44 protein-coding genes, 2 tRNA genes and 2 pseudogenes are annotated in these 52,341 nt (G+C 63.6%); 18 read left to right on the top strand and 30 right to left on the bottom strand.

What is annotated here, in order from left to right:
* The 10 genes and pseudogenes from GCN74_RS22520 to GCN74_RS22475 all read right to left on the bottom strand — a co-directional run.
* Nucleotides 1-400 (bottom strand): annotated as a pseudogene (locus GCN74_RS22520) (flagellar hook-length control protein FliK); the annotation flags it as partial.
* A 44-nt stretch (nt 401-444) separates the two neighbouring features.
* Nucleotides 445-771 (bottom strand): flagellar protein FliT, encoded by a 327-nt coding sequence (locus GCN74_RS22515; protein ID WP_152258738.1) that lies wholly within the window; start codon nt 769-771, stop codon nt 445-447.
* Nucleotides 772-774: 3 nt separating this feature from the next.
* Entirely contained in the window at nt 775-1,221 is a 447-nt protein-coding gene (fliS, locus tag GCN74_RS22510) for a flagellar export chaperone FliS (RefSeq protein ID WP_152258737.1), read from the bottom strand.
* A 22-nt stretch (nt 1,222-1,243) separates the two neighbouring features.
* Nucleotides 1,244-3,925 (bottom strand): flagellar filament capping protein FliD, encoded by a 2,682-nt coding sequence (gene fliD, locus GCN74_RS22505; protein ID WP_226939172.1) that lies wholly within the window; start codon nt 3,923-3,925, stop codon nt 1,244-1,246.
* Between the two features lie 229 nt (nt 3,926-4,154).
* Nucleotides 4,155-4,526: a flagellar protein FlaG gene (locus tag GCN74_RS22500; RefSeq protein WP_152258736.1), complete on the bottom strand. Its 372-nt coding sequence runs from the start codon at nt 4,524-4,526 to the stop codon at nt 4,155-4,157.
* Nucleotides 4,527-4,610: 84 nt separating this feature from the next.
* Nucleotides 4,611-6,122, bottom strand: a complete 1,512-nt coding sequence (locus GCN74_RS22495) for a flagellin (protein ID WP_152258735.1) — start codon at nt 6,120-6,122, stop codon at nt 4,611-4,613.
* A gap of 341 nt (nt 6,123-6,463) precedes the next feature.
* Nucleotides 6,464-8,035, bottom strand: coding sequence for a GGDEF domain-containing protein (locus GCN74_RS22490; RefSeq protein ID WP_152258741.1), 1,572 nt, complete (start codon nt 8,033-8,035; stop codon nt 6,464-6,466).
* A 201-nt stretch (nt 8,036-8,236) separates the two neighbouring features.
* Nucleotides 8,237-8,884: a response regulator transcription factor gene (locus GCN74_RS22485; RefSeq protein ID WP_034753998.1), complete on the bottom strand. Its 648-nt coding sequence runs from the start codon at nt 8,882-8,884 to the stop codon at nt 8,237-8,239.
* A 52-nt stretch (nt 8,885-8,936) separates the two neighbouring features.
* Nucleotides 8,937-10,427: a sensor histidine kinase gene (locus GCN74_RS22480; protein WP_226939171.1), complete on the bottom strand. Its 1,491-nt coding sequence runs from the start codon at nt 10,425-10,427 to the stop codon at nt 8,937-8,939.
* 14 nt (nt 10,428-10,441) lie between these two features.
* Nucleotides 10,442-11,032 carry a hypothetical protein gene (locus GCN74_RS22475; protein ID WP_152258734.1) on the bottom strand — a complete coding sequence of 197 codons (591 nt, stop codon included), beginning with the start codon at nt 11,030-11,032 and terminating at the stop codon, nt 10,442-10,444.
* 115 nt (nt 11,033-11,147) lie between these two features.
* On the opposite strand from GCN74_RS22475, the gene greB reads away from it, so the two are divergent.
* Together greB and GCN74_RS22465 are read left to right on the top strand one after the other, a co-directional pair.
* Nucleotides 11,148-11,714 (top strand): transcription elongation factor GreB, encoded by a 567-nt coding sequence (gene greB / locus GCN74_RS22470; protein ID WP_092710976.1) that lies wholly within the window; start codon nt 11,148-11,150, stop codon nt 11,712-11,714.
* Between the two features lie 146 nt (nt 11,715-11,860).
* Nucleotides 11,861-12,430: a transposase gene (locus GCN74_RS22465; RefSeq protein ID WP_226939170.1), complete on the top strand. Its 570-nt coding sequence runs from the start codon at nt 11,861-11,863 to the stop codon at nt 12,428-12,430.
* A 61-nt stretch (nt 12,431-12,491) separates the two neighbouring features.
* On the opposite strand, the gene GCN74_RS22460 is transcribed toward GCN74_RS22465, so the two are convergent.
* From GCN74_RS22460 to gmk, 3 genes are all read right to left on the bottom strand, one after another.
* Nucleotides 12,492-14,774 (bottom strand): RelA/SpoT family protein, encoded by a 2,283-nt coding sequence (locus GCN74_RS22460; protein WP_152258733.1) that lies wholly within the window; start codon nt 14,772-14,774, stop codon nt 12,492-12,494.
* A gap of 82 nt (nt 14,775-14,856) precedes the next feature.
* Nucleotides 14,857-15,060: a DNA-directed RNA polymerase subunit omega gene (rpoZ, locus tag GCN74_RS22455; RefSeq protein WP_010400723.1), complete on the bottom strand. Its 204-nt coding sequence runs from the start codon at nt 15,058-15,060 to the stop codon at nt 14,857-14,859.
* 53 nt (nt 15,061-15,113) lie between these two features.
* Nucleotides 15,114-15,752: a guanylate kinase gene (gmk, locus tag GCN74_RS22450; protein ID WP_077407781.1), complete on the bottom strand. Its 639-nt coding sequence runs from the start codon at nt 15,750-15,752 to the stop codon at nt 15,114-15,116.
* Nucleotides 15,753-15,963: 211 nt separating this feature from the next.
* Between gmk and GCN74_RS22445 the strand changes: the two genes are divergently transcribed.
* Entirely contained in the window at nt 15,964-16,374 is a 411-nt protein-coding gene (locus GCN74_RS22445; protein ID WP_152258732.1) for a DoxX family protein, read from the top strand.
* Nucleotides 16,375-16,402: 28 nt separating this feature from the next.
* Here the strand turns inward: GCN74_RS22445 and GCN74_RS22440 are convergent, their stop codons facing one another.
* Both GCN74_RS22440 and GCN74_RS22435 read right to left on the bottom strand, forming a co-directional pair.
* Complete coding sequence (locus GCN74_RS22440) at nt 16,403-16,738, bottom strand: hypothetical protein (protein WP_152258731.1); 336 nt, start codon at nt 16,736-16,738, stop codon at nt 16,403-16,405.
* 2 nt (nt 16,739-16,740) lie between these two features.
* Entirely contained in the window at nt 16,741-17,631 is an 891-nt protein-coding gene (locus GCN74_RS22435) for a YicC/YloC family endoribonuclease (protein ID WP_152258730.1), read from the bottom strand.
* A gap of 302 nt (nt 17,632-17,933) precedes the next feature.
* On the opposite strand from GCN74_RS22435, the gene rph reads away from it, so the two are divergent.
* The 3 genes from rph (at nt 17,934) to hemW (ending at nt 20,684) form a co-directional block, all read left to right on the top strand.
* Nucleotides 17,934-18,662, top strand: a complete 729-nt coding sequence (gene rph, locus GCN74_RS22430) for a ribonuclease PH (RefSeq protein ID WP_152258729.1) — start codon at nt 17,934-17,936, stop codon at nt 18,660-18,662.
* 166 nt (nt 18,663-18,828) lie between these two features.
* Nucleotides 18,829-19,413 (top strand): RdgB/HAM1 family non-canonical purine NTP pyrophosphatase, encoded by a 585-nt coding sequence (rdgB, locus tag GCN74_RS22425; protein ID WP_152258728.1) that lies wholly within the window; start codon nt 18,829-18,831, stop codon nt 19,411-19,413.
* The gene (hemW, locus tag GCN74_RS22420; protein WP_152258727.1) at nt 19,410-20,684 is read left to right on the top strand and encodes a radical SAM family heme chaperone HemW; all 1,275 of its coding nucleotides are present in this window, start codon (nt 19,410-19,412) and stop codon (nt 20,682-20,684) included. The genes rdgB and hemW overlap by 4 nt, the downstream gene beginning before the upstream one ends.
* On the opposite strand, the gene GCN74_RS22415 is transcribed toward hemW, so the two are convergent.
* From GCN74_RS22415 to GCN74_RS22405, 3 genes are all read right to left on the bottom strand, one after another.
* Nucleotides 20,681-21,859 carry a tetratricopeptide repeat protein gene (locus GCN74_RS22415; protein WP_152258726.1) on the bottom strand — a complete coding sequence of 393 codons (1,179 nt, stop codon included), beginning with the start codon at nt 21,857-21,859 and terminating at the stop codon, nt 20,681-20,683. The genes hemW and GCN74_RS22415 overlap by 4 nt on opposite strands.
* Before the next feature lie 130 nt (nt 21,860-21,989).
* Complete coding sequence (locus tag GCN74_RS22410; protein WP_152258725.1) at nt 21,990-23,708, bottom strand: methyl-accepting chemotaxis protein; 1,719 nt, start codon at nt 23,706-23,708, stop codon at nt 21,990-21,992.
* Between the two features lie 120 nt (nt 23,709-23,828).
* Nucleotides 23,829-24,902, bottom strand: a complete 1,074-nt coding sequence (locus tag GCN74_RS22405) for a patatin-like phospholipase family protein (RefSeq protein ID WP_152258724.1) — start codon at nt 24,900-24,902, stop codon at nt 23,829-23,831.
* Nucleotides 24,903-25,128: 226 nt separating this feature from the next.
* Between GCN74_RS22405 and GCN74_RS22400 the strand changes: the two genes are divergently transcribed.
* The gene (locus tag GCN74_RS22400; protein WP_152258723.1) at nt 25,129-25,998 is read left to right on the top strand and encodes a hypothetical protein; all 870 of its coding nucleotides are present in this window, start codon (nt 25,129-25,131) and stop codon (nt 25,996-25,998) included.
* Nucleotides 25,999-26,072: 74 nt separating this feature from the next.
* Here GCN74_RS22400 and tal read toward each other — a convergent pair whose 3' ends face one another.
* Nucleotides 26,073-27,008: a transaldolase gene (gene tal, locus GCN74_RS22395; protein WP_099666887.1), complete on the bottom strand. Its 936-nt coding sequence runs from the start codon at nt 27,006-27,008 to the stop codon at nt 26,073-26,075.
* A gap of 214 nt (nt 27,009-27,222) precedes the next feature.
* On the opposite strand from tal, the gene GCN74_RS22390 reads away from it, so the two are divergent.
* Genes GCN74_RS22390 through GCN74_RS22370 form a run of 5 tightly spaced genes read left to right on the top strand, consistent with a single transcriptional unit; the run spans nt 27,223 to nt 34,204 of the window.
* Complete coding sequence (locus tag GCN74_RS22390) at nt 27,223-30,108, top strand: type VI secretion system Vgr family protein (protein WP_226939169.1); 2,886 nt, start codon at nt 27,223-27,225, stop codon at nt 30,106-30,108.
* A gap of 12 nt (nt 30,109-30,120) precedes the next feature.
* Nucleotides 30,121-31,050 (top strand): DUF4123 domain-containing protein, encoded by a 930-nt coding sequence (locus tag GCN74_RS22385; RefSeq protein ID WP_152258721.1) that lies wholly within the window; start codon nt 30,121-30,123, stop codon nt 31,048-31,050.
* Between the two features lie 40 nt (nt 31,051-31,090).
* Nucleotides 31,091-31,543: a DUF3304 domain-containing protein gene (locus GCN74_RS22380; RefSeq protein WP_152258720.1), complete on the top strand. Its 453-nt coding sequence runs from the start codon at nt 31,091-31,093 to the stop codon at nt 31,541-31,543.
* A complete protein-coding gene (locus tag GCN74_RS22375; RefSeq protein WP_226939168.1) occupies nt 31,479-33,713 on the top strand; it encodes a T6SS phospholipase effector Tle1-like catalytic domain-containing protein in 2,235 nt (744 codons plus the stop codon). Before GCN74_RS22380 ends, GCN74_RS22375 begins: the two co-directional genes overlap by 65 nt.
* Nucleotides 33,714-33,751: 38 nt before the next feature.
* Complete coding sequence (locus GCN74_RS22370) at nt 33,752-34,204, top strand: DUF3304 domain-containing protein (RefSeq protein ID WP_152258719.1); 453 nt, start codon at nt 33,752-33,754, stop codon at nt 34,202-34,204.
* A gap of 49 nt (nt 34,205-34,253) precedes the next feature.
* On the opposite strand, the gene GCN74_RS22365 is transcribed toward GCN74_RS22370, so the two are convergent.
* Nucleotides 34,254-35,108 carry an SIS domain-containing protein gene (locus tag GCN74_RS22365; protein WP_034750862.1) on the bottom strand — a complete coding sequence of 285 codons (855 nt, stop codon included), beginning with the start codon at nt 35,106-35,108 and terminating at the stop codon, nt 34,254-34,256.
* 87 nt (nt 35,109-35,195) lie between these two features.
* Nucleotides 35,196-36,668: a glucose-6-phosphate dehydrogenase gene (gene zwf / locus GCN74_RS22360; RefSeq protein WP_152258718.1), complete on the bottom strand. Its 1,473-nt coding sequence runs from the start codon at nt 36,666-36,668 to the stop codon at nt 35,196-35,198.
* Between the two features lie 562 nt (nt 36,669-37,230).
* Between zwf and GCN74_RS22355 the strand changes: the two genes are divergently transcribed.
* Nucleotides 37,231-38,184 carry a chemotaxis protein gene (locus tag GCN74_RS22355; protein ID WP_152258717.1) on the top strand — a complete coding sequence of 318 codons (954 nt, stop codon included), beginning with the start codon at nt 37,231-37,233 and terminating at the stop codon, nt 38,182-38,184.
* Nucleotides 38,185-38,264: 80 nt separating this feature from the next.
* Here the strand turns inward: GCN74_RS22355 and GCN74_RS22350 are convergent, their stop codons facing one another.
* Nucleotides 38,265-39,161 carry an SMP-30/gluconolactonase/LRE family protein gene (locus GCN74_RS22350; RefSeq protein ID WP_152258716.1) on the bottom strand — a complete coding sequence of 299 codons (897 nt, stop codon included), beginning with the start codon at nt 39,159-39,161 and terminating at the stop codon, nt 38,265-38,267.
* Nucleotides 39,162-39,169: 8 nt separating this feature from the next.
* Entirely contained in the window at nt 39,170-40,834 is a 1,665-nt protein-coding gene (gene pgi, locus GCN74_RS22345; protein ID WP_152258715.1) for a glucose-6-phosphate isomerase, read from the bottom strand.
* A 334-nt stretch (nt 40,835-41,168) separates the two neighbouring features.
* On the opposite strand from pgi, the gene edd reads away from it, so the two are divergent.
* Genes edd through GCN74_RS22330 form a run of 3 tightly spaced genes read left to right on the top strand, consistent with a single transcriptional unit; the run spans nt 41,169 to nt 44,291 of the window.
* A complete protein-coding gene (edd, locus tag GCN74_RS22340; RefSeq protein ID WP_152258714.1) occupies nt 41,169-43,082 on the top strand; it encodes a phosphogluconate dehydratase in 1,914 nt (637 codons plus the stop codon).
* A gap of 3 nt (nt 43,083-43,085) precedes the next feature.
* Complete coding sequence (locus GCN74_RS22335) at nt 43,086-43,715, top strand: bifunctional 4-hydroxy-2-oxoglutarate aldolase/2-dehydro-3-deoxy-phosphogluconate aldolase (RefSeq protein ID WP_152258713.1); 630 nt, start codon at nt 43,086-43,088, stop codon at nt 43,713-43,715.
* Nucleotides 43,716-43,739: 24 nt separating this feature from the next.
* Nucleotides 43,740-44,291 carry a hypothetical protein gene (locus GCN74_RS22330; protein ID WP_152258712.1) on the top strand — a complete coding sequence of 184 codons (552 nt, stop codon included), beginning with the start codon at nt 43,740-43,742 and terminating at the stop codon, nt 44,289-44,291.
* A 7-nt stretch (nt 44,292-44,298) separates the two neighbouring features.
* Here the strand turns inward: GCN74_RS22330 and GCN74_RS22325 are convergent, their stop codons facing one another.
* The 7 genes from GCN74_RS22325 to GCN74_RS22275 form a co-directional block, all read right to left on the bottom strand.
* Nucleotides 44,299-45,357, bottom strand: a complete 1,059-nt coding sequence (locus GCN74_RS22325) for a LytR C-terminal domain-containing protein (RefSeq protein ID WP_152258711.1) — start codon at nt 45,355-45,357, stop codon at nt 44,299-44,301.
* Entirely contained in the window at nt 45,354-45,881 is a 528-nt protein-coding gene (locus tag GCN74_RS22320; RefSeq protein ID WP_152258710.1) for a sigma-70 family RNA polymerase sigma factor, read from the bottom strand. Before GCN74_RS22320 ends, GCN74_RS22325 begins: the two co-directional genes overlap by 4 nt.
* Before the next feature lie 181 nt (nt 45,882-46,062).
* A tRNA-Met gene (locus tag GCN74_RS22315) sits at nt 46,063-46,139 on the bottom strand.
* A 59-nt stretch (nt 46,140-46,198) separates the two neighbouring features.
* Nucleotides 46,199-46,275, bottom strand: a tRNA-Met gene (locus GCN74_RS22310).
* A 651-nt stretch (nt 46,276-46,926) separates the two neighbouring features.
* Complete coding sequence (gene miaA, locus GCN74_RS22285; protein ID WP_152258708.1) at nt 46,927-47,874, bottom strand: tRNA (adenosine(37)-N6)-dimethylallyltransferase MiaA; 948 nt, start codon at nt 47,872-47,874, stop codon at nt 46,927-46,929.
* 78 nt (nt 47,875-47,952) lie between these two features.
* The gene (mutL, locus tag GCN74_RS22280) at nt 47,953-49,860 is read right to left on the bottom strand and encodes a DNA mismatch repair endonuclease MutL (RefSeq protein WP_152258707.1); all 1,908 of its coding nucleotides are present in this window, start codon (nt 49,858-49,860) and stop codon (nt 47,953-47,955) included.
* 139 nt (nt 49,861-49,999) lie between these two features.
* Nucleotides 50,000-50,941 carry a peptidylprolyl isomerase gene (locus tag GCN74_RS22275; protein ID WP_152258706.1) on the bottom strand — a complete coding sequence of 314 codons (942 nt, stop codon included), beginning with the start codon at nt 50,939-50,941 and terminating at the stop codon, nt 50,000-50,002.
* Between the two features lie 279 nt (nt 50,942-51,220).
* Between GCN74_RS22275 and GCN74_RS22270 the strand changes: the two genes are divergently transcribed.
* Both GCN74_RS22270 and GCN74_RS22265 read left to right on the top strand, forming a co-directional pair.
* Nucleotides 51,221-51,871, top strand: a complete 651-nt coding sequence (locus GCN74_RS22270) for a VTT domain-containing protein (protein ID WP_070223029.1) — start codon at nt 51,221-51,223, stop codon at nt 51,869-51,871.
* A gap of 208 nt (nt 51,872-52,079) precedes the next feature.
* Nucleotides 52,080-52,341 (top strand): annotated as a pseudogene (locus GCN74_RS22265) (carbonic anhydrase family protein); the annotation flags it as partial.

Below are 52,341 nucleotides of genomic sequence, written 5' to 3'. Positions count from 1 at the left end.
GGGTGGCGGCCGTGCTGCCGGCGCGCATGCCCGCCTGGGCGGCACCGGCCTGGGGGCCGCGGGTCTCGGCGGCGCCGGGTTCGGCTTCCGCGTCCGCATACGTCAGCAGGGGATGGGCGGCCTGGTCGCGGGCGCTGCCGATTTGAAAAGAGGGGCGGGGATTGATGCCGATCAAGGTCAGCGGGATTTCCGTGCCCAGCTGGGCGCCGGCGGGCAGTTGCATGCGGGCCGGCGTGCCGGCCACGCGCACCAGGTAGCTGCCGTCGCCCATGCGGGCCAGCACCTGTCCCTGCATGGATTTGCCGATCAGTCCCTGCAGCGAGCGCTGGAACTCGGCCTGGCGCGGGTCGGCGACGGTGTCGGCCGGGCGCGTGCCCTTGATCGGGGTCAAGGGCGTCATGCCGATTGCATCCATCTTCGGCAACATGGCGCCCCCGTGTGCGTTTAGACGCCGTAGGCGTTGGCCAGGCGCCGCTCGGTACCGGTGCTGTTGATCAGCTTGGACAACTGCGCCATCCACGGCATGGTCAGGTCGCGGATCTTGCGGTCGTCTTCCAGGATCTGCTTGATCAGGGCAACCTTGCGCAAGCGGCCAGCGCTTTCCAGCACGACTTTTTCTTCATTCGCCTTCAGCGCGGCCACATGCGCGCTGATGCGTTGCTCCAGCTCTTCCAGCGCGTCCCAGTCGGCATTGGTGGCGGCGGTGACCATCTGGCCCGTCAGGGTCTGCATGGCTTCGTAGGTGGTCAGGACTTCTTGATTCGTCATCATGGGTCAGGCGCTCGCAAGGCTGGGCATACGTTTCAAATCGGCGCCGGGAATGGCGGCGGGGGTGGCGCCTATGGCGTTCCAGGTTTCGCGCAGGTCGGTCAGCAGGCGCTGCACTTCTTCCAGCATGGCCAGATCGTTGTGGATGTTGGCCGCCAGCAGGCGCGCGCTCATGTATTCATACAGGGCGTCGAGGCCTTCGGCGATCTGGCCGCCCGCGTTCTTGTCCAGGCTGGCGCGCAAGCCGTTGTCGATGATCTGGATGGCTTTCGAAATGGACTTGCCTTTCTCGGGAATATTGCCTGAATTCATGTGCATCTGCGCGCTGAGCACGGCCACCAGGGCGCCGTCGTACAGCATCACGATCAGCTTGTGCGGCGAGGCTGAGACGATGCCTGTTTCCAGGCCGACCTTGGCATAGGCATTGACGCCGCGTTGTTGGGTTCCAAACATATGTTTCTCCTGATGATGGCGCTTAGCGGTTGGCGGCGATGGATGCCAGCTGCTGGGTCAAATAAGTTTGCGTGGACTGTAATTTGCTTAGCGTTACGTCGAGGCGCGTGTATTGGGCGCGGTAGCGCGCTTCGATGTCGGTCAGCTTTGCGCTGAACTTGTCGCGCTGCGCTGCCACCGATTTCAGGGTTTCATTGATGCCGTTCGTGCGTCCGGTGATCATGCCGTCCGTGCCCAGGAAGGACGTGGCCAGGTTATTCAACTGGTAGGCATAGCCCTGCGAGAAGCTGACCGTGCCGCGCGGGCCGGTGGTGCCGCCGGTTACTTCGATCTTCAAGCCTTCGGCCGGCGAACCGGGGGCGCCCGTCAGGGTCTGGCCCGAGCCGACAACGGGTTGCCCGCCCAGCGTGCCGGCCACGTCGGTGCCCTTGACGGGCTTGGCCGTGCCAAACAGGGTATCTATGCCGGTTCCCGTGCCGCTGCTCACGGCCAGGTTGGAGACGGAGCCGTAGCGGCTCGAAGAGAGGACCAGTTTGCCGGTGCCATCGATGGCGGCGGAAACCGTCGAGCCATTGTCCGAGAAGGCCTTCACGCCGTTGATCGAGGATTGCACCAGCGACGCCAGCTGTGTCGGGGTATAGGTGCCGGCCGGTATCGTCACCTTGGCTGTGTTCTTCGCGGCGGACGGTTCCGTGTCGTTCAGCGTGACGTTCCAGGTGGTGTCGCTGGCAATCGTGGTGCTGGCGGGCAGGGCGGCATCCGAGGTGAGCGAACCCTGGCTGGCCATCGTGGTAATGCTCAGGTCATAGGTGCCGGGCTTGGTGGCGGCGGTCGAGCTGGTAAACGCGACATTGCTGTCGCTGGCCTTGCCGATGGCCGAGAACAGGCCGGCGATGTCGCTGAAGTTCGTGCTGATTGCCTTGTCGAGCTTGCTTGTATCCAGGGTCAGGCTGCCATCTTTCTGGAAGGAAATGCCCACCTGGCTCAAGGTATTCATGCCGCTGCTCAAGCCGGTAATCGGCACGCCCAGCTGCCGGCGCAGCTGGGTCTGGATCGATTGCACGGTGGCATCGCCCAGCAGCACCCCGCCCGTCTTGGTATCCGGGTTGTAGGCCGTCATCTTGCCGATCGCCGTGTTCAGGTCGTTGTAAGCCTTGACGAAGGCGGTGATGCTGGTCTTGACCGTCGTCGTGTCCTTGGCCACCGACAGGCTGGACGTGCCGATCTTGGTAATGCCCAGGGTGACGCCTTCGATCGCCGTATCGACGCTGTTCGAGCTGCTGGTGATGGCAATGCCGTTGACGCTGAACATGGTGTTCTGCGCCGCGCTGTTCTGTTTCAGGTTTTGTGCGCCAGCCACATCGTAAGCCAGCAAGTTGTTCAGGGCGCTGTCGGCGGGCTGGCCATCGCTGCCGCTGAGCGAAATCTTCATGGCCGAATTGGCGCCCGTCTTGGTCGAGCTGAGCACCAGGTGATACGGCTTGTCGCTGCCGTCGGACACGATGCTGGCGGTGACGCCCAGGCCCGCGTTGTTGATGGCGTCGCGGATGCCTTGCAGGGTGTTGTTGGTGGCATCGATCACCACCGATCCCGTGGCCTGCGTGCCATCCTGGGTGAAGCCCGTATTCATGTAGGCGCCGCCCGTGCCGGCCGTCAGCCCGGCAGCGGCCGGATTGCTGCCGGCGATGACGATGGGGCTGGCATTGCCCGACGCCAGCGTGATCGAACTGGCTATCGTCACGTTCGAGCCGTCGTTGGTGGCGTTGGAGGCATGGCCGATGCCGCCCATGACGCTGCCCGTGACGACTTCCTCGATATTGATATTGGAGCCGTCCGCGCGCGTAAATTGCAGGTTGCCGTCCGCCGCCTTGCCGGTGACCGTGATGTTCGCGGCCGCCAGTGCATTCGAGACGGCATTCGGGCCGGCCAGCGTCGTGTCGAGCGAGGCGGCGGTGATGCCGCTGCCTGCCGCGACGCCATTGCCCTGGGTGACGATCTCGATCCCGCCAACCGACAGTGAATAGGTGCCGTCCGCGCCGGTGGCGATGTTGCCGAAACCGCTGAACATGGTGGCGCTGCTGGCTGCCGGCTGTGCCGTGGCCGTGACGCCCGTGGTGCTGCTCTTGGCATTGATGGCGTCGGCCAGCGCGCGCGAGCTCTTGGTGCTGGCATCGGTCGGGATGGCCGTGCCATTGATGATCAGCGAGCCGTTGCTCACGCCTGTGAGCAGGGTGCTGCCGCTCAGGGCCGTGCCCGACACGCCGAACGTGCCGCCGGCGAGCGAGCCCAGCTGGAAGGAAACCGTCGTCTTGGCGCCGCTGCCGATGGTCGACAGTTTGCTGGCCATGCCGCCCGACGTCAGCGTCTGCGCCTGGGCCAGCTGGGAAACGTTGATGTTGTAGCTGCCGGCGACGGCCTTGGCGCCGGCGCTGGCCGACAGCACCAGCGGGTCCGACGGCGTGGCGCTGACGGCGCGGAAGTTATTCGAGTTGGTCAGTGCCGACAGCGAGCTCTGGAAGCTGCTGACGGAGCCGCTCAGGGTACCCAGTGCGCTGAGCTTGGCTTGGTAGGAGGCCGTTTTCTTGTCAAAAGTAGCCAGCGGAGCCGATTCGGCCGTCATCAGCTTGTCGATGATGGCATTCACATCCAGGCCGGTGGCGCCGGCGCCGATGCCTATGGATGAAAGGGTAGGTGTGATGGCCACTGAATACTCCTAGGAAAACGCTAATATAAGCTGTTATCGGCAGAATCAATCAGGACTTGAGAGGGGGATTTACCGCGCTGTTTTCAGCGGGCGTAAAAAATCGGGGGGAAGCAGGTGGTTGTTACTTGGATTGTAATGAAAAGCGGGGCCGGATAGCCAGGCTACCGGGCCCCGTGGTCATGCCGATGCGTATTGCCACGATGTTGCGCGTCCGTGGGCAAGGCCATCGCTATGCGCTTTGCCTGATCAGCGAACCTTTGGCAGAGTCAAAGGTCTTGGCCAGTTCCAGGGCTTCCTTGGTGGGAATCTGGCGCAGGACTTCCTTGGTTTCCTGGTCGATGACCTTGACCACCGTGCGCCGGCTGTCTTCGTCGATGGAAAACTCCAGGCCCTGCGTCTTCATCTGCGAAGACTGGTTGAGTTCCGATACCGCCTTGTCCAGCTGCTCGCGGCTGGGTTCCCTGCTGGCTTGCTGTGACGCAACAGTGCCATTTTCCGTGACGGTGCGGGACGCTGCCGGGCGCGCCGGCGGCGTGTCCGCGGACACGTAACTCTTGTCTATCCTGGCCGCGGAGGCGGCCGCTATCGTGTCGATAGTCATGGTGCTCTCCTAGTGAAAATTCCCCTGCCGAAAAAATCCGGCAGGGGAATCAGGGTCCTACGCTGTTGCCTGACTAATCGGAGATTAGCCGCGCAGCAGGCTCAGGACGCCGTTTGGCAGCGAGTTTGCTTGCGCCAGCATGGCCGTACCAGCTTGTTGCAGGATCTGGCCGCGGGTCATGTTGGCCGTTTCCGACGCGAAGTCCGTATCGACGATGCGGCTGCGCGATGCCGACAGGTTTTCCGTCGTCGATTGCAGGTTCGAGATCGCCGAGGCGAAGCGCGATTGCAATGCACCGTACTGAGCGCGTTGGCCGTTGACCGTCGACAAGGCTGCATCGGCGATTTTCAGGGCCAGCTGAGCACCGTCGAAGGTCGTGATGTCGATCGAGGCGACGGACTTCAGTTGCGAACCCTGGTTGGTGGTGGCTGCTGCTGCCGCACCCAGGCCCAGGCCGGAACCGGCATCGGTGACGGAGAAGCTGCTGTCCGAGTCGAACGTGACGGTGCCGTTGGCAACAGCGACACCTGCAGCGCCCTTGTTGTCGACCGCGGCGGTCTTGGTGCCATCGAGCTTGTAGCTGGCGACGTCGAACTTGGTGTTCGCAGTAGCGCCGTTGGTGAGCTTGATGTCAGCGCCGTTGGCATTGCTCAGCTTGATACCGCCGTTTTTCGTGTCGTACTGAGCCGTCACGCCGGTTTTTGCCGATTGGGCATTGATGGCGTTGATGCCTGCTGCGAAGTCGGTGGCGCTGCTTGCGCTGCCGCCCACTGCGAAGGACACGGTGACAGGAGTCTGGGCAGGATCGTTGTCCGATGCGATCTGGAACGAATACGATTCGGCGGCCAGGGCCAGGTTGGTTTCCGTTTTTGCCGTAGCGGTGACACCGGTAGCGCTGGTTTTCTGGTTGATGCCAGCAGCGATCGATTTAGCCGTGTCCGACAGGACAGCTGGAGGACCTACGGCAGCGGTAGCCGTAGTGTAGGTGGCGGAACCGAGCTTGCCGTTGATGGTGATGGTTTTTGCATCGGCAACGTTGGTTGTCGTTGCTTTGACTGCAACAGCATCATTCTCAATGCGGTTGTTGCCGTAGGTATTGGTCAGGAAGTTTGCACCGCTGGCCGAAATCAGCTGATTCGCGTCCGCGCCGACCTGGAAGTTGGCCGTGCCCATGGTGCCGTCCAGCAGCGCCTGGCCGTTGAACGAAGTGGTTTGGGCGATGCGGTTCAATTCCGAACCCAGCTGGCCTACCTCGGTTTGCAGCGCTTGACGGTCGCTCGACGAGTTGGTGGCGTTCGACGATTGAACGGCCAGTTCGCGGATACGTTGCAGGATGTCGCCCGAGCTCGAAAGTGCACCCTCGGCCGTTTGAGCCAGCGAGACGCCGTCGTTTGCATTGCGGGTCGCTTGCGTCATGCCGCGGATTTGCGACGTCATGCGGTCGGAAATCGCCAGGCCTGCGGCGTCGTCCTTGGCGCTGTTGATGCGCATGCCGGAAGACAGACGTTGCAGCGAGGTGGTCAGGGCCGATTGCGACGTCGACAGATTGCGCTGTGAGTTCAGGGAGGCAATGTTGGTATTAATTACTGCAGCCATGTTAATTCTCCAAACAGGTACTACATTGTGCTATGTGCCATTCACTTTGGCCTGCCCCGCTGTTCCGGGGCAATCAAGCCGCTGTTGTTTAGGGTAACGGTTGCTCTGCGGGAAAATTTATGGCGAAAAACGCTTTAAATTTTATTTTTCAGCCCTTCAGTTTGCGGCTGGCCGCGCGCTAAACGACATGATTTAAAGAAACTTGAGGGTAAAAATAGTTTTATTTTTATATGCTGCGCAGGCTGGCGGGGTGCCTGAGGGGGAAGGATAGTTATTGTTCTTGCCATGAAAAATGCCGTCCGGCCGGGTGGCGGGACGGCATGGCGTGAAGCGGACGGGGTTTAATCGGCCACCACCACGCGGTTCTTGCCCGTTTGCTTGGCCTGGTACATGGCGCGGTCGGCGCGCTTGACGAGTTCGGCCTGGTCTTCGTTGGGCAGGCGCAGGGCCACGCCGGCGGAAAAGGTGATCAGGACTTTTTCATTGTCGTGCAAGAAGAAATGCCGGGTCAGTTCGCGCTGTAGGCGCGTCATCGTCGACGAAGCGGCTTCGACCGTGGTTTCCGGCAGCAGGATGAGGAATTCCTCGCCGCCGAAGCGGGCGATGACGTCCATCGAGCGCAGGGTTTCCTTGACGATCTTCACCAGGTGTTTCAGGGCGGCATCGCCGGCCAGGTGGCCATAGGTATCGTTCAGGCGCTTGAAATCGTCCAGGTCCAGCATGGCGATGCACAGGGGCGTGCCGCGGCGGTCGGAACGGGCCGTCTCGCGCTCGAACACGTCGTCCAGGCCGCGGCGGTTCAGGCTGCCCGTCAGCTGGTCTTCGCGCACCAGTTCGCTCATATGCTGGAGCTTGGCTTCCAGGGTGTGGATGCGCTGTTCCGCATCCTGCACTTCCTGGCGCGCCAGCACCATTTTGTCGCGTGCGCGCAACGCTTCGTTCTGCACCATGCGCGTTTCGCGCAGGACTTCGTCGAGAACGTTGTTCAGTTCGCTGATGTTTTCCGCCTGGCTGATCTTTTCCGAATAGCCGCCGATCTTTTCGTGGAAGTCGCCCGTGCTGGCCGCCACCTGGCCCAGGCGGTCGATGAAGGTCATCATCATGTTCTTGACCGTCAGCTTGACGTCGGACAGGCTGTGCTTGAGCTGGCTCTGCTTGTAGATGACTTCCTTCAGGCTGCGCGTGGCGTCTTCCAGCGCGCGCTGGTCGAGGGGACCGGCAATCAGGTTTTGCACGGCGTCGACCTGGCCGCGCAGCCAGCTGTCGTCGTCCAGCAACTGGCTGACGTTATCCAGCAGCAGCTTGAACAGGCGCAGCAGCAATTCCTGCTGTTCGGCCGTGTCGCCGCTCTTCAGTTCGATCTGGTAGCACAGCTGTTTCAGGCGCAGGGCCGCCTCGTTCAGTGCTTCTTCCGTATGCGCCTGCTTGATGGCCGCACCCAGCGATTCGGCCTCTTCCACCAGCGCCGGCGTGCCCGTCAGCAGGGTGGCGACGGCAAAGCCCAGGGTGCGGCTGAGCAATTCGCGCAAGGTGCGCGTCTGCTCGCCATCCGGCAGCGGAGGCAATTCGATGCCGCCGCCTTTCTTGACCTGTTTTTCCGCCAGTTGCGCCAGCGTGCGCGCATAGCTGTCCCAGTCGCGCGCTTTCAGGGCGCGCTGGAAGCGGCGGCCAAAGTCACCCAGTTCGCCGGCCGATTCGCTCATCTTGACGGCAAACTGCGTCAGGACGTTTTCCGCGCCGCCGTCCGGCGGGGCGCTGGCGGCCAGCACGGCTCCCGGCACGGCCGGGCTGTCCGCGGCTTCGCTGATGCCCGCGATTTCATTGTAGATGTCGCGGTAGGCGCTGGGCGTGGGGGCGATGCGGCGCGTGGCCAGGCGGCGAAACGCCTCGCGGGCGATATCGGCCGGGTTCATCGCCGCAGCGGCGGCGGTATTCGTGGCGCCAGCAGGAGCGCTTGCTGGTGAAGAGGGCAATTTACTGGACATGTAGGCACAGCCTTTTTAGATATTTCTAATTATCCTCATGATATGCGAGTTGGCAAAGAACTTATTGTGCGAGAAGCTAGGAGAAGTCCTGTCAATTCGCCCGATGCCAGCGGGCATGCCGCTTTGCCGTCAATCCACCAGCTGGTTGCGGATGGCGTAATGCGTCAGTTCGGCGCTGTTCTTGAGCTTCATCTTGACCAGCAGGCGGGCGCGGTATTCGCTGACGGTTTTCACGGACAATTTGAGCTCTTCGGCGATGGCGCCCACGGCCTTGCCCGAGGCGATCATGACCAGGGTCTGGTATTCGCGGTCCGACAAGGTGTCGTGCAAGGCCGTTTCGTGGTCTTCGCCCACCGTGTTGGCCAGTTCCTGCGCCAGCGAGGCGCTGATGTATTTCAAGCCTTGCGCCACCTGGCGGATGGCCGTGACCAGTTCGCGCGGCGCACTCTGTTTCGTCAGGTAGCCGGCCGCGCCCGCCTTGAGCGAACGGATCGCGTACTGGTCTTCGCGGTGCATGGAGAGCATCAGCACGGCCAGTTCCGGCTTTTCCTTCTTGATCTGCTTGAGTACTTCGATGCCGCTGCGGTCGGGCAGGGAGATGTCGAGCAGCAATACCTGGCATTTCGAGCCGCGGAACAGTTTGATGGCGTCGTGGCCGTTTTCGGCCTCGCCGGCCACGATGATGTCTTTCGTATCGGCGAGGATTTGTTTCAAGCCTTCGCGCACGATCGCGTGATCGTCGGCGATGAATACCCGGATGGTGGCTTTTTCTTTCATGACTGCGTTGTTTCCTATCTGAATCCCTGCGCCCGGCGGCGGCCCCGTGGCCTTACGGCGGACCGCTTTGCGCTGGTGCGCTGGCTGCAGCCGCTATTATCGCCTCTCGCGGCGTGGTCAGCCGGATTTTTATGCTCAGGATGGTGCCGCCGCCGGGCCCGTCGGACAGGCTCAGGGTGCCGCCCAGTGCGCTGGCGCGTTCGGCCATGCCGCGGATGCCGAACGATTGCGGCTTGGCGCGGTCCGACAGGCGCATGCCGACGCCATTGTCGGCGATCGACAGGCTGATGTGCTGGCGCTGGCGGGCCAGGCGCACGCTGACCTTGCTGGCCTGCGCATGCTTGGCGATATTCGTCAGCGCCTCCTGGGCAATGCGGAACAGGCTGGTCGCCTGGTCCAGCTCCAGTTCGATATGCTGGCGGTTCGAAATGAACTGGCACTCGATGCCGGCCTGGCGCGCGAACTCCTTCAGCTGCCAGTCCAGCGCGGCGACCAGGCCCAGGTCCAGCATGGAGGGGCGCAAATCCAGCGAAATGCGGTGCACGGCATCGATGCTGCGGTCGACCAGGGCGTCGACATAGTCGGCCTTTTCCTGCAGCAGCGGGTCGTCCGGCGGCAGGCGGCGCGCCAGCATGGCCAAGGCCATCTTGATCGCCGTCAAATTGCCGCCCAGGTCATCGTGCAGTTCGCGCGCCAGGCGCGTGCGTTCGTGTTCCTTGACCTTGTCGATATGCGCCGTCAGTTCGGCCAGGCGGGCGCGCGACTGGCGCACTTCGATCTGTTCCAGCCGGCTTTCCGTGATATTCGTCATGATGCCTTCCCACTGCACCGTGCCGTCGGCCAGCGCGCGCGGCGTGGAGCGCAGGTTGATCCATTTGACGTCTTTCCAGGCATCGATCCAGATGCGGCCTTCCCAGTTCCAGCTCCACAAGGCGTTCTTTGAGGCCAGCATCGACTCCAGGTACGAGGCGCGGTCGTCGGCCAGGATCAGCTGGTAGAACAGTTCCGGACGCGCGTGCAGCTGTGCCGGCCCCAGACCCAGCAGGGCCTGGCAGCCATCGCTCAGGTAGGGGAAGGCGGCGCGGCCATCCGCATGCAGGCAGAACTGGTACACGAGGCCCGGCGTATTCGAGACGATGGCGTTGAAGCGCGACTGCACCTGCGCCAGGGCGGCGGCCGTTGCCTGCGGCGTGCGCAAGTCCTCGCCCTCGGCCAGGAGCAGGGCGCGTCCCTGGCGGCTGGCGCGCGACAGGTGCAGGCTGAGCGAATACAGGCTGCCATCGCGGCGCCGCTGCTGCACATGCAGCAGGGTTTGCGCGCCGATGCTGTCGTCCAGGCCCGCCAGCACGGCGGCCAGCTGTTGCGCGTCGAGCTGCGGCGCCAGGGTGAACGGCGTCATCGCGCGCAATTCCTTGCGTGCATACTGCAAGTTGTCGCAGGCGGCATCGTTGGCGTCCAGCAATTGCAAGCTGGCCGCATCGTACAGGTAGATTTCCGGCGCCGCCGCGCGCATGGCGGGCGCCAGCCGGGGAGTGTCGTGCATGGCGTTGCCTTTCTTCATCTGCGGCGTGCGCGCCAGAAGGCGGCGAAGCGGCGCAGCACCCGTGCCGGGCGGGAATTATGGCGCCCTGGCGTGCCCTTGCGCAGGCGTTGCCACCAGGCGCGACGGGCGCGGCCCAGCGCGGCCGACAGGCGGCTGACGCGCCGCCATGGGCGCGTGGCGCGCAGGCGGGCGATCCAGCGGTCCTTGGTTTCCATGAACAGGCCATGCCAGCGCGCAAACCACGGCAAACCGAGCAGGGCGGGACGCGTCAGGCTGTACAGGCGGGCCACGGCGGCAGCGCCGCCCAGCTTGGCGATGACGATCACGCCGATGCCGGAAAACGCATGGCCGCGCGCGATCGCCAGCAGGGCCAGCAGCTTGACGGGAAACAGCAGCACGGCCGGCAGCACGAAGATGGCCAGCGCCCAGTACGGCGGCAGGCGCTTGATCCACGCTTCCAGTGCATGCAGGGGCGGAAATTGCGCCACCACCTGCATGATGCGCGCGCCCGTCGCCCATAGCCATTCCTCGATCAGCAGGAAGATGGCGGCCAGGTAGACCAGCGGCGCGAACAGCCAGCGCCTGACTCTGTAGAATTTTTTCATCCGTCTCCGTGTGCGGCGCAGGTTTGCCGCGATTGCCACGATGATACGTCAAAAAAGCCCGTTTGCCCCCGCATTGGGTGTGCCCGAGCCTCCCTGGTGGGGCTACAATAGACGGATGAATAAAGCCTTTGTAAAAGAATCGGACAACGACGACGATGAGGAAGCGGCCGCGCTGGCGCTGGCCATTCCCGCGGGCGCGAAGAACTACATCACGCCGGCCGGCTACCAGCGCATCAAGGACGAGCTGCTGCAGCTGATCGACGTCGACCGTCCGGAAGTGGTGCGCATCGTGCATTGGGCGGCGTCGAATGGCGACCGTTCGGAAAATGGCGACTATATCTACGGCAAGCGGCGCCTGCGCGAGATCGACCGCCGTATCCGTTTTCTCACCAAGCGCATGGACCTGGCCGCCATCGTCGACCCCAGCGTACACCATGGCAACGACCAGGTGTTTTTCGGCGCCACCGTGACCTACCGTACCAGCGACGGCGAAACGCACACCATCACCATCGTCGGCATCGATGAATTCGACCCCCTGAACGGCAAGATCAGCTGGGTCTCGCCCATGGCCCGCACCATCACCAAGGCGCGCGAAGGCGACGTGATCACCCTCAACACGCCGCTGGGGGAACAGGAACTGGAGTTGCTGGAAGTGACGTATCCGGCGCCGGGGGAGGGGTAGCTTGCGGTGGCGCAGTGTGCCGGAGGCGCGCGCAGGCACACTAGACATTCAGAGCCGGTATCAGGAGTCGCCATGCCACGCCGCCTTCGCCTCGTCATGCCCGGTGTGCCCTTGCATGTGGTGCAGCGCGGAGTGAATCGCCAGGCGTGCTTTTTGATGGGCAGGATAAACAGCGTTATCTTGATTATCTGCGCGGCTGTTTGGCGCTTGTGCCATGCCATCTGCATGCCTATGTGCTGATGAGTAATCATGTGCATCTCTTGCTGTCCACGCAAAGCACAGCCTCCCTGTCGTTGCTGATGAAAATGCTGAACCAACGTTATGGACAGTATTTCAACTGGCGTCATGGCCGCACGGGCAGCTTGTGGGAGGGCCGCTACAAATCCTGCCTGGTGCAGGGCGAGCGTTATTTATTGATTTGCCAGCGCTATATCGAACTGAATCCCGTCAGGGCGGGAATTGTGGCGTTGCCTGGACAATATTGCTGGTCCAGCTATCGGAGCAATGCGCAGGGGATGCATGATGATCTGCTGTCTCCGCACTCCTTGTATTTAATGCTTGGAAGTAATGCGCTTGAACGGCAAAAAACATATCAAGTCTTATTTCAAGATGAAATAGGCGAGCGTTGCGTTGGGCAACTGCGAGAGGCAATCAATGCTGAATTTGCGGTAGGAGATCAGGTGTTTCTGCGGTGTGTTGCGGAAATGAGCCGGTAGCCAGCAGCGGAAAACTGGGGTCAGACCCGGCGGGTCTGACCCCGGCTCTTTGCCAACGATGTTAATTACGTTCGCGCAAGATGCGGTTGACGCCGGCGACGCGGCGCACATTGCGCAGCAGGGCGGCCAGGTGGACGCGGTCCTTGACCTGCACGGTGAAGCGCAGCTGGTCGAGGACGTTGTCCTTGTCTTCGTCCATGCCCACATAGATGATGTTGGCGTCCGATTCGCCGATTTCGGCGGCCACGCGGGCCAGGATGCCCCGTTCGCTGTTGATCAGCACCTTGATGCGGCAGTCGAAACGGCGGTTCAGTTCGCTTCCCCAGCGCACGGCGATCCAGCGGTCCGGTTCCTTGGCGCGCTGGCGTTTTGCCTGCGAGCAATCGCTCGTGTGCACGAGCAAGCCCTGGTCGCGGCGCAGCTGGCCGATGATCTGGTCGCCGGGTATCGGCAGGCAGCACGGCGCCAGCTGCACGGACACGCCTTCGCTGCCGCAGATGGTGACAGGGTCGAGTTCGCTGCCGCTGTTGTGTTCCACGGGCATGCTGGCTGCTTCGCCGCCGATCAGGCCGAAGATGTGGCGCGCCACCAGGGTGGCCATGCGCTTGCCGATGCCGATGTCCGCGTACAGCTCGTCCATGGAATTGGCGCTCGATTCGTTGAGCAGGCGTTCGACCAGCGGCGCCGGCAGGTCGGCGTCGATGTTCAGGGTGTGCAGCGCCTGCGACAGCAGTTGCTGGCCCAGCGCGATCGATTCGGGCAGGTTGATCGTGCGCAAATGGTGGCGGATGGCCGAACGGGCCTTGCCGGTGCGCACGAACGACAGCCACGTGGGGCTGGGGCGCGACGAGGAATCCGTGATGATTTCCACGATGTCGCCATTGTGCAGCTCGGTGCGCAGGGGCGAGGTTTCGTTGTTGATCTTGACGGCCACGGTCTGGTCGCCGATGCCCGTATGGATCGAATAGGCGAAGTCGATGGCCGTGGCGCCGCGCGGCAGGGCGATGATCTTCGACTTCGGCGTAAACACGTAGACGGAATCGGGGAACAGGTCGACCTTGACGTGCTCGAGGAATTCGGCCGAGTCGCCCGTCTGCTGCTGGATGTCGAGCAGGGATTGCAGCCAGGCATGCGTGCGCTGCTGCAGGTCGGACGGGTTCGATTCACCGCTCTTGTACAGCCAGTGCGCCGCCACGCCCGATTCGGCCGTGCGGTGCATTTCCTGCGTGCGGATCTGGAATTCGACGGGGGTGCCGTAGGGACCGATGACGGTCGTGTGCAGCGACTGGTAGCCGTTCAGCTTGCGGATTGCGATGTAATCCTTGAACTTGCCCGGCATGGGCTTGTACAGGCTGTGCAGGGTGCCCAGGGTCACGTAACAGTCGGCAAAGCTGCCCACCACCACGCGGAAGCCGTACACGTCCAGCACTTGCGAAAACGACAAATGCTTGCTGCGCATCTTTTTATAGATGTCGTACAGGGTCTTTTCGCGGCCCGTGACGTCGGCCTCGAGTTCGGCCATGGACAAGGTGCTTTTCACCGCTTCCATGATCTTGTTGACCACTTCGCGCCGGTTGCCGCGCGCCGCCTTGACGGCTTTCGCCAGGGTGCGGTAGCGCATCGGATACAGGTGCGAGAACGACAGGTCCTGCAGCTCGTGATAAATATTGTTCAGGCCGAGACGGTGCGCGATCGGCACGTACACTTCCATGGTCTCGCTGGCGATGCGGCGCTTTTTCGCTGCCGTCATGAAGTCCAGGGTGCGCATATTGTGCAGGCGGTCGGCCAGCTTGATCAGGATCACGCGCACGTCGGAGGCCATGGCCAGCAGCATCTTGCGGAAGTTTTCCGCCTGCGCTTCGATCTGGCTCTGGAATTCGATCTTTTCCAGCTTGGACAGGCCGTCGACCAGATGCGCCACGGGCGCGCCGAAGCGTTCGATCAACTCTTCCTTCTTGACGTCCTGGTCTTCCATGACGTCGTGCAGCAGGGCGGCCATGATGGCTTGCGCGTCGAGCTTCCAGTCGGCGCAGATTTCCGCGACGGCGATCGGATGCGAGATATACGGCTCGCCCGAGCGGCGCATCTGGCCCAGGTGCATTTCGTCGGAGAAGCGGTAGGCTTCCTTGACTTTTTTCAGGTCGGCGGGAGACAGGTATTCGGCCAGCTTGTCGGCCAGGTGGCTGACGGAGGCCACGCCGAGGGCGGGCGCTGGCGGTACCGGGAGGGTGTTGCCGCCGGACGTGCCGGCACCGGGCGCGGAAGCACCCTGTGGTTTTGCCGCCTGGCGCGGGGCCAGGGGCGGCAGTGCTGCGGAAGTCGTGTCGGCTGGGGTCAGACTCATAAAACGTCGCGTTGCTTCACAGTGTGAATAAAGGATACGGTAGAACCAGGGGTCAGCACTGTTCCGGCACGCGGCTTCCCAATTACATCGGGACCTTTTTCAGCATTTCGATGCCGACTTTACCGGCAGCGATTTCACGCAGTGCGACAACGGTAGGCTTGTCCTTGGCTTCCACCTTAGGGGTGTGGCCTTGCAACAACTGACGTGCGCGGTACGTTGCAGCCAGGGTCAGCTGAAAGCGGTTAGGGATCTGTTTCAGGCAATCTTCGATGGTGATACGGGCCATAGTAACTCCTAATAGTGGTGCGTGGCGCTGTGTGAACTGGCGTGCCGAGACGATTATTCTGCGTGCAGGCCCAGCTGGGCGAATAGCGATGCGTTGCGGGCCGCTTGTTGCGCAAACCGGCAACGGGCCGCTCTCACGATCGCGCTCAGTTCGGACAAAGCGACCGTAAACTCTTCATTGATAATAACATACTCGAACTCGGGAGCGTGTGCGATTTCGCCGCCGGCCGCCAGCAGGCGGCGCGTGATCACGTGCGGCTCGTCCTGGCCGCGCTTGTTCAAGCGTTCTTCCAGCGCATCGATCGACGGCGGCAGGATGAAAATGCCGGCCGCGCGGGGAAATTGCTTGCGCACCTGGCGCGCACCCTGCCAGTCGATTTCCAGCAGGATATCGGTGCCGGCCAGCATCTGCTGCTCCACCATGATGCGCGAGGTGCCGTAGTAATTGCCGTGTACTTCCGCCCACTCCAGGAATTCGCCCTGGTCGGCGCGCGCGACAAAGTCTTCCGCTGTCGTGAAATAGTACTCGCGGCCGTGCTGCTCGCCCGGACGGGGCGCGCGCGTGGTGGTCGAGATCGACAATTTGATGCCGGGCTCTTGCGCCAGCAATGCATTGACCAGTGTCGATTTGCCGGCGCCCGATGGCGCGGCGACCACGAACAGGCTGCCGGAGAAGGCGGTAGGGTGGCTCATGCGGATCTTTCCATATGCGTGTGATGGCGGCGCCTGCGCGTGCGTGGGCGCCGCCCAATTCGGTATTTTACCAAGAGGCAAGGCAGCGAGCCAGTCCCGCGATGCGCGTTGCCGCCCCGCTTGCGCATATTTTGCTTGTTATCCTGAAGAAATAGTTATTTAATTTGGAATGGTTTTTTCTTAATAATTATTTTAACGACAGGATCAGCGCATGAAAAATTTCCCGTTCCTCAGTCCTGCCCAGGCCATGTTGCTGCTGCGCGTGGCCATTGCCGTGATGTTCATGGCGCACGCGATCACGCGCATCGCCAATGGCACCATTCCCCGTTTTGCCGGTTTCCTGGAAGACAAGGGTTTTGTCTATGGACTGGCCGTCGTGTGGGCGATTACCGCCGTCGAGATCGTTTGTGGCAGTTTGCTGATCGCCGGCAAATACACGCGCTGGGCGGCGGCCGGACTGATGGTGATCTGCATCGGCGGCATCGCCATCGTGCATGCGGCCAAGGGCTGGTTCGTGGGCGAGCATGGCGCCGGCGGCGTGGAATACAGCATCGTGCTGTTCGTTGCCTGCGTGGTCATCGCCGCCGCCGACAAGGGGCGCGCGGGAATCCGCCTGGCCTGACGCCGGGCTTGCGCGTCCTTGCCTGCCCTTAGCGGGGCAGCCGGCCCAGCGCGATTTCGCCCGCGTTGAGGACGATGACCCGTCCGTTCACATCGGTGCAGTCGCGGTTGCTGAGGCGCACGACGGCGCTGTCGACCGACACTTCCGCGCCCAGGTTGCTGCGCGAACAGATACGGTAGGAGGCGGCGTCGGCGCCCGTGTAGATGGCGGCGCCCCGTTCCTTGAGGGCGAAGCACCCGGACGCGCAGCCTTCGATCGCATACGGCGACAATTGCTGCACCGCCTGTACCGGTTGCGCCTGCGTGCCGGCCGCCAGCAGGGCCAGCACGGCGGCGCCGAGCATCGATGGACGTGGCGCGGCCATGCTTATTCCAGGTTCTGCACTTGTTCGCGCATCTGCTCGATCAGCAGCTTCAGGTCCATCGACGCGTCGGCCAGTTCCTTGACGGAAGCCTTGGCGCCCAGCGTATTGGCTTCGCGGTTCAGTTCCTGCATCATGAAATCGAGGCGCTTGCCCACTTGCCCGCCCTTGGCGAGGATGTGGCGCGTTTCGCCCAGGTGGGCCGACAGGCGCGCCAGTTCTTCCGACACGTCGATGCGGATGCCGTACAGGATGACTTCCTGGCGGATGCGTTCCATGGCGTCCTGGCGCGACAGGGCCGAATTCGAGCCCTGGCTGGCCAGGCCCAGCGCGTCCTGCATGCGCTCGATGGCTTTTTGCTGGAAGGCCGCCACCACTTGCGGAATCAGGGGCGTGATGCGCTTGACGATGGCTTCCATCGCTTCGATGCGCGACACCAGCACGGCTTCGAGCGCCGCGCCTTCGCGCTTGCGGCTGTCGACGAAGGCGGCCACCGTGCGTTTGGTCAGCGCGCCCACATCGGCCTGCAGGGATTCCTGGCCCACTTGCGCTTCTTCGATGACGCCAGGCCAGCGCAGCAGTTCAGCCACCGTCATGACGGGGGCGGACACAAAATGCTGGCCCACTTCGTTTTGCAGGCGCGCCAGTTCGGCCAGCAGGGGCAGGTTCAGCGCCTGCGTGCCGGCCGTCGCGGCCTTGCGGCCAAAGCTCAGGCGTACTTCGACCTTGCCGCGCGTGATGGCGGACATGACGGCGGCGCGCAAGTCAGGCTCCAGGGCCCGCAGATCGTCGTTGATCCGGAATTGCAGGTCGAGAAAGCGCGAGTTGACGCTCTTGATTTCAATTGTCAGTGTGCCTGCAGCACCTTCGCTGGTGGCAACCGCGTAGCCTGTCATGCTTGAAATGCTCAAAGGATTCCCCGATTTGATCTTGTATACAGTCACTTATACACTTAATCAGCCAGCGCAGGCAATACCGCCCGCGCCGCAAAACAGGACCGAAGAGCACGATGGCCTGAAAATTGCTGAATAGTGTGCGTTTTACGGCATTGTAAAGAAAATTGTGTTTGGCGGGGCAGGATTGTAGGGATCATGTGTGCACCGCCCGCCATTGCGCCCTGCGCTGTTGCATGACTGCAAATAGACGGGCGCGCGATGGTAGAATCGCTGCCGCAACCCCAATCACACAGGACACTCCCATGACATTTGAATCCCGCCCGAGCGGCCGCGCCGTCGATGCGCTGCGCGCCATCCGCATCACCCGCCAGTACACCAAGCATGCCGAAGGTTCGGTGCTGATCGAGTGCGGCGACACCAAGGTCATCTGCACCGCCAGCATCGAAGACAAGGTGCCGGGTTTCCTGAAAGGCAAGGGCCAGGGTTGGTTGACGGCCGAGTACGGCATGCTGCCCCGTTCGACGCACACGCGCATGGACCGCGAGGCGGCGCGCGGCAAGCAGTCCGGCCGCACGCAGGAAATCCAGCGCCTGATCGGCCGCTCGCTGCGCGCCGCCTTTGATTTGCAGGCTTTCGGCGAACGCACCCTGCACCTCGATTGCGACGTGATCCAGGCCGATGGCGGCACGCGCACGGCCTCGATCACGGGCGCCATGGTGGCCGCGTATGACGCGTTTTCCCAGCTGCAGGCGCGCGGCGCGATTGCCGCCATCCCCGTGAAAAGCTTTGTCGCCGCCATCTCGGTGGGCGTCTACCAGGGCATGCCGGTGCTGGACCTGGACTATGTGGAAGACTCGGGCTGCGACACGGACATGAACGTGGTGATGACGGAAGCGGGCCACTTCATCGAAGTGCAGGGCACGGCCGAAGGCGCCGCGTTCGACCGCGCCGGCATGAACCGCTTGCTGGACCTGGCGCAGGGCGGCATCGCCGATCTGATCGCCATGCAGAAGCAGGCGCTGGGCCTGTAATCTTTACGTAGATTTACATCCTGCCGCCCGCCGCGCGGGGCAAATAGCCCACAGCTGCCGCTTCCGATGGCGGCGGCGGGGCGAGGTGAGGGGGGCGCAAAAGGTTTACAATGTCGGCACTTCATGCCGCCACCGAACGGGTGGCCGCTCAACCGGATATTGCCCCATGACCCAACGCCTCATTCTCGCCTCCAATAACGCCGGCAAGCTCAAGGAATTCAACGAGCTGCTCTCGACCATCGGTTTTTCCGTCCACGCCCAGGGCGAGTACGACGTCCCGGAAAGCGAGGAACCGTTCCACACCTTCGTTGAAAACGCGCTGCAAAAGGCGCGCCATGCGGCTCGCCTGACGGGCTTGCCGGCGCTGGCCGACGATTCCGGCGTGTGCGTCAACGCGCTCGGCGGCGCCCCCGGCGTGTACTCGGCCCGCTATGCAGGCGAGCCGAAATCGGATGCCGCCAACAGCGCCAGGCTGATCGCCGACCTCGAGGCGCATGCCGACAAGTCCGCGTATTACTACTGCGTGCTGGTCTACGTGCGCCATGCGGACGACCCGCAGCCGGTGATCGCCGACGGCCGCTGGAATGGCGAAATGATTGCCGCGCCGCGCGGCCAGGGCGGCTTCGGCTACGATCCGCATTTCTATATCCCTGCGCTGGGCAAGTGCGCGGCCGAACTGACGTCCGATGAAAAGAACGCGCTGTCGCACCGTGGCCAGGCCCTGCGCGCGCTGGTGGAAAAGCTGCGATGATCCCGATCAAACTGGTGGGCGCCGTTGCCAAGTCGGCAGCCAAGCCGGGCGCTTCGCCCGCGCCGCAGGACGGCATTTCCGGCGCGGCGGGCGCAGCGCTGAAGTATCTGCAGCCGGGCGCGCTGAACCTGGCGGCTCTGCCGCCGCTGTCGCTGTACATCCATTTCCCCTGGTGCGTGAAAAAATGCCCGTACTGCGATTTCAACTCGCATGAAGTGCGCGGCAGCTTCCCGGAAGCCGAATACCTGGCGGCCCTGCGCCTGGACCTGGAAATGGCGCTGCCGCTGATCTGGGGCCGCAAGATCCACACCATCTTCATCGGCGGCGGCACGCCCAGCCTGATGTCGGCGGCGGGTCTGGACCGGCTGATGTCGGACGTGCGCACCTTGCTGCCGCTGGAGCCCGATTGCGAAATCACCATGGAAGCCAATCCGGGCACGTTTGAAACGGAAAAATTCAAGTCCTACCGGGCCAGCGGCATCAACCGCCTGTCGATCGGCATCCAGAGCTTCAATGGCCGCCATCTGCAGGCGCTGGGACGCATCCATGACGATGCCGAGGCGCGCCGCGCGGTGGAGATCGCGCACGCCCACTTCGATAATTTCAACCTCGACCTGATGTACGCGCTGCCCACGCAAACCTTGGCCGAGGCGCAGCAGGACCTGGAGACGGCGCTGTCGTTCGCGCCGCCGCACCTGTCGCTGTACCACCTGACCCTGGAGCCGAACACCCTGTTCGCCAAGTACCCGCCCGTGCTGCCGGACGACGACGAGAGCGCCGACATCGCCGACATGGTGGCCGCGCGCGCGGCGCAGGCCGGCTACGGCCGCTATGAAGTGTCGGCCTACGCGCAGCCGGGCCGCCAGGCCAGGCACAACCGAAACTACTGGGAATTCGGCGACTATCTGGGCATCGGCGCGGGCGCCCATTCGAAGATCTCGTTCCCGCACCGCGTGCTGCGCCAGGCCCGCTACAAGCAGCCGAAGGCATACATGGATGCGGTCATCGCCGGCAACCCCGTACAGGAAGAACGCGAACTGGCGCGCGAGGAGATGGGTTTCGAGTTCATGCTCAATACCCTGCGCCTGACGCAGGGCTTTTCGCCCAACCTGTTCGCCGAGCGCACGGGGCTGGCCATCAATGCCATCGAGCAGCCGCTGAATGCGGCCGAGGCGAAAGGCTTGCTGTACCGCGACCACCAGATCATCCGCCCGACGGAACTGGGATTGCGCTTCCTGAACGACCTGCAGCAGATGTTCCTGGAAGATTAGTGCGTGGCGGCGGCGCGCAGCCGCTGCAGCTTGGCCGCGTACAGCCCGTGATCGCTGCGCGTGGTGCTGTTGTCCATCGCCAGTTCCAGCTGCCGGCCCGCCTGCGCCAGCTGGCCCATGCGCGCATACGCCTGTGCCAGCCAGAAGTGGAATTCATGATAGTAGGGGTCGCGCGCGATCTCGCGCTTGAACAGGCGTGCCGCTTCCTGGTAGTCGGCCGTTTCCATGGCGCGCTGGCCCAGGTTGAAAAAGTGGAAGGGGGGCTCTGGCTGCAGCGCCAGCAATTTGCGCCGCAGCAGCTGCGCTTCGTCCGCGCGTCCCAGGCCGTCGAGTGCCTGTGCCAGGTTGGACAGCAGCACCGTGTTCGTTGGCGAGCGTTCCAGTGCGTAGGCGAGCGTGCGCCGCGCCGGCTCGACGTCGCCGTGGCGCAGCTGGATGATGCCCAGCGTATTGAAGGCGCCCGCAAACGTGGGGTCTTGCAGGATGGCGGCGCGGGCATACCAGTAGGCTTGATCGAGCTCGCCGCTGGCCATGGTTTCGGCGGCGCGGTTGTTGAGATACATGGCCAGGATGGTCGATTCGCCGATTTGCAGCGTGCGCTGGCCGGCAAGGTCTTCGCCGGGCAGGAAGTCGATGAGCAGGATGGCATCGGCGTCGTAGCCGACCGTATTGCTGGCGGCACGGCGTTCCAGCGCGAGATTGACGTGGCCGGCGACGAAATACATGCCGCCGCTGCGGCTCCAGCTTTCTTCTCCCAGGACCACCTGGTAGTGCACATCGAGTCCCATCTCCTTGGCCAGCGCGGCCGTCATCAGCACCAGCGACAGGCAGTTGCCGCTGCGCGCGTCGAACGCCTGTGCCGCCGTGCGCGTCATGGCGGCATCATATTCCAGCTGCAGTCCCGCCCTGTTGCGCAGGGCATCGGCGAGGGCGCGGCGGGGATTCTTGCCGCGCGCCTCGCGCGCGATATCGACACGCACATATTGCCGCATGGCCTCGCTCATGGCAAACGCCTGCTGCGGCTCGATCGGCGCGGCCGGCGCGGCAAAGCTGGCATCGTTGAACAGGTCGGGCGGAGGCGGAGTGGCGGGCGCCGTGGCGCAGCCGGCAAGGGCTGCGCACAGCAGCAAGGGGGACAGGAAGCCCAGGCGCAGCTGTTCGCTGATGCGTTTCATGTTCGTGCTCCCGCAGAACGATGTCAGGCGCAACACGTATCGCTGCCGGTGGTGCGCCATGCCACCTGAAACAAGTATCCTCGCGCGCCACGGCGCTGTCAAACGCTTTTGAAGGGCCCTGCCGCCAGCCTTAAAACTCTTCCCAGTCCTGCTCGCCAGCCACGTGCGCCTGGGGCTTGCGCGCAGGGGGCGCGCTCCTGACAACAGTGCCTGGCTGCCTGGCGGGCGCGCTTCTGGCCGCCGGCCTGGCCAGCTGGGAGGGCGCCGGCCGCGCGGCGCGCACTGGCGGCGCCGTGACCATGTGCTCAAGCTGGAAGCCGGCCGCCACTTGCGCCAGGCGCGCCGCCTGGTCCTGCATGCTTTCGGCCGCCGCTGCCGCTTCTTCCACCAGGGCCGCATTTTGCTGCGTCACCTGGTCCATCTGCGCGATGGCCTGGTTGACCTGGTCGATGCCCATGCTTTGCTCGGCGCTGGCGGCAGTGATCTCGGCCATGATGTCGGTGACGCGGCGCACGCTGTCGACCACTTCGCCCATGGTGCTGCCGGCCTGCTGCACCAGCCGGGTGCCGTTGTTGACCTGTTCCACGGAGTCGCCGATCAGGGTCTTGATTTCGCGCGCCGCCGCGGCCGAACGCTGCGCCAGGCTGCGCACTTCCGTGGCGACGACGGCAAAGCCGCGCCCCTGCTCGCCGGCCCTGGCCGCTTCGACGGCCGCATTCAATGCCAGGATATTCGTCTGGAAGGCGATGCCGTCGATGACGCCGATGATGTCGACGATCTTGGTCGATGCCGTGTCGATGGCGCCCATGGTGTCGACCACCTGGCTGACGATGCTGCCGCCCCGTTCGGCCACGCCGGAAGCGGCTACCGCCATCTGGTTGGCCTGGCGCGCATTGTCGGCATTCTGCTTCACGGTGCTGGTCAGCTCTTCCATCGAGGACGCCGTTTCTTCCAGCGAACTGGCCTGCTGCTCCGTGCGCGCCGACAAATCCTGGTTGCCCGCAGCGATTTCGCCCGATGCCGTGGCAATCGCGTTGGTGCCCGTCTGCACTTCCGACACCACCTTGCGCAGCGCCTCGTTCATGCCGTGCAGCGCGCGCATCAGGTCGCCGATTTCATCGCTGGCAGGCGTGCCGAAATGCGTGCGCAGGTCGCCGTCGGCCACCGTTTCAGCCACTTTCACGGCGGCCTTCAATGGCTGCGTGATCGAGCGCGTGATCAGCCAGGCGCAGACGCTGCCCAGCGCCACCACCAGCACGCACAGGGTCAGCAGCAGGGTGAAGCTGCGTTCGTTGGCCGCTTCGATGGCTTGCGCCGTGGCGTCGATGGCCTTGCGCTGCTGCGCCAGCAGGGCCTTGACGTTGTTCTGGTAATTGGTGGCGGCCGGCGCGAAGCTGTCGCGGTAGGTGCTTTCCGCCTGCGCCGCGTTGCCGGCCTTGCGCGCATCCATGACCAGGGTCTTGGCATCCTGGTATTTGACGCGCTCGGCGATGGACGCCTTGAAGATGCTTTTTTCTTCGTCGCTGTCGAGCAGCGCCTCGATTTTCTTCAGCAGTTCGCTGCCCTGCTTCGTGCTGTCGGCGATGGTGTCGGCAAATACGTTCGACAGCGTTTCATCCTTGCTCCTGGCGATCATCGAGGTGCGCGCGATGGCCGAGTAAATCAGCACATACCAGTCCGACACCAGGCGTTCCTTGGCCAGCGGTTTTTCCATCATTTGCCGGGTCGCTTCCGCATTCACGCGGGCGCTGTACAGCGCGTACGAGGTGGAGATCACGGACAGCAGCAGCACCAGCGCGAAGCCTGCAGCCAGGCGCGTGCCGATACGAAGGTGGGAGAGGGCGTGCATGGTGGGACTCCTGTCGCAAGGGGAATTGAATTGCCTGTGCGACATAGTATGCACTGATTAGTGACCAATAGGCGAGGGAAAAGCGCGCCTGTTTTGGCGCCTGTTGCAGCCACGCCCGTGCTACAGATCGCCCGCCTGGCGCAGGTCCGGCTGCTCTGCCCAGCGGGCGAAGGCGGCGGCCATGCGCTCGCTTTCCGCGATGGCGCGGCGCCAGTCGCGCATGCGCGCCGCGTGGTCCTGGCCGTAATGGGGAAAGTCGCGCCGGTCCGGCAGTTTGCCATTGGGCAAGCTGGCCACGAAGGCGGGCGAGGGCGAGACGAGGATCATGTTGTCGAGCGCGCTATCGCCGCTGCGGGCGCGGCGCCAGGGCATGGCCTTGTCCAGCCAGCCCGGCACGATATGATCGGCAAAGTGCGGGTATAGCACCAGGTCCGGTTCGCGCTGGTAGGGCAGGTGCAAATGGTAGTCGACCAGGCCGCCATCCCAGTAGCGGCCCGGCGGCGCGCCGGCGATGTCCGTGACCGCGTCGAGCACCAGCGGGATGGAAGCGGAGGCCAGCAGCGCATCGCGCAGGTTGTCCTGCGCCAGCGGCACGAAATGGGAATGAAAGGCGTCGAAGCGCGAGCGCAGCCAGCTGGCGCCATCGGGGCCCGCATGGAACACCGCTCGTTCGAGCGACGCGGCCAGGCGCGCGCGCGCCACGGCATTGCCGGCGGCGGCCAGCAGGAAGCCGCGCCGGTCGCGCCATTTTCCCGGCTGCGCCAGGGCGCCGATGCCGCGCACGGCCAGCACCGACAGGCTATGCCGCGCGTGCTGCAGCAGCTGCGCATCCTGGCCATCGAGGACGGCGTCGAGCAGGGCGCGGCACGTGCGGCTGACGTGCGCCGCATCGGGTTTGTCGGGGTAGCGCTGGCCCACGTATTCGCGCACCAGGCGGCGCTGCGCGGCGACCGGGTCGGGGAACACGGCGGCGGCCATGCGCCAGGCGCCGATCGAGGCGCCGACAAACTGGCGCGCACGGGGCGCCTGCGGCAGAAAGTCGCCGAACAGCCAGCAATCGAGCTGGTGCAGGATCAAGCCTTTCGGCCCGCCTGCGGCGGCGGGAACGATGGCGACGTCAAGCGCGCGCAAGCCGTTTTCGGCGATGCGGGCGCGGGCGCGGCGGCCCAGGCGGATGGTGATTGGCGATTGCATGGGCGATGGAATAGGCAAGCGGAACGTAGAAAGCGGCAAGCGGACTGTAGCCTTGCATTCTACCTTCAGCATGGCGCCGCGACACAGTTGCTCGCGCGATAGTCACATTGTTAGTATTAGTTATTTTCTTTTGGGCAAGCATTCTTTTGAGAAATATTGCATAATACTCGGCGTTAAGTTTTTGGCATGTGCCAAGGATGTGTCACGCCTTTTTTACTGGAATAGTATGCAATTGAATCACGCGTTTGTTTTGACCCTCGTCGCCGGCTCCCTCGTTGCCTGCGGCGGTGGCGGCTCGTCCTCCCCAGCCGACCCGGTAGTGGCCGTGAACCCGCCCGTCGTGCCCGTCACGCCGCCCGTCGTACCGGTCACGCCGCCCGTGGTAGCCGTCACGCCGACTGCCACCGGCGAAGACACGGGCTCCGTCAGCGCCCGTTTCGTCAATGGCGACAACAGCCGTTTCGTCTTTACGTCGATCGGCTTGCAGAGCAATGGCAAGGCCAGCACGCTGGTGCAGGACAGCTCCGGCGCCTTGAGCACGATCGGCAGCATCGTCCTGACGGGCAATCCGTCCGTGACGCGTGACATCAGCGGCGACGCCGCCTTCGCGCAGGGCCGCTGGTTCAAGGGCGCGTTCAGCAATATTTCCGGCGCCACGACCTTGACCGGCAACAATGCCAGCGCGCATTACGTCGCCTATAACGTGCTCGCCGCACTGCCAGCGAGCGGCACCTTCACCTGCGATGCGGGCGCGTTCACGTCGCCCAGCTATACGGGCGGCAGCAGCGTCCCGTCGAGCGCCAACTTCGGCACGGCCAGCGGCAATGCCAGCCTGTCCTTCGATGGCTCCGGCGCCAAGGTGGCGCTGACCATCGACGCCAGCGCCGGCGGCAGCACGGGCAAAGTGACGGCGACCACCACCCTGGCTTCGGCAGCGTCGAGCAGCATCACCGGCGGCTATCTGTCGAATGGCACGGGCGCGCAGCTGATGCTGGGCGACGGCGGCACCGGCCGCTATCTGCTGCTGGCAGCCTACAAGGCGCAGCTGGCCAACGGTGCCAATTACCAGGGCGTAGCGACCTTCCGTTGCTCCTGATCGTCCCGGCATGAAAAAAGCGGCGCCGTGCACTGCACGGCGCCGCTTTTTTTACGCCTGTCGAAATGAAACGATCAGCGCAGCGCCGCGATCATCTGTTTCAGCTTGCCGGAATCGACGCAGAAGGCGCGGATGCCTTCGGCCAGTTTTTCCGTCGCCATCGCGTCTTCGTTCATCATGAAGCGGAAGGCTTCTTCGTTCAGCGACATTTGCACGATGTTGGTCGACGGCGCCGCTTCGGCGCTCAGCTTGCGCTCCACCGGCGCATCGCTGTCGGCCAGCTTTTGCAGCAGGTCGGGGCTGATGGTGAGCAGGTCGCAGCCGGCCAGTTCGAGGATTTGCGAGGTGTTGCGGAAGCTCGCGCCCATCACCTCGGTCTTGTAGCCGAACTTGCGGTAGTAATTGTAGATGCGCCGGACCGACTGCACGCCCGGGTCTTCCGCGCCCACGTAGTCGATGCCCGTCGACTTCTTGTACCAGTCGTAGATGCGGCCGACGAACGGCGAAATCAGCTGCGCGCCCGCTTCGGCGCAGGCGATGGCCTGGGCCAGCGAGAACAGCAGGGTCATGTTGCAGCGGATGCCTTCCTTTTCCAGGATGGCGGCGGCGCGGATGCCCTCCCAGGTGGAGGCGATCTTGATCAGCACGCGCTCGCGCGCAATGCCGGCGTTCGAATACAGGGCGATCAGGTCGCGGCCCTTGGCCACCGTGCCTTCCGTGTCGAACGACAGGCGCGCATCGACTTCGGTGGAGACGCGCCCGGGAATGGTCTGCAGGATTTCCACGCCAAACGCGATCAGCAGGCGGTCGATGATTTCAGCGGTGGAGGCGTTCGGATGGTCGCGCACGGCCTTTTCCAGCAGCGGCTTGTATTCATCCTTCTGCACGGCCTTCAGGATCAGCGACGGATTCGTCGTCGCGTCGCGCGGCGTGTAAGCCTGGATCGATTGGAAGTCGCCGGTGTCGGCCACCACGGTAGTAAATTGCTTCAGTTGTTCGAGTTGGTTCATGGCTGCACGGGAAAGAGTGAAAGGGCTTGCCGGGCTATTGTACCGAATCCACTGCATGAAGCATCCACTATTGTCTGCCCCGCGCACTACTTGCTCAATTGAATCTTGCTTTTTTGAGAACTCGCGCATAATTGTCTGGACTTGTTTAATTTGCACATTGTTCTGATGGCTAATGTACGGCGCCACCAGCCACTCTCCAGATGAAGAGCATCCTTTGACACAAGAGATCGTTAGCGCCCTGGCCGCCTTCAACGGCGCGACCAGGCTATATGCATTGTCCATCGGCGGCCAGGGGCAGGAAGCGGACGCCGCCGATTTGCTGGTCGAAGCGTTTGCCAGCGACGAGCGGCTGCAGGCGGTCGGCGCGCGCGACATCATCGCCCTGTCCACCAGTGCCCATGTGGCGCTGGCGTCGCTGCTGGGCCAACCGGCCAGCCTGCACATCAGCCTGGCCGACGGCACGCGCATGCCGTTTTCCGGCTATATCAGCGAAGCGGCCATGCTGGGCAGCAATGGCGGACTGGCGCGCTACCGGCTGCGCCTGACGCCGTGGCTGTGGCTGCTGACGCAGGTGCGTAACAGCCGCGTCTGGCAAGACAAGAGCGTGAGCGCCATCGTCGACGAGGTATTCTCAGCCTATGCGCCGCACGCGCGCTGGCGCTGGAGCGATGAATCGGGCCCGTTCATGCAGGGCGCGGGCGAGCGCAGCTATTGCTGCCAGTACCGCGAATCCGATTTCGACTTTGTTCGCCGCCTGCTGAGCGAAGAAGGGCTGGCCTGGCGCTTCGAGCAGCAGGAGAGCGAACAGTGGCTGGTGTTGTTCGCCGACAGCAGCCAGACGTGCGCCACGCCGGAAGACGCCAGCAGCGCGCAGGGGGGCGGCTTGCGTTTTCACGGCGCCAGGGTCGGCGAGCCGGGCGACACGGTGCAAGCCCTGTATGCGCGGCGCAGCCTGCATGCGGGAATCTCCACCGTGCTCAGTTATGACTACAAGGCCAAGAAGGCCGTGGCGGCCAGCGTGCCGGCCAGGCAGGCCGTTGGCGGCCAGAACGCGCCCGCGCTGGAAAGCTATGATGCTCCTGGGCAATATTGGTATGCGAACGGGGCCCAGGCCCGGCGCTACGCCGAATTGCAGATGCAGTCGCACGAAGCGCGCGCCCACGTGTGGCATGCGCGCTCCACCGTGCGCACCCTGCGCGCCGGCACCCGTTTTACCTTGACGCAGGGGCCGTTGCAGCAAGCTGGCGATGCGTCGCCCGCCTATGTCGTGCTGCGCGTGGCCAGCGTCGGCGTCAACAATCTGCCGTCGGCCGCGGCTGCCGGACTGGCTGAACTGTTTGGTCCCTTGCCGCCATTGCTGGAAGAAACGATGCCCGATCTGGGGCAGGGTTTGCCCGACTTCCCCGCTGTCATTGCGCAGGCGCAAGCCAGCGGTTATGCCAACGGCGTCGAGATGATAGCCGCGGCTACGCCATGGCGGCCAAGCGGTGTGGACGGCGATGCGCGCCATCACCCGAAACCCACGGCCTTCGGCAGCCAGAGCGCCATCGTGGTGGGGCCCGATGGCGGCGCGCGCGCCAGCGGCGGCAGCGAGATCCATTGCGACAGGCTGGGCCGGGTGCGCATCCGCTTTCACTGGCAGCAGGACGGCAATGCCACCTGCTGGGTGCGCGTGGCGCAGCGCTCGGCCGGCGGCGGCATGGGCAGCCAGTTTTTGCCGCGCATCGGCCAGGAAGTGCTGGTGCAATTCCTGGAAAACGATATCGACCGCCCCATCATCGTCGGCGCCCTGTACAACGGACAGGGCGAGGGCGGTGTCGCGCCGACCCCGGGCGGCGTGGCCGACCAGCCGTCCGATGCGGGCGTATTCGACCCCGCGCGCGACCATGTCCCGTCGGCGCAGGGCAATGTGGCGGGCGGCAACAGTCCCTTGTGGCATGGCGCGGCAGGCGGTGCCGCCAGCCACCGCAACGGCGCGGCGCAATGGGGCATCCGCAGCAAGGAATTCGGCGGCGCCGGCGCCGGCGCCGGCTACAACCAGCTGCTGTTCGACGACACGGACCAGCAGGGGCGCATCCAGCTCAAGAGCAGCCATGGCGCCAGCGAGCTCAATCTGGGCCACCTGGTGCATGCGGCCGACAATTACCGGGGCAGCCTGCGCGGCACGGGCGCCGAGCTGCGCACCGACGATTACGGCGCCGTGCGGGCCGGGGCCGGACTCCTGATTTCCAGTTATCTCGTCAACCATGACGCGCAGGCGCGCGACCCGGCCGGCGACAATGCGCCGGGCATGGTCTTGCTCAAGCAGGCGGCCAAGCTGGGCGCAACCTTCAGCGCCGCCGCCGTCACGCACGAGACCGTGGCGTATGCGGGCCACCTCGGCGCGGCCAGGGCCGATGCCAGCGTGCTCGACGAGAAGGCGGCGCCCTTGGCCGCGTTCCTGACGACAGCCTCGGGCATGCTGAGCCAGGACGATACGGCCGCCGCCAGGCGCGACGCGGCCGCCAAGCCCACCCGTCCCGGCGACGACAAGCTGCCGCACAGCAGCGACGCCATCATCGCCATCGCCGCCCGCGCGGGGCTGGGCGTGCTGGCCGGCAAGGACATCCAGCTGGCGAACGGCGAAACCGTGTCGCTGATGAGCGGACTCGATACGCAATTTGTCGGCGGCGGCCAGCTGCGCGTGCACGCGGGCCAGGCCATCGGCACCCTGGGCGGCGTGGTCAAGGCGGGCGAGGACAATATCGGCCTGCAGCTGATCGCCGCCAAACAAGCCATCGACCTGCAGGCGCAGGCGGACGTGCTCAAGGTGCAGGCGCGCGACGACGTCCATGTGGTCAGCGCCACGGCGCACATCGACTGGGCGGCGGCAAAAAGCATCCGCCTGTCGACGGCGGGCGGGGCGAATATCACGCTCGAGGGCGGCAATATCACCATCCAGTGCCCGGGCAAGATCACGGTGCATGCCGGCAAGAAGAGTTTTAGCGGGCCGCAGCGGATGGCTTATCCGTTGCCGGCGCTGCCGGCCAGCGTGTGCAAGGCATGCTTGCTGGCGGCGTTGCGTAGCGGTAGCCCATTTGTCGCGCCCACGGCAGCCTAGAAAGGAATCCTGATGTACTTTGCCATCGATGTTCCCGACCCGGAAGTTCCAGCGCTGGTCGCGCAGCAAGTGCAAGCCTTGCGTGCGGAGGCGGCGGTGACGAACGGCGGCCAGCCCTTGCACCTGCTGGCGCTGCTCGACGGCGCCTGCGATGAAGAGTTTTTTACCAAGCGCTACCCGAGCCGCCTGCGGCGCCAGTCGCTGTATGCGCACACCTCGCTGCAAAACTTCAAGAGTGCCGCCCCGCATTTAATGGCGGCGCCACAGGCAAGCAGCGAGCAGGCCGAGTGGCTGCAGCGCCTGTTCTCGCTGTGCGCAGGCAAGCCCATGCTCAGCATCATCGCAAGTACGCTCGATATCGACGGTCTGGAGCAGCATCTGCGCCCCTATTTGATTGCCATCACGTCAGACACCGTCGAATGGCCCGTGCGCTGGGCCGATAGCCGCACATTGCCGGCCTTGCTGGCGGCCTTGACGCAAACCCAATATGCGCATTTGCTGAGTCCCATCTACCGCTGGTGGTCGGTGCAGCGCGATGGTTCGCTGCTCAGTTGGCAGGGGGCGGCACAAGCCAGTCCTGCCCCTGCGGACTTCGATAAATTCCCCTTGAGCGATGCCGCCTTTGGCGCACTGGTCGACACGGCCGAGGCCGATGCCATCCTGGCCAATCTGCATGATGTGCAGCCGGACCTGTTTCACTCCGGTACCCCGGCCCAGTGCCACGCGCGCGTGGCGCGTCATTTACTAGTGGCAAGCGCCAGCGGCATCGAGGCGGCAGGCCAGCGTCAGCATTTCAGCGCCCTGGCCTTGATGCTGGCCGACGATTTCACCTCGCATCCAGCGATGGCCAGCCTGTTGCGGCGAACGCGCCAGGGGGCGAATTACCTGTCCGAGCTCGACACGCTGCCCGACGATTTCTGGCAGGCGCGCTCGGCTGCCTAGCCTTGTTCATTCAACTGCTTACTTTGATAAAAGGAAAATCATGAAATGGATTATGTATCTTGGCACCGCCTTGCTGCTGAGCGGTTGTGCCCTCAAGGCCAGGCAGGTTGAGCAAGCCGGCCCAAGTCCTACCGCGACGGCGCAGGTGGGTATTGTCAACCATACGGGGAAGTATATTTATTCCGCGTCGGTGGATGGGGCGGGAGGCGCCAATATGGCCAGATGGGGAGCGGGGGGGGCAGAAATCTGTTGTACCTCTATCCCGAGAGTGTGGTATCCGGGAATGATGGTTCGGGTGCGGTGGGATATGCCGGAAGAACATACGCATATTGTCAAAGAAAAAATGGTGGAAGTGGAAAAATATGATAGGCCAGGGGATATCTATATGCATTTCTTCCCCAATGATGAGGTGAGAGTCGTTGTGTCAAATGTGGACGGCGATAGTAAAAATCATCCTATTCTTCATTCCGGAAAACCTGCCAATATTCCTTGATATTATGATCAGTGAAACTCCCCATTCCGCACCGTTTCCCGTCAATATTTTTTTAAATCCGTCGACGAAAGAACAATCAAAAATTGCCAAGGAGGCATGTGATAAGAAAGATAGCGCGCCGTGCAGTATTCCAGTGAGGGTTGGACTTTTCTTTGATGGAACCAATAATAATCTGGAGCGCGATAGGAATGGGGTTAGGACAGGCGTGCTCGACCCGAAAACAAAGAAGCCTATTCCTATAAGTAATGTTGTAGTCGACGCCAATAGCGCCAGTCATAGCAATGTGGCGCGGCTATTTTCGAGTTTTCCATCTGATAAGCGGGGTGCCGGTTATTTTCGATATTATATTCCTGGCGTCGGAACGCCATTTAAGGAAATTGGTGAATTGACTGAATCGGACGAGGGGAAGGCTTTTGCCAAAGGAGGGCAGCCGCGTATTATATGGGGGTTATTGCAGGTTTTAAATGCAGTTCATCGGACTCTTGTTGGTAAGTTTCTGTATGAATCAGATGAGGCTGGCGAACTTGCCCGTACTTATGATAATGCCGTAGGCCACAAAAAGGTGCCGCATCCCTCAACCGGCAGAGAGCGTTTCATGACCCACTCTGACTGGTTCGCTGAGCATATCGAAAAGTTAAAAGCCGCGATCGCGGCACAACCGAAGCCGCATATTCCATCGCTGACCCTGTCCGTGTTCGGTTTTTCGCGGGGCGCCGCCGAGGCGGTGGCATTCTGCCAGCTGTTTGCCGATTTGCTCACGCCGGGCAAAGGTGAGGTGCAGGAATTTGCCGGCATTCAGGCCAGCATCGATTTTCTCGGCGTCTTCGATACGGTGGCAACCGTGGGCAGCTCGGCGTCTGTAGCGAAAACCACGATCGCGCCTGGCGCGATGTTCGATGGCCATTGGGCCTGGGCCAATGAATTGCTCAAGCCGCTGCCTCCCTGCGTTCAGGCAGGTTTACATTGCATTGCCACGCATGAGCAGCGCATGAATTTTCCCGTCACGCGCCTGACAGGGAAAATCGAGGAAGTGTATTTTCCTGGTGTGCACTCGGACGTGGGAGGCGGCTATGGTCCGGGCGAGCAGGGAAAGGGGCGTGGCGGACAAGCGGCCTTGTTGTCGCAAATCCCGCTGGCACATATGTTCAAGGAGGCGCGTATCAATGGCGTGCCCTTGATACCGTTCAGTGAACTGGAGGCAACGGACCGAGATGATTTCCAGGTCAGTCAAGAGCTTGCCAAGGCATGGGAAGCATATACCGCCGAGCTTAACAAGCAAGGCGCCTTGCTGAGCAAGCATATGGAGCTGTATTACCGCTGGCGCGCCGTGCGTGTCAAGACCCTGGAAGCCACGGACAGCTTCAAGGCGGCCAACGCGCAGGAGCGGGAGGATCTGGGTTCCTACAACCGCCTGCTGGCAGGCGATCTGGAAGCGCTGCGCGCACGCAAGGCCTTTCGTCATGGCGATGAGGAGAAACCGTTCAGCGCCCGGGATATTGCGCGCATCAATCACTGGCAATACTATCGCGCGCAAAATCATACACCGCTGGATGACTGGGAGGCGTGGGCGCTCGACATATTCGATCACCCCAAACCGCTGCCGCCCGAAGTGATGCGTTTTTTTGACGACTATGTACACGATTCCCTGGCCGGATTCTATATGGCGGGCGAAGTGACGGAATATGATAAACGGGCCAAGATCGCCTCGTTCGCCGATAAACCGCCTGAAAAAGGCTTTTATAAACGCGCGTATGAACTGAGCCGGAAGACCGAAGCCGCGCAACTGAAACAGAAGAATGGCGAAGCATTGACGCCGGAAGAGGAGACGCTGGTCAAGGAAGCGCAGTACGGCACTCCCTATCCGATCCGTACGGATGCCGACAGCGCCGACATGCGCAGCGCGGTGATCACCACGCAAACCTATACGCGTCGCGAGGGTGGCGGCTATATCTTGCGCCGTGGCTACTACCCGCAAAGCGGCTTTTTCCGGAAAAGCGTGCACGAGAAGGAACTGCAACGCATGCCGACGGCAGGCATCCAGGCGGAAGAAGCACCCGAAAAATTCGTGTGGAGTGAAAACTTAACACAGGATATTGCGCAGGCTAAAGCCGATGAAGAGATTTACCTGGCGCAGCAGCGCCATGCAACGCGGGCAGAGGCGCTCGCATAGGGCGTGATTTCAGCGCGGCTGGAGCCGAAAGGAAAAGTATGAAATGGATGATGTATCTTGGCACCGCCTTGCTGCTGAGCGGCTGCGCGTTCAAGGGCAGGCAGCTTGAGCAAGCCGGTCCAAGTCCTACCGCGACGGCGCAGGTGGGCATCGTCAATCATACGGGGAAGTATATTTACTCCGCATCGGTGGATGGGGCGGGAGGGGGAAATATGGCCAGATGGGGGGCGGGACTTGCCAATATTTGCTGCACATCCATTCCTCGTGTGTGGTATCCGGGAATGAACGTCCTGGTGCGGTGGGATATGCCGGACGGACTACAGCATATTATTAAAGAAAAAATGGTGGAAGTGGAAAAATACGATAGGCCAGGAGATATCTATATGCATTTTTTTGCGAATGATGAGGTGAGAGTGGTTGTGTCAAATGCCGGAGGGCCTAGCAAAATTCATCCTATTCTCCATTCGGGAAAACCGGCCGATATGCCTTGATGTCTCTGGTGAACGGGAGGGGCGCCAGCGAGGCTGGCGCCGAGGGCGATCAGCCGATGAAGGAGTCGAACTGCATGTCGAATTCCTGCAGCGCCTTCTGCGCATTCTGCATCTTCTTGCGGAATTCCGGGCCCCGTTGCAGGGCCAGGCCGACGGCCAGCACGTCGATCACCACCAGGTAGGCCAGGCGCGCTGAAATGGGCGTGTAGGGGTCGGTGTTGAAGACCAGGTCGATGGGAATCAGCACCGTGGCCAGGTCGGCCAGCGGCGTGCCGGACGGGGCCAGCACGACGACGTCGGCGCCGCCGCGGCGCGCCAGTTTCACGGAGCGGACCAAGGCGGGGCTGTTGCCGCGCTGCGAGATGGCCACCAGGCAGTCGCCGCCGCGCAGCAGGGCCGCCGCGATGCTGTGGATGTTCGGATCGCTGTAGGCCACCGTCGGCACGCCCGAGCGGAAGAACTTGTGCTGCGCGTCGGCCGCCACGATGCCCGACGTGCCCTGGCCATAGAATTCGATCTTGCTGGCGCGCGACAGGATGTCGAGCGCGCGCTGGATCGCTTCTGGGTTCAGGTTGTTGCGCAGGTCGAGCAGGGTGTTGATCGAGCGGCTGCAGATTTTATTCACGAGGTCGGCCGCCAGGTCGTCCTGCGCCGGCTGCTCGTTCGCGCCCGGCATGGCCAGGGCCAGGCCCTGCGCCAGCTTCAGCTTGAATTCGTGCCAGCCGTCGTAGCCCAGCGTACGGCAAAAGCGCACCACGGTCGGTTCCGACACCTGTGCGCTCTTCGCCAGCGCCGTGATGTTCTGGCTGACCGTCTGGTTCGGCTGGTCAAGCACGGCCAGCGCGACCTTCTTCTCCGACTTGGAGAGCGAATCGAGCTGGGTGCGGATGGAGTCAAGCAGCATCAGGGTAGTCTTCTGGGTAGGTGTTCAAGAGTGTGGAGATAGGTAAAGGGCCTGCCCTGATATACGGGCAGGCCCTTGTCTTGCCTGTTAATCCTCTGGCAATGCCTCTTCACGCCACTGCAAGCCGTCGCGGCCGATCAGGGCGCTGGCCGCGGCCGGGCCCCAGGTGCCTGCCGTGTATGGAATCGGCGCGCTGTCGTTCTGTTCCCAGTTGTCGAGAATCGGTTCGACCCATTCCCAGGCCGCTTCCAGTTCGTCGCCGCGCATGAACAGGGTCAGCTGGCCGCGCAGCACGTCGAGCAGCAGGCGCTCGTAGGCGTCCATGCGCGGCGTCTTGAACGATTCGCGGAAATCAAGTTCCAGTTCCGCCGGTTTCAGGCGCATGCCATCGCCCGGGGTTTTCGCCATCAGGTTCATGCGCAAGCCTTCGTCGGGCTGCAAGCGGATCACCAGGCAGTTCGGCTGGAAGCTGGACGTGGGCTGGTTGAAGATCGAGTGCGGGATCTGCTTGAAGCGCACGACGATCTCGGCCAGGCTGTCGGCCATGCGCTTGCCCGTGCGCAGGTAGAACGGCACGCCGGCCCAGCGCCAGGTGTCGATTTCCGCCTTCAGCGCCACGAAGGTCTCGGTGCGCGAATGTTCGGGCGCGTCCGGCTCGTCGCGGTAGCTCGGCACGGTGACGCCATCCACGTGGCCGGCGCGGTACTGGCCGCGCACGATGTTTTGCGCCAGCGTGGTGGGCGTGAATTTTTTCAGCGAACGCAGCACTTGCAGCTTTTCATCGCGCACGGCGTCCGGCGCGATCGAGGTCGGCGGTTCCATGGCGACGATGCACAGCAGTTGCAGCAAGTGGTTTTGCAGCATGTCGCGCAGCGCGCCCGACGTGTCGTAGTAACCCATGCGGTTGCCCACGCCCAGTTTTTCAGCGATGGTGATCTGCACGTCGGAAATCCATTCGCGGCGCCACAGCGGCTCGAACAGCACGTTGCCGAAGCGCAGGGCCAGCAAGTTCTGCACGGTCTCCTTGCCCAGGTAATGGTCGATACGGTAAATCTGCGATTCCTGGAAGACCTTGCCCACTTCGGCGTTGATCTGCTTGGCGCTGGCCAGGTCGCGGCCCAGCGGTTTTTCCAGGACCACGCGCGAATTCGGCGTCACCAGGCCATTGTCTTCCAGGTTGTCGCAGATCAGCGCGAACAGGTGCGGCGGCGTGGCCAGGTAGTACACGCGCGTCAGGTCGGCATCGCCGCGCAGCGCTTCGACCAGCGGCGCGTACGTTGCCGCATCGCTGGCGTTGAGCGACACATACACGATGCGCGCGCAGAATTTGCTCCAGGTGGCGGCATTCAGGGTGCTGGCCTTGATATGGGGACGCGAGTTGCTTTCCACCATTTTCAAGAAGGCTTCCTGGCCGCTGTCCTGGCGGCCCACGCAGATGATGCGCGCCGTCGGCGGCAAATCGTTCGCGACGTCGCGCGCATACATCGCAGGCAGCAACTTGCGCATTGCTAAATCGCCGCTGCCGCCAAACAGGACCAGGTCAAAATCGGTAAGTGCCATAAGTGAGTGTCGTCGCAAAAGTAAAAGAGCCGGAGCGGGGAGGAGGCCGACCGGAAGTGCCAGTCTGTCGCTACTATAATCGGTGGTGTAAATTTACTACGTAGAACAGGCAATTGCAAGAAATTTTACTACATTCCATCCGCTGCCGTCGCAGTTTTGCCCAGTCTTCTTGCCAGCGGCGCCGCGATGGTCATTATATGCCGTTCGCCGGCCCCGGCGCAGCGTCCTGCTTGCCCTGGGCTTTTCAAAGCAACCATGGTTGCCTGGGAAATTTCCGATTCTCTCCGTCATCATTTGCGCTGTAGCAACAAGCAAGTCAAGAAATGCTGCCAGGATAGCCGTTGGCAGCGTAAAGTAGCTTTGAAGAAAGTAAAAAACCGTATAATTCAAGCTGAAATCGATAGCAACTATTGGTTGTAAGAAATTGTACGATATACACTGCACCGTTAGCGCCGGCCATGCCCCGAACCCGCCATCCGACGTCCATGCGACGTGCAGTCCGCACTGTCCGCAGCATCACGGGCAGGCGACTTAACTTTACAAGACGGCTCAAGGGGACACAATGAATTCAATGCAGCAAGATGTCGATGAACGCACGAGCCTGACAGGCAATAACAAATTCGAACTGTTCCTGTTCAAACTGGGCACCAGCGATCACTCGACCAGCCGCGAACTATTCGGCATCAATGTGTTCAAAGTACGTGAAATCATGGAAATGCCGGCCATCACGGCGGTGGCTGGATCGCACCCGCACATGTTGGGCGTGGTCAATATCCGCGGCCAGATCGTGCCCGTGATCGACTTGCCGATGGCGGTCGGCTGCAAGAGCAATGGCTTGAAAATCCTGATGGTGACGGAATTTGCCCGCTCGACACAGGCGTTTGCCGTGGAAGAGGTCGATGAAATCGTGCGCCTGGAATGGAACCAGGTCTTGTCGGCCGAATCGAGCGTCGGTGGCGGCCTCGTCACCAGCATCGCGCGCCTCGATGGCGACACGGACAAGACGCGCCTGGCGCAAGTACTGGACGTGGAGCAGATCCTGCGCAACGTGCTGCCGTCGGGCGATCCCGATGTGGACGAAAACAGCATCGGCCCGCAAGTGCGCCTGCCTGCCGGCGCCGTGATCCTGGCTGCCGACGATTCCTCGCTGGCCCGCTCGCTGATCGAGAAGGGCCTCGAAGCGATGGGCGTGCCTTTCATCATGACCAAGACGGGCAAGGAAGCATGGGAGCGCCTGCAGGCGATCTCGGCCCAGGCGGCAACGGAAGGCAAGACGGCAAAAGACAAGGTGGCGCTGGTGCTGACCGACCTGGAAATGCCGGAAATGGATGGCTTTACCCTGACGCGCAACATCAAGAACGATGGGCGCTTTTCCAGCATCCCCGTGGTGATCCACTCGTCACTGACGGGCTCGACCAACGAAGACCACGTCAAGGGCGTGGGCGCCGATGGTTATGTGGCGAAATTCGTCGCGGCGGAACTGGCGGAAACCATCCGCAAGGTATTGGCGCGCTAATCCGACCTGCGCCTGCCCCAGCCTGAATGAAAAAGCGCCGGACCCTCGCGGGTTGCGGCGCTTTTTTATGCGTGCAACGATTACGCCTGGTACGGCGTTTCCGGCTGTCCTGCCACGTCCACGCGCACGGACAGCACGTGGCCCGTCAGCGGGTAGTCGGCGATTTCGGCAGCCGAGCGGTTGTGGCTGGCGCTGGTGATGTACAGGGTGCGCAGGTCGGGACCGCCAAACGTCACCATGGTGGGGCAGCGCACGGGCACGGTAATTTCGCCCAGCAGGTGGCCATCGGGGGCAAAGCGCAAAATCTTGCCGCCTTCAAACATGGCCGACCAGTAATTGCCTTCGCTGTCGACGGCCGCGCCGTCCGGGCGCCCGCCGTAATCAAGCGCTTTCTTGTCCATGGAAAAGCGCTGGAACGGCTGCGGTTCGGAAATGGCGCCCGTGGCCGTGTCGAAGTCGAAGCGGTCGATGCGGTGCGTGGTGGTATCCGAGTGGTACATGGTGCGCTTGTCCGGGGAAAAGCCCAGGCCGTTCGACACCGTCATGCCGCCCGACCACACCTTGCGTACATGGCCCTTTTCCAGCACGAACATTTCTGCAGCGTCAGCGCTGCGCGGCTCGAAGATGGTGCCGACCCAGAAGCGTCCGGCGGGGTCGACCTTGCCATCGTTGAAGCGCGTGGTGGTCATGTCGAACGGCGCCGGGGCGATTTCCGCCAAGCTGCCGGTCTTCGTGTCGAGGTGGGCAAAGCCGCTGCGCAGGGCGACGATCAGGCCGCCTCCGGCGTTGATGGCCAGGGCCGACGGTTCCGTCGGCATGCTCCATTGCTCGTGCTTGCCGCTGGCCGGGTGCAGGCGGTGCACGGCGCGGCCATCGATGTCGACCCAGTACAGGGCCGCTTCCTTGCCATGCCACAGCGGACATTCGCCCACTTGCATGGGCTGGTCGCTGACTACCTTGATTTCGTAAATATTCATTGATCTCCTTAATACGCCGCCTTGGCTGCGCGCGCCAGCGCGATCAAGCCATTGGTCGAGCTGTCATGGTGGTCGGGACGGGCTTCGCCCGTCAGTTCGGCCTGGATTTTCTTGGCCAGCACCTTGCCCAGTTCCACGCCCCACTGGTCGAAACTGTTGACGTTCCACAAGACGCCCTGCACGAAGGTCTTGTGTTCGTACAGCGCGATCAGGGCGCCCAGGGTGGTCGGGGTCAGCTGGTCCATCAGGATGGTGTTGCTGGGGCGGTTGCCGGGGAAAGTCTTGTGCGGCACGAGCGCTTCGATTTCGCTTTCCGGCAAGCCTTGCGCCTGCAAGTCTAGCCGCACTTCCTCGCCCGTCTTGCCCGTCATGAAGGCTTCCGACTGGGCAAAGCAGTTGGCCAGCAGGGCGTCGTGATGGCCAGGCAAGTCGTGCGTGGCGCGCAGGGCGGCGATGAAGTCGATGGGCGTGATGTCCGTGCCCTGGTGCAGCAGCTGGAAATACGCGTGCTGCGCATTCGTGCCGCAGTCGCCCCAGATGACGGGCCCCGTGGGCACGTCGACGGGCTGGCCATCCTTGGTGACGCGCTTGCCGTTGCTTTCCATGTCCAGCTGTTGCAGGTAGGCGGCAAAGCGGCTCAGGTCCTGGTGGTAGGGCGCGATGGAGACGGAGCCGCAATCGAGGAACTGGCGGTTCCAGAAACCCACCATGGCCAGCACCACGGGCATGTTCTGTTCCAGCGGGGCCTGGCGGAAGTGCTGGTCCATCGCATGCGCGCCGGCCAGGAAATCGCTGAAGTATGCGAAGCCCACGGACAGGGCCACGGCCAGGCCGATCGAGGACCAGACGGAATAGCGGCCGCCGACCCAGTCCCAGAACGGGAACATGTTTTCCGGCGCAATGCCGAAGTCGACGATCGCTTGCGTGTTGGTCGAAACGGCCACAAAATGCTGGGCCAGATCTTTTTCTTCGCCTTCCAGCAGGAACCAGGCGCGCGCCGTGTTGGCGTTGAGCATGGTTTCAGCGGTGACGAAGGTTTTCGAGGCAACGATGAACAAGGTGGTTTCCGGATCGACTTTGGACAGGGTCGCTTCCATGTCGTGGCCGTCGACGTTGGACACGAAGTGCATTTCCAGGCCCGGGTTGGCGTAGGAGCGCAGCGCCAGGCAAGCCATTTTCGGGCCCAGGTCCGAGCCGCCGATGCCGATATTGACGATGTCGCAGATCGGCTTGCCCGTGTAGCCGAGCCAGCTGCCATTGCGCACCTTGTCCGTGAATGCCTTCATGCGTTGCAGCACATCGTGCACGTCGGCATCGATATCCTGGCCGTCGACGACCAGCTGCGTGCCGCGCGGCGCGCGCAAGGCCGTATGCAGAACGGCCCGATGTTCGGTAAGATTGATTTTCTCGCCCGTAAACATGGCTTCGCGCTGCGCTTCCACGCCGCGTTCGCGGGCCAGGTCCATCAGCAGCGCCATGGCGGTGGCGTCGACGCGGTTCTTCGAGTAATCGAGCAGCAGTCCTGCCGCATCGACTGTCATGCTGGAGAAACGCGCGGGATCGGCGGCGAACAGCTGGCGCAGATGCACGTCGCGCAGGCTGGCGCCATGCGCTTGCAGGGACTGGAAACTGGCGGTGGCGGTGATGGCAGGAGTAGGTGCTGGCTGGCGCATGGCGGTCGGCTTGGGTGCTTGTCTCGGTTGAAAGGAGCGCGGCGCGTTCGTCGTGGCGAACGGGGTGCCGGCGTTGGTATGAGAATAATACATCAGAAAAACGTAATTTCACTACAGTTTGTGTCGTGACGCTGATTTTGTTGTGCTTTTTTTAGCGATTGTGCCAGCGGCATATAAGGAAGGGGTGGGCGGGTGCCGATACGCGATATTGCCCGGGTTTGCTCTGAAAAGCCCCAATCCGTGGCTTATTTGTGTTGTTGGTCCATGCAAGAGTGCTTCTCCTTCACCATTTTGTAGTAAAATTTCACGAAATACTCATTTTTAAGGAAATCCCATGACGCTGCATCCAGTAGTCGACTCCGTAACAGCGCGCATCATCGCGCGCAGCCGGCCATCGCGCGGCGCCTACCTGGCGCATCTGGATGCAGCCCGCATCCAGGGCGTGCAGCGCGGCGCCCTGTCGTGTACCAACCTGGCGCACGGCTTTGCCGCCTTTCCCGCCAACGACAAGCTGTCGCTGAAGGAATACAAGAAGCCTTCCGTGGCCATCGTATCCTCGTACAACGACATGCTGTCGGCGCACCAGCCGTTTGAAGGCTTCCCGCAGATCATCAAGCAGGCCGTGCGCGAAGTGGGCGCCGTCGCCCAGTTCGCCGGCGGCGTGCCCGCCATGTGCGATGGCGTGACGCAAGGCCAGCCGGGCATGGAACTGTCGCTGTTTTCGCGCGACACCATCGCCATGTCGACGGCCGTGGCGCTGTCGCACAATATGTTCGACGCGGCCCTGTACCTGGGCGTGTGCGACAAGATCGTGCCGGGCCTGCTGATCGGCGCGCTGCACTTCGGCCACTTGCCTGCCGTTTTCGTGCCGGCCGGTCCGATGACGTCGGGCCTGTCGAACCAGGAAAAAGCCAAGGTGCGCCAGCTGTATGCGCAAGGCAAGGCCACGCGCGAAGACTTGCTCGAAGGCGAGTCGAAAGCCTACCACGGCGCGGGCACCTGTACCTTCTACGGCACGGCCAACAGCAACCAGATGCTGATGGAAGTGATGGGCCTGCACTTGCCGGGCGCCGCCTTCATCACGCCGAACACGCCGCTGCGCGATGCGCTGACAAAAGCTGCCGCCCAGCGCGCCGCCGGCATCACGGCGCAAAGCGCCAATTACCTGCCAGTTGGCCATATCGTCGACGAGAAATGTATCGTCAACGCCGTCGTGGGCTTGCTGGCCACGGGCGGTTCGACCAACCACACCCTGCACCTGGTGGCCATTGCCAAGGCGGCCGGCATCGTCATCGACTGGAACGATTTCAATGAGCTGTCGGCCATCGTGCCTATGCTCACGCGCATCTACCCGAACGGCGACGCCGACGTCAACCATTTCCACGCGGCCGGCGGCACGGGCTATCTGATCCGCGAACTGCTGGACGCGGGCCTGCTGCACGAAGACGTCAATACCATCCTGGGCCACGGCTTGCGCGCGCACTGCATGGAACCGTTCCTGGGCGAAGACGGCAAGGTCTTCTGGAAGGATGCGCCGGCCGCCAGCGCCGACGAAAGCGTGCTGCGCCCCGCCTCGAACCCGTTCGCGCCGGACGGCGGCATGGTCCTGGTGGCCGGTAACCTGGGCCGCGCCGTGATGAAGGTGTCGGCCGTCAAGCCGCAGCACCGCGCGGTGGAAGCGCCTGCCCTGGTATTCAATTCGCAGGAAGATTTCATGGCCGCCTACAAGGCCGGTTCGCTGGACCGCGACTTCGTTGCCGTGCTGCGCTTCCAGGGCCCGCGCGCCAACGGCATGCCGGAACTGCATGCGCTGACGCCGGCGCTGGCCAACCTGCAGGATGCGGGCCGCCATGTGGCGCTGGTCACCGATGGCCGCATGTCGGGCGCGTCGGGCAAGGTGCCGGCCGCCATCCACGTATCGCCTGAAATCCTCGCCGGCGGCCCCCTGGGCCTGGTGCGCGACGGCGACATCATCCGCCTCGACGCCTTTACGGGCGTGCTCGAGGCGCTGGTGCCGGCCGACGTCTGGCATGCCCGTTCGCTGGTCACGGCAGATCTGTCGCCGAACCACATCGGCATGGGCCGCGAGCTGTTTTCCATGTTCCGTTCCACCGTCAGCGCGGCGGAAGAGGGTGCCACCACCTTCGGCCTGCCGTCGCCGATTCCCACCACCGTCGCCTTGCACGACGCCGACAATGTCGGCGATACTGTGCCCGGTTCCGATGAAGACTTTTTGGCTAGGAAATAAGAGATGACCATGACACTACTGGAAATTATGCGCACCTCGAGCGTGATCCCCGTGATCGCGATCGACGACCCTGACCACGCCGTACCGCTGGCGCGCGCGCTGGTGGCGGGCGGCATCCGCGTGCTGGAAGTAACCTTGCGTACCAAGCACGGCCTGGAAGCGATCCGCGCCATGTCGGAAGTGCCGGGCGCCATCGTCGGCGTGGGCACCTTGACGCGTCCCGAGGAATTTGCCCAGGCGCGCGATGCGGGCGCCGTGTTCGGCGTCTCGCCTGGCCTGACGTCCGCCCTGGTGGCGGCGGCGAAAAGCAGCGGCCTGCCCCTGCTGCCTGGCGTGATGACGCCCGGCGAAGTGATGGCGGCGCGTGAAAACGGCTTCCAGCAGCTGAAGCTGTTCCCGGCCGTGCCGGCCGGCGGCATCGGCATGCTCAACGCCATCTACGGCCCCCTGCCGGACGTGACGTTCTGCCCGACGGGCGGCATCTCGCAAGAGACGGCGTCGCAGTTCCTGGCGCTGAAGAACGTCGCCTGCGTGGGCGGTTCGTGGCTGACGCCGAAAGACGCGATCGCGGCCGGCAACTGGGACCGCATCACGGAAATCGCCAAGGCAGCCAGCGGCCTGCGCTCGGTCTAATCGGTAGCGGCGCGGCAGGCTTGCATGCCTGCCGCGCTGTTTACTCCATTTCTCATGCGCGTCTTGCGCCGCCCCCTGACCATCGGCGAAACCGCCATGGCCCGCAGCGTCTTTCGCGACGCCATCGACTACGCGCGCGTGCGCGTGGTGCGCGGCTCCTTTTTACCGTTTGGCCTGCAAGACCAGAACACGGCGATGACGCCGCGCGGCAGCCTGCACTTCATGCCGGCCCAGTACCGCGACGATTTTTCGCGCGAGGGCAACGGCGGCAAGCTGTTCTTCATCCACGAAATGGTGCACGTGTGGCAGTACCAGCTCGGCTACGGCGTGCTGCTGCATGGCATGCTGCTGGCGCTCTGCGGCGGCTATATCCGGCAGCGCGCCTACCGCTACGATGCGCAGGCGGGCGGCATCCTGTCCGACTTCAACATGGAACAGCAGGGCGACATCATCGCCCACTACTTCGGCGCACGCCAGCTGGGCATCCCCGCCTGCGTGGCAAAGCTGCCCCAGCTGCAGGATATCCTGCAGGGTTTCCTGCTCGATCCCGCCGACCGCCGCCTGCTGCCGCGCTGATACCGTGTCACGGCGCAGTGTTCGATGCCAGGCGCACGTCCGGCGCGCGCAGGCTGGCCGCCGCATCCTTGCCCAGCAATAAACGCAGGTCTGCGCCCGCGCCGATGCCGCTGTCGCCGGTGGCCTGCAGCTGGGGCATGCCGCCCAATGCCAGGGCCAGGGTGGCCGCCGCCTGCGCATGGCCGGGGCGGTAGACGATGCTGCTGGCCTGGACCGCGTATGGCCGCTGGTTGCCCAGCCGCAGCACGCTGATGCCCATGCCGCCCAGCATGCCGCGCATGCGCGCCGCCAGTCCTGTTGCGCCATTGCCGTTGATGACTTCCAGCCGGGGCAGCGTTGCGGCCGGCGCTGTCCGCCTGACGGGGGGCGGCAAGGCCGCTTGCGCGGTCACGGGCGCATCGCGCCAGCTGAGGGCAAAGATATTGGGCTGCAATTGCGTCAGCTGCAGGCGGCTGGCCGGTGCCGTGGCTACGGGCGCGGGCGCCAGGTCGGCTTCGATGGCGTCCGCGGCGGCATCGACCGTGCCGACGCTGCGCGCCAGCGCCGCGATGGACAGCGCCAGGTTGGCGCGCGCCGGCTGCTGGCCATTGTCTAGCTGCAGCGACTGGCGCAGCACGTCCGCCGCCTGGGCGTAATCGCCCTGCAGGTACAGCACGTAGCCGAGGTTGTTGTAGGTCCTGGCCGTGGGCGCCTCCTGCGCCAGTGCCTGCAGCATGGTGCGCGCCGTTTCCAGCTGGCCCAGCTGCGCGTGCAGCACGGCGGCGCCGTTGCGCGCATCGGGCGCAGCGGGCACGAGCAGCAGGGCTTCGCGGTAGGCGGCCAGCGCCGCGCGCGCAGGGCGGTGATCGCCGCCGGCCGGCTCGCGCACGGCGTTCAATTGACGCAATACGTTTTCCATGCCGGCGGCCGCCGTCGCGTGCAGCGGGTCGGCCGCCTTCCACGCCGCGTAGCCGGCTTGCGCGGTGTCGCGCTCGGCCGGGTCGTCGGCGCTCAGGCGCACGATCCAGTGCGCGGCCTGTTCGGCGATGGCGTCGGCGCGCTGGCCGTGCATGGCGCCGCGGCTCATGCTGCCATGCCCGGGCAGGCGTGGCGGCAGGCCAGCAAGGCTTGCACCAGGTATTTTTGCACCATGCGCGTGGAGACGTCCAGTTGCGCGGCGACGGCGGCCTGCGGCTGTTCTTCCAGGTAGTGCAGCAAAAAGGCTGCGCGCGCCTTGGCGGATAATCCCGCCAGCGCCGCGGCGATCTGTTCGAGCGCCTGCACGGCCATCAGGATCTCGTCCGGCGACGGCGCGCCGGGCAGGCTGTCGGCCAGCAGGGCCAGTTCGGCCAGGTAGCTGCGCTCGAGCACTTGCCGGCGCGCGCGGTCGAGCAGCAGCCGCTTCGCCGTGGTGGACAGATAGGCGCGCGGCTCGCGCATGCCGAACAGCGCGTCGCGCGAGGCGATGATGCGCACGAACGTGTCTTGCGCCACGTCGGCCGCGCCGTGCGGGCAGCTGAGTTTTTTGCGCAGCCAGCCGACCAGCCAGCCGTGATGCTCGCTGTAGAGCGAATGCACTTGCTGTTGCAGGCTGGGCTGGATGGCGGACATGGGCGATGAATAATATGAATGAGAATTATTCTCATTGTAAGCGCCAGTGGCGGCTTGCCACAATCCCCAATGCATGGGGAGGGGCCAGGTGTTGCGTACAGGCCGCACGCGGGGCGGCGCCAGAAATGAAAAAACCCGCCGCTGCACGGGGCAGGGCGGGTTCATCAATGCTGCTAATTCTTGGTGGTGATAGGTGGACTTGAACCACCGACCCCAGCATTATGAATGCTGTGCTCTAACCAACTGAGCTATATCACCAGACAGACCGGTCAGACCGGATGCTCGTTTTGACCAGGAAAAACCTGATCGCTATTCTTTGGTGGTGATAGGTGGACTTGAACCACCGACCCCAGCATTATGAATGCTGTGCTCTAACCAACTGAGCTATATCACCCAACAGCCGAGCATTATCCAGTCTTCCCATTTCCTTGTCAATGCCGGCGCAAAAAAATGTGCGGATTTTTCACGCGCCAGCGCAGGCATGATTATTTTTGTAACGGCAGCAGCAGTGGCTGGATCTGCGCCAGCATGGCGCTGGCCGGATCGGCACCCAGGCAATCGATGACGATGCGCTCGGGCATGGAGCGTAGCCTAAGTCGAGCCTGGCGCCTGGCCGGTTGTTGCGCGGCGAGGCTTATGTCAGCGAAGGGGCGATCTGCGCCAGCATGGCGCTGGCCGGATCGGCACCCAGGCAATCGATGACGATGCGCTCGGGCATGGAGCGCAGCCTAAGTCGAGCCTGGCGCCTGGCCGGTTGTTGCGTGGCGAGGGCTATGTCAGCAATGGGACGATCTGCGCCAGCATGGCGCTGGCCGGATCGGCACCCAGGCAATCGATGACGATGCGCTCGGGCATGGAGCGTAGCCTAAGTCGAGCCTAGCGCCTGGCCGGTTGTTGCGTGGCGAGGCTTATGTCAGCGAAGGGGCGATCTGCGCCAGCATGGCGCTGGCCGGATCGGCACCCAGGCAATCGATGACGATGCGCTCGGGCATGGAGCGTAGCCTAAGTCGAGCCTAGCGCCTGGCCGGTTGTCGCGTGGCGAGGCTTATGTCAGCGAAGGGGCGATCTGCGCCAGCATGGCGCTGGCCGGATCGGCACCCAGGCAATCGATGACGATGCGCTCGGGCATGGAACGCAGCCAGGTCAGCTGACGCTTGGCCAGCTGGCGCGTGGCGATGATGCCCGTCTCGCGCAGGGCGGCGCGGTCGATGCGGCCATCGAGGTAATCCCAGGCCTGGCGGTAGCCCACACAGCGCATCGACGGCAAGCCCGGATGCAGGTCGCCGCGGCGGCGCAGCTGTTCCACCTCGTCGAGCAGGGCGTCATTTTTCAGCATGAGGTCGAAGCGCGTGGCGATGCGCGCGTGCAGCACGGCGCGGTCCGACGGCTCCAGCGCGAACGATTGCAGCTGGAACGGCAGCACGGTCTTTTCGCGCCGGGCCAGCAGGGCCGACATGGGCTGGCCGGACAGGGCGATGATTTCCAGGGCGCGGCCGATGCGCTGCGCGTCCTGCGGCGCCAGGCGCGCCGCCGTGACGGGGTCTTGCCGGGCCAGGCGCGCATGCATGGCGGGCCAGCCGATGGCGGCCGCGTCCTCTTCCAGCTGGGCGCGCAGCGCGGGATCGGCGCCGGGCAAGTCGTCGAGGCCATCGGCCAGGCCCTTGAAGTACAGCATGGTGCCGCCGACGAGCAGCGGCAGCTTGCCGCGCGCCGAGATCTCCGCCACCAGGCGCAGGGTATCGTTGCGGAACTGCGCCACCGAATACGCGTCCAGCGGATCGATGATGTCGATCAGGTGATGCGGCACGGCCGCCAGTTCTTCCGCCGTCGGCTTGGCCGTGCCGATATCCATGCCCCGGTAGACGAGGGCGGAATCGACGGAGATGATCTCGGACGGAATGGCTTGCGCGATGGCCAGCGCGCTGGCCGTCTTGCCGCTGGCCGTGGGGCCCATGATGGCGACGGCCAGGGGGAGGTGTGGGGTGTTTTTCATGATACTTTTTGATGTACTTGCGATGGGAGCCCCAAGGCAAAGGCTGGGGTCAGACCCGTCGGGTCTGACCCCGGAATTTTATTGGCCGCGCAGGAACAGCTTGTCCAGCGCGTTGATCTCCACCTGCACCCACGTCGGCCGGCCATGGTTGCACTGGTCGGCGCGTTCCGTGCTTTCCATCTGGCGCAGCAGCGCGTTCATTTCCTGTACCGACAGGATGCGGTTGGCGCGCACGGCCGTGTGGCAGGCCAGGGTGCCCAGCAATTCGTTCTGGCGCTCGATCAGCACGCGCGAGCCGCCGTATTCGCGCACGTCGCGCAGCACGTCGCGCGCCAGAGTCTGCGCGTCGGCGGTTTTCAGCAGGGTGGGCACGGAACGCACGGCCAGGGTGGTGGGCGACAGGGCGGCGATATCGAAGCCCAGCGCCTTCAAGGTGTCCTGGTTTTCATTCGCCGTCGACACTTCGATGGCGTCCGCATAAAACGTCACGGGGATCAGCAGCGACTGCACCTGCATGTCCTGGCCCGAGACCTGCGCCTGCAGCGCGTTTTTCAGCTGTTCGTACAGGATGCGCTCGTGCGCGGCGTGCATGTCGACCAGCACCAGGCCCTTGGTATTTTGCGCCAGGATGTAAATGCCGTGCAGCTGGGCCAGGGCAAAGCCCAGCGGATATTCTTCGCGCGCTATCGCTTCGGGCGAGGCGATGTACGGTTCCACCTGCGTGATGGGAGAACTGGCAGCGGCGCCGCCGAACAGGGCGCCGTACGCCGCCGTGTCCTGGGCCACGCCGGGCGCGTCGGCAAAGAACGGGCGGGCCGCGCCCGGCGTGGCCGGGGCGAAGGTATTCGTAAACTGCGCGCCGAACGAGGTTTGCGTCTGTTCGCGGCGCCAGATGCCAGGGCCGCCCAAACCCGCGCCCGCAGTATCACCGCTCAGGGTGGAGGCGGCCGGCAGGGGCGCCGGCACGCTGCCGAAGGCCGTGGCCGACGTTTGCGCCAGCGCGCGCTGCACGGCGTGGAAGACGAACTGGTGCACGGAGCGGCTGTCGCGGAAGCGCACTTCGATCTTCGACGGGTGCACGTTGACGTCGACCAGGGCCGGGTCGAGGTCGAGCGCCAGCACGTACGAGGGGAAGCGGTCGCCATGCAGCACGTCCTGGTACGCCATGCGCACGGCGTGCACCAGCAGCTTGTCGCGCACGAAGCGTCCGTTGACATAAAAGAACTGGCCGTCGGCGCGCGCCTTGGACGCCGTCGGCAAGCCGGCAAAGCCGTGCAGGCGCAGGGTGCCGGCCGATTCGTCCAGCGCCAGGCGCGCTTCGGCGAAGTCATTGCCCAGGATGTGGGCGCTGCGCTTGGCCAGTTCGCTGATATTCCACTGGTCGATGGTGCGGCCATTGTGCGACAGCGAGAACGACACGTCGGGCCGCGCCAGGGCGATGCGGCGCACGACCTCGGCGCAATGGCCGTACTCCGTCTGCTCGGACTTGAGGAACTTGCGCCGCGCGGGCGTGTTGAAATACAGGTCCTGCACGTCCACCGTGGTGCCGTGCGCGCCCGACGACGGCGAAACGCTGCCATTGTGCGAGCCGACGATTTCCCACGCGTGGGCCGCATCCGCCGTGCGCGACGTCAGGGTGACGGCGGCGACCGACGCGATCGAGGCCAGCGCCTCGCCGCGAAAGCCCAGGGTGCCCACGTTCTCCAGGTCGCTCAGCGACGCGATCTTCGACGTGGCGTGGCGCGCCAGGGCCAGCGGCAACTGGTCTTTATCGATGCCGCGGCCGTTGTCGGTGATGGCGATGCGTTTCACGCCCCCTTCTTCCAGGCGCACGGTGATCTGCGTGGCGCCCGAGTCGAGCGCGTTTTCCAGCAACTCCTTGACGACGGCCGATGGCCGCTCGACCACCTCGCCGGCGGCGATTTGCGAAATCAACTGGTCAGGCAGGGCCTGGATCGGGCGGTGGGGCGTGATGGGAGCGTTCATGCGGTAATTATACCGGGGTCAGACCCTCAACGCCGCCAGCGCAAAGCGTAGCGACTACGCACTTGGGGTCAGACCCTCAACACCGCTAACGCAAGATTTGGCGCCAACGTATCCGGGGGTCTGCCCCCAGCCTTGGTCTTTATTTACTCCCCACTTCCCGCACCGGTATCGGCGCATTGCACACGTCGATGTGGCCGGCCGTGACCTTGCTCCACGGGCCGCCGCGGTGGCGCTGGGCTTCCAGCACGGCCTGGTAGGCGGCGCTGTCCGTGCGCATCACTTCCAGATTGGCGCGCTGTGCGGGCGGCACGCTGGCGGCCAGGCGGATGGCCTTGATCGGCACGTTTTTCTCGGGGCTGTCATAAAAGCCCATGGGGCCCGTGCCGCGCGGCAGGGTGGACAGCAGCGGCATGCCGGAGACGACTCTGCCGACGACCGTGATGTCGCGGTCCAGGTGACGCGGCGACTGGCCGATGACGGCGTACAGCTCCGTGCCGCCGCCGCTGTCGCTGGCGCTGTCGCGGCCCACGCCCACGGTGGCATAGCAATGCGTGAGCCAGGCCGTGCCGGTTTTCGGATCGCGCGCGGACGGGAAGCCGTTCGAGTGGCCCACCTGCGGCGCATAGCCGTCGGCGTCGGGCAGGCGCGTGAAGCTCTTGATGTTTTTCAGGGGGACGGTGAATTCGCCGGGCAGGGTGCGCCGCGCATGCTGGATCGGCTTGGGATTTTTTTCGTCCGGATCGCCCCATTGCGCCACCCAGTTGTCCTGCGCGCGCGTGATGGCCAGGCCGTCGTAATACTGTTCGGCCACCAGGGCCTTGATATTGGCCACGTGTTTCGGCGCGAAGTCGGGCGCCAGTTCGATCACCACGCGGCCGGCGGGAATTTCCAGGTACAGGGTGTTGTCCGGGTCCAGCGAACGCCAGTCGGACGGTTGCGACGCCTTGATCGCGTCGGCCAAGGTCGCCTTGGCGGGCAGCTCGGCGGGCGCCTTGATCTGCACGGGCGCCGCATGGGCGGACAGCTGGGCAAGGCCCAGCACGGTGGCCATGGTCAGGCCATTGAGTGGATGCAGACGCATGTTCTTTCCTGTTCTCTCCTGGTCGGCGCGGGTTGCGCCGGTCAGAAAGTGTATACCGGAATGGCAATATTTCGTTGGAAAAACATTGCGTGGGCCTAAGCGCGTATGCCGGCGGGGAAACGGGCCTGAGCAGGTTGGCGGGCGGATTTCCTTAACCTTTCCTTAAAATGCCACACGCGCACGGGCGCCGCATAATTAATCCTGAAATATCGGGCCGGGGACTGCCGTTGCGCCGGCCGGGTGGTGTATGATTCCGCCGCTACCTTTAGGGAAAAATATATGGATTTTGTGCAATTCCTCGACATGATCGTGCATGTCGACAAGACGCTGGGTCTCTTGATCGAGCAGTACGGTACCCTCGTGTATGCGGTGCTGTTTGCCATTATTTTTTGCGAGACAGGCCTCGTGGTCCTGTTTTTCTTCCCTGGGGATACCCTGCTGTTCATCGCCGGCGCGTTTTGCGCGACGGGACAAATGCACCTGGGCTTGCTGATTGCCTTGCTGGTGACGGCCGCCGTCACGGGCAATACGCTCAATTACTGGATAGGCGAGGCCATCGGGCAAAGGGTGTTTACCCACGATTACCGCTGGATCAACAAGGATGCCATGCGCCGCACGCATGAGTTCTTTGAAAAGCATGGCGGCAAGACCATCATCCTGGCCCGCTTCGTGCCGGTGGTGCGCACCTTCGCCCCCTTCGTGGCCGGCATTTCCGACATGACGCATGCGCGCTTCCAGATGTACAACGTGACGGGCGCCCTGTTGTGGGTGGTGGGCCTGGTGACGGCGGGCTACTTCTTCGGCAATATCCCGTGGATCCGCGACCACCTGACCTTGATCGTGCTGATCGGTGTCGGCGCCGCCGTCGTGCCCGTGGTACTGGGCGGCTTGTGGAAACTCTACAAACGCATGGTCGGCAAGTCGGCCTGATGCCCCGTCGATCCGGGGCAAGCGCGCTGCGGCACAGTCCGCAGCGGGCCCCGGATCCGCTTGTTCTCCCCGCCGTTTCCGTTTTCCTCCCGCGCTGATTCAAGTTTTGTTGCTTTCCAGCCGTAAACCAGAGGGTATTCTCACTTTCTGGATTTCCATGCGACATTTGAGCGCCCTGTTAGCTTGCAGCCTTGCCGCGATGGCGGCCATGGCAAGCGCCAAAGATGCCCCCGCTGCGGCGGCCGCCGCCGCATCCGCGTCGGCGAGTGCGCCCATGTCGGCGTCGGCGCGCGCGGCCGCCATGAAAACCCTGAGCGAATCGGTCAAGGGCAAGGAGGCCAAGGCGCCTGTCGTCGTCGCGCCCACGGCGCGCGAGAAGGAAGAAGCGGCCGAAGTCGACCTGTCCGAACGCATCGCGGCGCGCCTGGCGGAAATGCGCGCCACCCAGGCGGCCCGCGCCGCCGCCCGCG

It is taken from the genome of Janthinobacterium sp. FT14W (assembly GCF_009208755.1).
Lineage (GTDB): Bacteria > Pseudomonadota > Gammaproteobacteria > Burkholderiales > Burkholderiaceae_D > Janthinobacterium > Janthinobacterium violaceinigrum.
This window is presented reverse-complemented; position numbering and strand designations above follow the sequence as displayed.

Bases quoted from the DNA above. Each gene is read 5' to 3' on its own strand.
- GCN74_RS22355 (WP_152258717.1), top strand. From the start codon at position 37,231: ATGAATTCAATGCAGCAAGATGTCGATGAACGCACGAGCCTGACAGGC.
- GCN74_RS22385 (WP_152258721.1), top strand. From the start codon at position 30,121: ATGTACTTTGCCATCGATGTTCCCGACCCGGAAGTTCCAGCGCTGGTC.
- GCN74_RS22330 (WP_152258712.1), top strand. From the start codon at position 43,740: ATGCCTGCCGCGCTGTTTACTCCATTTCTCATGCGCGTCTTGCGCCGC.
- GCN74_RS22405 (WP_152258724.1), bottom strand. From the start codon at position 24,902: ATGCAATCGCCAATCACCATCCGCCTGGGCCGCCGCGCCCGCGCCCGC.
- GCN74_RS22270 (WP_070223029.1), top strand. From the start codon at position 51,221: ATGGATTTTGTGCAATTCCTCGACATGATCGTGCATGTCGACAAGACG.
- rph (WP_152258729.1), top strand. From the start codon at position 17,934: ATGACATTTGAATCCCGCCCGAGCGGCCGCGCCGTCGATGCGCTGCGC.
- GCN74_RS22485 (WP_034753998.1), bottom strand. From the start codon at position 8,884: ATGAAAGAAAAAGCCACCATCCGGGTATTCATCGCCGACGATCACGCG.
- GCN74_RS22375 (WP_226939168.1), top strand. From the start codon at position 31,479: ATGTGGACGGCGATAGTAAAAATCATCCTATTCTTCATTCCGGAAAAC.
- GCN74_RS22435 (WP_152258730.1), bottom strand. From the start codon at position 17,631: ATGACAGGCTACGCGGTTGCCACCAGCGAAGGTGCTGCAGGCACACTG.
- GCN74_RS22380 (WP_152258720.1), top strand. From the start codon at position 31,091: ATGAAATGGATTATGTATCTTGGCACCGCCTTGCTGCTGAGCGGTTGT.
- rpoZ (WP_010400723.1), bottom strand. From the start codon at position 15,060: ATGGCCCGTATCACCATCGAAGATTGCCTGAAACAGATCCCTAACCGC.
- GCN74_RS22475 (WP_152258734.1), bottom strand. From the start codon at position 11,032: ATGAAAAAATTCTACAGAGTCAGGCGCTGGCTGTTCGCGCCGCTGGTC.
- GCN74_RS22495 (WP_152258735.1), bottom strand. From the start codon at position 6,122: ATGGCTGCAGTAATTAATACCAACATTGCCTCCCTGAACTCACAGCGC.
- edd (WP_152258714.1), top strand. From the start codon at position 41,169: ATGACGCTGCATCCAGTAGTCGACTCCGTAACAGCGCGCATCATCGCG.
- GCN74_RS22445 (WP_152258732.1), top strand. From the start codon at position 15,964: ATGAAAAATTTCCCGTTCCTCAGTCCTGCCCAGGCCATGTTGCTGCTG.
- hemW (WP_152258727.1), top strand. From the start codon at position 19,410: ATGATCCCGATCAAACTGGTGGGCGCCGTTGCCAAGTCGGCAGCCAAG.
- GCN74_RS22500 (WP_152258736.1), bottom strand. From the start codon at position 4,526: ATGACTATCGACACGATAGCGGCCGCCTCCGCGGCCAGGATAGACAAG.
- GCN74_RS22370 (WP_152258719.1), top strand. From the start codon at position 33,752: ATGAAATGGATGATGTATCTTGGCACCGCCTTGCTGCTGAGCGGCTGC.
- gmk (WP_077407781.1), bottom strand. From the start codon at position 15,752: ATGAGCCACCCTACCGCCTTCTCCGGCAGCCTGTTCGTGGTCGCCGCG.
- miaA (WP_152258708.1), bottom strand. From the start codon at position 47,874: ATGAAAAACACCCCACACCTCCCCCTGGCCGTCGCCATCATGGGCCCC.
- GCN74_RS22365 (WP_034750862.1), bottom strand. From the start codon at position 35,108: ATGCTGCTTGACTCCATCCGCACCCAGCTCGATTCGCTCTCCAAGTCG.
- GCN74_RS22480 (WP_226939171.1), bottom strand. From the start codon at position 10,427: ATGCACGACACTCCCCGGCTGGCGCCCGCCATGCGCGCGGCGGCGCCG.
- GCN74_RS22335 (WP_152258713.1), top strand. From the start codon at position 43,086: ATGACCATGACACTACTGGAAATTATGCGCACCTCGAGCGTGATCCCC.
- zwf (WP_152258718.1), bottom strand. From the start codon at position 36,668: ATGGCACTTACCGATTTTGACCTGGTCCTGTTTGGCGGCAGCGGCGAT.
- GCN74_RS22325 (WP_152258711.1), bottom strand. From the start codon at position 45,357: ATGAGCCGCGGCGCCATGCACGGCCAGCGCGCCGACGCCATCGCCGAA.
- GCN74_RS22275 (WP_152258706.1), bottom strand. From the start codon at position 50,941: ATGCGTCTGCATCCACTCAATGGCCTGACCATGGCCACCGTGCTGGGC.
- GCN74_RS22515 (WP_152258738.1), bottom strand. From the start codon at position 771: ATGATGACGAATCAAGAAGTCCTGACCACCTACGAAGCCATGCAGACC.
- GCN74_RS22415 (WP_152258726.1), bottom strand. From the start codon at position 21,859: ATGAAACGCATCAGCGAACAGCTGCGCCTGGGCTTCCTGTCCCCCTTG.
- mutL (WP_152258707.1), bottom strand. From the start codon at position 49,860: ATGAACGCTCCCATCACGCCCCACCGCCCGATCCAGGCCCTGCCTGAC.
- GCN74_RS22400 (WP_152258723.1), top strand. From the start codon at position 25,129: ATGCAATTGAATCACGCGTTTGTTTTGACCCTCGTCGCCGGCTCCCTC.
- GCN74_RS22320 (WP_152258710.1), bottom strand. From the start codon at position 45,881: ATGTCCGCCATCCAGCCCAGCCTGCAACAGCAAGTGCATTCGCTCTAC.
- tal (WP_099666887.1), bottom strand. From the start codon at position 27,008: ATGAACCAACTCGAACAACTGAAGCAATTTACTACCGTGGTGGCCGAC.
- GCN74_RS22460 (WP_152258733.1), bottom strand. From the start codon at position 14,774: ATGAGTCTGACCCCAGCCGACACGACTTCCGCAGCACTGCCGCCCCTG.
- GCN74_RS22410 (WP_152258725.1), bottom strand. From the start codon at position 23,708: ATGCACGCCCTCTCCCACCTTCGTATCGGCACGCGCCTGGCTGCAGGC.
- GCN74_RS22350 (WP_152258716.1), bottom strand. From the start codon at position 39,161: ATGAATATTTACGAAATCAAGGTAGTCAGCGACCAGCCCATGCAAGTG.
- fliS (WP_152258737.1), bottom strand. From the start codon at position 1,221: ATGTTTGGAACCCAACAACGCGGCGTCAATGCCTATGCCAAGGTCGGC.
- GCN74_RS22440 (WP_152258731.1), bottom strand. From the start codon at position 16,738: ATGGCCGCGCCACGTCCATCGATGCTCGGCGCCGCCGTGCTGGCCCTG.
- pgi (WP_152258715.1), bottom strand. From the start codon at position 40,834: ATGCGCCAGCCAGCACCTACTCCTGCCATCACCGCCACCGCCAGTTTC.
- rdgB (WP_152258728.1), top strand. From the start codon at position 18,829: ATGACCCAACGCCTCATTCTCGCCTCCAATAACGCCGGCAAGCTCAAG.
- greB (WP_092710976.1), top strand. From the start codon at position 11,148: ATGAATAAAGCCTTTGTAAAAGAATCGGACAACGACGACGATGAGGAA.
- GCN74_RS22490 (WP_152258741.1), bottom strand. From the start codon at position 8,035: ATGAACCCGGCCGATATCGCCCGCGAGGCGTTTCGCCGCCTGGCCACG.